Origin of the sequence: Bacteroides cutis, assembly GCF_900241005.1 — a bacterium.
In the GTDB taxonomy this organism is placed as follows: Bacteria; Bacteroidota; Bacteroidia; order Bacteroidales; family Bacteroidaceae; genus Bacteroides; species Bacteroides cutis.
Genome location: NZ_OEST01000007.1, coordinates 115,343 through 173,013 on the forward strand (window position 1 = coordinate 115,343; position 57,671 = coordinate 173,013).

General features: G+C 42.1%; 47 protein-coding genes (2 of these 47 running past the window's edge). 14 read left to right on the plus strand and 33 right to left on the minus strand.

Translation table 11 applies throughout. The annotated features are described in order from the left end of the window. A protein-coding gene (locus tag C1A09_RS14125; RefSeq protein ID WP_101545325.1) for a hypothetical protein crosses the window boundary here: on the minus strand, positions 1-662 show its 5' portion. The gene continues 235 nt to the left of window position 1, outside the view; 662 of the gene's 897 nt are visible here — the first part of the coding sequence; it begins with the start codon at positions 660-662; its stop codon lies beyond the left edge, outside the window. 280 nt (positions 663-942) lie between these two features. Between C1A09_RS14125 and C1A09_RS14130 the strand changes: the two genes are divergently transcribed. From C1A09_RS14130 to phnW, 3 genes are read left to right on the plus strand one after another with little or no spacing between them, the layout of a single operon-like run. Continuing rightward, complete coding sequence (locus tag C1A09_RS14130) at positions 943-2,250, plus strand: DUF5690 family protein (protein ID WP_233519991.1); 1,308 nt, start codon at positions 943-945, stop codon at positions 2,248-2,250. 44 nt (positions 2,251-2,294) lie between these two features. After that, positions 2,295-3,086, plus strand: coding sequence for a phosphonoacetaldehyde hydrolase (gene phnX / locus C1A09_RS14135; RefSeq protein ID WP_101545538.1), 792 nt, complete (start codon positions 2,295-2,297; stop codon positions 3,084-3,086). Positions 3,087-3,123: 37 nt separating this feature from the next. Then, entirely contained in the window at positions 3,124-4,215 is a 1,092-nt protein-coding gene (phnW, locus tag C1A09_RS14140) for a 2-aminoethylphosphonate--pyruvate transaminase (RefSeq protein ID WP_101545329.1), read from the plus strand. A 112-nt stretch (positions 4,216-4,327) separates the two neighbouring features. Here phnW and C1A09_RS14145 read toward each other — a convergent pair whose 3' ends face one another. The 12 genes from C1A09_RS14145 to C1A09_RS14200 form a co-directional block, all read right to left on the minus strand. Beyond that, positions 4,328-4,978 (minus strand): hypothetical protein, encoded by a 651-nt coding sequence (locus C1A09_RS14145; RefSeq protein ID WP_101545541.1) that lies wholly within the window; start codon positions 4,976-4,978, stop codon positions 4,328-4,330. Position 4,979: 1 nt separating this feature from the next. Beyond that, the gene (locus C1A09_RS14150) at positions 4,980-6,818 is read right to left on the minus strand and encodes a YgiQ family radical SAM protein (protein ID WP_101545331.1); all 1,839 of its coding nucleotides are present in this window, start codon (positions 6,816-6,818) and stop codon (positions 4,980-4,982) included. Positions 6,819-6,865: 47 nt separating this feature from the next. Beyond that, on the minus strand, positions 6,866-7,081 hold the full coding sequence (locus tag C1A09_RS14155) for a sulfurtransferase TusA family protein (protein ID WP_101545333.1): 216 nt from the start codon (positions 7,079-7,081) through the stop codon (positions 6,866-6,868). Then, entirely contained in the window at positions 7,078-7,398 is a 321-nt protein-coding gene (locus C1A09_RS14160; protein ID WP_101545336.1) for a DUF8442 family protein, read from the minus strand. Before C1A09_RS14160 ends, C1A09_RS14155 begins: the two co-directional genes overlap by 4 nt. A gap of 136 nt (positions 7,399-7,534) precedes the next feature. Next, on the minus strand, positions 7,535-10,462 hold the full coding sequence (locus tag C1A09_RS14165) for a golvesin C-terminal-like domain-containing protein (protein ID WP_101545338.1): 2,928 nt from the start codon (positions 10,460-10,462) through the stop codon (positions 7,535-7,537). Positions 10,463-10,556: 94 nt separating this feature from the next. Beyond that, positions 10,557-12,548, minus strand: coding sequence for a glucosamine-6-phosphate deaminase (locus C1A09_RS14170; protein WP_101545544.1), 1,992 nt, complete (start codon positions 12,546-12,548; stop codon positions 10,557-10,559). A gap of 99 nt (positions 12,549-12,647) precedes the next feature. After that, positions 12,648-13,814, minus strand: coding sequence for an N-acetylglucosamine-6-phosphate deacetylase (nagA, locus tag C1A09_RS14175; protein ID WP_101545341.1), 1,167 nt, complete (start codon positions 13,812-13,814; stop codon positions 12,648-12,650). A 168-nt stretch (positions 13,815-13,982) separates the two neighbouring features. Further along, a complete protein-coding gene (gene pbpC / locus C1A09_RS14180; protein ID WP_101545343.1) occupies positions 13,983-16,310 on the minus strand; it encodes a penicillin-binding protein 1C in 2,328 nt (775 codons plus the stop codon). Then, entirely contained in the window at positions 16,310-21,922 is a 5,613-nt protein-coding gene (locus tag C1A09_RS14185; RefSeq protein WP_101545345.1) for an alpha-2-macroglobulin family protein, read from the minus strand. Before C1A09_RS14185 ends, pbpC begins: the two co-directional genes overlap by 1 nt. Before the next feature lie 15 nt (positions 21,923-21,937). Further along, positions 21,938-22,744 carry an amidohydrolase gene (locus C1A09_RS14190; protein ID WP_101545347.1) on the minus strand — a complete coding sequence of 269 codons (807 nt, stop codon included), beginning with the start codon at positions 22,742-22,744 and terminating at the stop codon, positions 21,938-21,940. Positions 22,745-22,774: 30 nt separating this feature from the next. Then, positions 22,775-23,329: a 1-acyl-sn-glycerol-3-phosphate acyltransferase gene (locus C1A09_RS14195; protein WP_101545349.1), complete on the minus strand. Its 555-nt coding sequence runs from the start codon at positions 23,327-23,329 to the stop codon at positions 22,775-22,777. A 2-nt stretch (positions 23,330-23,331) separates the two neighbouring features. Then, entirely contained in the window at positions 23,332-23,601 is a 270-nt protein-coding gene (locus C1A09_RS14200) for a hypothetical protein (RefSeq protein WP_101545351.1), read from the minus strand. A 493-nt stretch (positions 23,602-24,094) separates the two neighbouring features. Here C1A09_RS14200 and C1A09_RS14205 point away from each other — a divergent pair, with 493 nt between their 5' ends. The 3 genes from C1A09_RS14205 to C1A09_RS14215 are packed head-to-tail and all read left to right on the plus strand — an operon-like array spanning position 24,095 to position 29,884. Further along, positions 24,095-25,345 carry an efflux RND transporter periplasmic adaptor subunit gene (locus C1A09_RS14205; RefSeq protein WP_101545353.1) on the plus strand — a complete coding sequence of 417 codons (1,251 nt, stop codon included), beginning with the start codon at positions 24,095-24,097 and terminating at the stop codon, positions 25,343-25,345. Between the two features lie 7 nt (positions 25,346-25,352). Next, positions 25,353-28,481: an efflux RND transporter permease subunit gene (locus tag C1A09_RS14210; RefSeq protein ID WP_101545355.1), complete on the plus strand. Its 3,129-nt coding sequence runs from the start codon at positions 25,353-25,355 to the stop codon at positions 28,479-28,481. Positions 28,482-28,516: 35 nt separating this feature from the next. After that, positions 28,517-29,884 (plus strand): efflux transporter outer membrane subunit, encoded by a 1,368-nt coding sequence (locus C1A09_RS14215; RefSeq protein WP_101545357.1) that lies wholly within the window; start codon positions 28,517-28,519, stop codon positions 29,882-29,884. A gap of 1 nt (position 29,885) precedes the next feature. On the opposite strand, the gene C1A09_RS14220 is transcribed toward C1A09_RS14215, so the two are convergent. Both C1A09_RS14220 and rbp read right to left on the minus strand, forming a co-directional pair. Then, positions 29,886-30,335: a cold-shock protein gene (locus C1A09_RS14220; RefSeq protein ID WP_101545360.1), complete on the minus strand. Its 450-nt coding sequence runs from the start codon at positions 30,333-30,335 to the stop codon at positions 29,886-29,888. Between the two features lie 68 nt (positions 30,336-30,403). Next, positions 30,404-30,709 carry an RNA-binding regulator gene (gene rbp, locus C1A09_RS14225; RefSeq protein WP_101545363.1) on the minus strand — a complete coding sequence of 102 codons (306 nt, stop codon included), beginning with the start codon at positions 30,707-30,709 and terminating at the stop codon, positions 30,404-30,406. 319 nt (positions 30,710-31,028) lie between these two features. Here rbp and C1A09_RS14230 point away from each other — a divergent pair, with 319 nt between their 5' ends. Further along, positions 31,029-32,675, plus strand: coding sequence for a diphosphate--fructose-6-phosphate 1-phosphotransferase (locus C1A09_RS14230; RefSeq protein WP_101545366.1), 1,647 nt, complete (start codon positions 31,029-31,031; stop codon positions 32,673-32,675). 122 nt (positions 32,676-32,797) lie between these two features. Further along, positions 32,798-33,655, plus strand: a complete 858-nt coding sequence (locus tag C1A09_RS14235; RefSeq protein ID WP_101545369.1) for a glycoside hydrolase family 25 protein — start codon at positions 32,798-32,800, stop codon at positions 33,653-33,655. Between the two features lie 49 nt (positions 33,656-33,704). On the opposite strand, the gene prmA is transcribed toward C1A09_RS14235, so the two are convergent. Then, positions 33,705-34,547 carry a 50S ribosomal protein L11 methyltransferase gene (gene prmA / locus C1A09_RS14240; RefSeq protein ID WP_101545547.1) on the minus strand — a complete coding sequence of 281 codons (843 nt, stop codon included), beginning with the start codon at positions 34,545-34,547 and terminating at the stop codon, positions 33,705-33,707. Positions 34,548-34,752: 205 nt separating this feature from the next. Between prmA and C1A09_RS14245 the strand changes: the two genes are divergently transcribed. Continuing rightward, positions 34,753-36,096: a hypothetical protein gene (locus C1A09_RS14245; protein WP_101545550.1), complete on the plus strand. Its 1,344-nt coding sequence runs from the start codon at positions 34,753-34,755 to the stop codon at positions 36,094-36,096. Positions 36,097-36,128: 32 nt separating this feature from the next. Next, positions 36,129-37,793 carry an outer membrane protein transport protein gene (locus tag C1A09_RS14250; RefSeq protein WP_101545372.1) on the plus strand — a complete coding sequence of 555 codons (1,665 nt, stop codon included), beginning with the start codon at positions 36,129-36,131 and terminating at the stop codon, positions 37,791-37,793. A 108-nt stretch (positions 37,794-37,901) separates the two neighbouring features. On the opposite strand, the gene C1A09_RS14255 is transcribed toward C1A09_RS14250, so the two are convergent. The 6 genes from C1A09_RS14255 to C1A09_RS14280 all read right to left on the minus strand — a co-directional run bounded on the left by C1A09_RS14255 (position 37,902) and on the right by C1A09_RS14280 (position 41,375). Next, positions 37,902-38,783 carry a hypothetical protein gene (locus C1A09_RS14255; protein WP_101545375.1) on the minus strand — a complete coding sequence of 294 codons (882 nt, stop codon included), beginning with the start codon at positions 38,781-38,783 and terminating at the stop codon, positions 37,902-37,904. A gap of 49 nt (positions 38,784-38,832) precedes the next feature. Then, complete coding sequence (locus C1A09_RS14260) at positions 38,833-39,276, minus strand: DUF6108 family protein (protein ID WP_101545552.1); 444 nt, start codon at positions 39,274-39,276, stop codon at positions 38,833-38,835. A 24-nt stretch (positions 39,277-39,300) separates the two neighbouring features. Further along, the gene (locus C1A09_RS14265) at positions 39,301-39,729 is read right to left on the minus strand and encodes a PG0215 family putative anti-sigma factor (protein WP_101545378.1); all 429 of its coding nucleotides are present in this window, start codon (positions 39,727-39,729) and stop codon (positions 39,301-39,303) included. Continuing rightward, positions 39,726-40,247 (minus strand): GFO_1088 family ECF-type sigma factor, encoded by a 522-nt coding sequence (locus tag C1A09_RS14270; RefSeq protein WP_101545381.1) that lies wholly within the window; start codon positions 40,245-40,247, stop codon positions 39,726-39,728. Before C1A09_RS14270 ends, C1A09_RS14265 begins: the two co-directional genes overlap by 4 nt. Before the next feature lie 113 nt (positions 40,248-40,360). Further along, on the minus strand, positions 40,361-40,915 hold the full coding sequence (locus C1A09_RS14275) for an NADH peroxidase (protein ID WP_101545383.1): 555 nt from the start codon (positions 40,913-40,915) through the stop codon (positions 40,361-40,363). Positions 40,916-40,940: 25 nt separating this feature from the next. Next, positions 40,941-41,375 carry a Fur family transcriptional regulator gene (locus C1A09_RS14280; protein WP_101545385.1) on the minus strand — a complete coding sequence of 145 codons (435 nt, stop codon included), beginning with the start codon at positions 41,373-41,375 and terminating at the stop codon, positions 40,941-40,943. A gap of 183 nt (positions 41,376-41,558) precedes the next feature. Between C1A09_RS14280 and C1A09_RS14285 the strand changes: the two genes are divergently transcribed. Continuing rightward, entirely contained in the window at positions 41,559-43,484 is a 1,926-nt protein-coding gene (locus C1A09_RS14285; protein ID WP_101545387.1) for an NAD(+) synthase, read from the plus strand. Between the two features lie 38 nt (positions 43,485-43,522). Here C1A09_RS14285 and C1A09_RS14290 read toward each other — a convergent pair whose 3' ends face one another. Continuing rightward, complete coding sequence (locus C1A09_RS14290) at positions 43,523-44,341, minus strand: transporter substrate-binding domain-containing protein (RefSeq protein ID WP_101545389.1); 819 nt, start codon at positions 44,339-44,341, stop codon at positions 43,523-43,525. A gap of 27 nt (positions 44,342-44,368) precedes the next feature. After that, positions 44,369-46,450 carry a putative porin gene (locus tag C1A09_RS14295; protein ID WP_101545391.1) on the minus strand — a complete coding sequence of 694 codons (2,082 nt, stop codon included), beginning with the start codon at positions 46,448-46,450 and terminating at the stop codon, positions 44,369-44,371. A gap of 205 nt (positions 46,451-46,655) precedes the next feature. Between C1A09_RS14295 and C1A09_RS14300 the strand changes: the two genes are divergently transcribed. The 3 genes from C1A09_RS14300 to C1A09_RS14310 all read left to right on the plus strand — a co-directional run bounded on the left by C1A09_RS14300 (position 46,656) and on the right by C1A09_RS14310 (position 49,925). After that, positions 46,656-48,560, plus strand: a complete 1,905-nt coding sequence (locus C1A09_RS14300) for an ATP-binding protein (protein WP_101545555.1) — start codon at positions 46,656-46,658, stop codon at positions 48,558-48,560. A gap of 104 nt (positions 48,561-48,664) precedes the next feature. Continuing rightward, the gene (locus tag C1A09_RS14305) at positions 48,665-49,318 is read left to right on the plus strand and encodes a response regulator transcription factor (protein ID WP_101545393.1); all 654 of its coding nucleotides are present in this window, start codon (positions 48,665-48,667) and stop codon (positions 49,316-49,318) included. A 31-nt stretch (positions 49,319-49,349) separates the two neighbouring features. Next, a complete protein-coding gene (locus C1A09_RS14310; protein WP_101545395.1) occupies positions 49,350-49,925 on the plus strand; it encodes a hypothetical protein in 576 nt (191 codons plus the stop codon). A 123-nt stretch (positions 49,926-50,048) separates the two neighbouring features. On the opposite strand, the gene C1A09_RS14315 is transcribed toward C1A09_RS14310, so the two are convergent. The 9 genes from C1A09_RS14315 to C1A09_RS14360 all read right to left on the minus strand — a co-directional run. Further along, a complete protein-coding gene (locus C1A09_RS14315) occupies positions 50,049-50,591 on the minus strand; it encodes a 2-oxoacid:ferredoxin oxidoreductase subunit gamma family protein (protein ID WP_101545397.1) in 543 nt (180 codons plus the stop codon). Positions 50,592-50,614: 23 nt separating this feature from the next. Then, positions 50,615-51,376 carry a thiamine pyrophosphate-dependent enzyme gene (locus C1A09_RS14320; protein WP_101545399.1) on the minus strand — a complete coding sequence of 254 codons (762 nt, stop codon included), beginning with the start codon at positions 51,374-51,376 and terminating at the stop codon, positions 50,615-50,617. A gap of 249 nt (positions 51,377-51,625) precedes the next feature. Then, on the minus strand, positions 51,626-52,711 hold the full coding sequence (locus tag C1A09_RS14330) for a 3-methyl-2-oxobutanoate dehydrogenase subunit VorB (RefSeq protein WP_101545403.1): 1,086 nt from the start codon (positions 52,709-52,711) through the stop codon (positions 51,626-51,628). A gap of 11 nt (positions 52,712-52,722) precedes the next feature. Beyond that, positions 52,723-52,950, minus strand: a complete 228-nt coding sequence (locus C1A09_RS14335; RefSeq protein ID WP_004289820.1) for a 4Fe-4S dicluster domain-containing protein — start codon at positions 52,948-52,950, stop codon at positions 52,723-52,725. 18 nt (positions 52,951-52,968) lie between these two features. Further along, positions 52,969-53,244, minus strand: coding sequence for a tetratricopeptide repeat protein (locus C1A09_RS14340; RefSeq protein ID WP_101545406.1), 276 nt, complete (start codon positions 53,242-53,244; stop codon positions 52,969-52,971). Between the two features lie 161 nt (positions 53,245-53,405). Then, positions 53,406-53,840 (minus strand): ribose 5-phosphate isomerase B, encoded by a 435-nt coding sequence (rpiB, locus tag C1A09_RS14345; protein WP_101545408.1) that lies wholly within the window; start codon positions 53,838-53,840, stop codon positions 53,406-53,408. Next, positions 53,841-55,850, minus strand: a complete 2,010-nt coding sequence (locus C1A09_RS14350; RefSeq protein ID WP_101545410.1) for a transketolase family protein — start codon at positions 55,848-55,850, stop codon at positions 53,841-53,843. Positions 55,851-56,017: 167 nt separating this feature from the next. Next, positions 56,018-57,172 (minus strand): galactokinase, encoded by a 1,155-nt coding sequence (gene galK / locus C1A09_RS14355; protein WP_101545413.1) that lies wholly within the window; start codon positions 57,170-57,172, stop codon positions 56,018-56,020. A gap of 37 nt (positions 57,173-57,209) precedes the next feature. Continuing rightward, positions 57,210-57,671: the 3' portion of an MFS transporter gene (locus C1A09_RS14360; RefSeq protein ID WP_101545416.1), read on the minus strand. Its footprint extends 819 nt past the window's final position; 462 of the gene's 1,281 nt are visible here — the last part of the coding sequence; its start codon lies beyond the right edge, outside the window — the gene reads right to left on this strand; its stop codon occupies positions 57,210-57,212.

The window sequence follows — 57,671 nt, forward strand, 5'->3', positions numbered from 1 at the left end:
ATGGGATTGAAATTGTAGTCGAAACATTGATAGATGCCACGCAAAAAGGGCGGACGGTCGAACAAGGGTAGTTTTAGGCAGATGTTGAACATCGAGAGTTGGGGCGATTGGCTTTCGTTGAAAGCCAGGTAAAGATGGCTCATGCCGTTCATCATTCCGAACCCCCAATGAGTGGTACCATGGGCGTTGGTATGTCCCACCTCAATGTAATTTCCGTTTTCGGCGGGAGCAATGAGATAAGGTTCTATCTTCAGGTCATTGGTACTGGAAGATAGGCTATAGCTGGTATAAATACCGCTGTAATTGGCGATGTGGTTCACACTTCGGCGGGAGTTTTGCTCCAGTTCATCAAGGAAAGGATTTCGTCCGTCCGGCTGTTCTTTTACCGTCAGGTCTATGGAGAAAAGTTTCTGCTTCATTTGTGGAAGAGAACCCAGGAACTTCTTTTTCGACAGGTTATTCACCCATATCAGGGCATTGTCCAAGGCATCATCTTCATCCATCCCTTTTTCCACATTCTTGAAATAGGTGGGGAACACAGTGGAATACATGGCGGAAAGTACACTGGGAGTGAGTTGGGTCTGTTCGGCCATCTCTTTCATCTTTACTCCCTTTTTGCGTAAGAAGGTAATACGGTCGTAGATTTCTTTCAATTCGTTCATGCTTCTATGTCCATTAATGAATGGCAAAATTACTTTTCTTTTCCGATACCCAAATTTCTGTATCTTACTTTTTGTAAAAAATGTGTTTTCTTCTCCTTAGGGGACGTGTTACATTACAATTGCATGAATATTTCTGAATTATTTCGCATTTATTATTCCTGTTTTATTCATTTTTTGCTTCATAAGGCCTCCTTACTTTTGTCCCGTCAAAAAAACGAAGTAGAATATGAATTTATCACCGAATAAACAGATAGGGGGCAAAACAGTGGCGCAATGCAGAATGGCTGGAGAACATACACCGGAATGGGTTTTTATTCTTTGGATGGGGGGAACAGCACTTTTGTCTTATTCGTTGGTTTATGCTTTACGTAAACCATTTACCGCTGCCGAATTTGAAGGATTGCAGATTGCCGGTATGGACTATAAAATTATAGTAAGTATCATCCAACTCATCGGTTACGTATGTGCGAAGTTGTTCGGCATTAAGTTCATCTCAGAGTTGAAACCGCAAAACCGGTTGAAGTTCATCATTGGCTCGGCAGCCTTGTCCGAAGCGTCGTTGCTGGCATTCGGATTACTACCTGTACCTTATAATATAATAGCGCTCTTTTTCAATGGTCTTTCTTTAGGATGTATGTGGGGTGTGATATTCAGTTTCCTTGAAGGGCGGCGCACTACCGATATTTTGGCAAGTATCATGGGGGTGAGCATGGCACTCAGCTCGGGTGTAGCCAAGAGTATGGGACTCTATGCGTTGAACCAACTTCATGTAAGCGAGTTTTGGATGCCTGCTTTGGTCGGTGCTTTGGCTTTCCCTTTGCTTTGCTTCATGGGGTGGATGATGACCAAGTTCCCACGTCCTACGGCTGTTGACATCGCTGCACGTTCCGAGCGGGTTACCCTCAATGGACAGCAACGGTGGAAACTGTTCAGGCAATATATGCCGTTGTTACTTTTACTCTTTATCGCCAATCTGATGCTTACTGTCCAGCGCGACATCAAAGAAGATTTTATTGTCTGTATCATTGATGTGAGTGCTATTTCTTCCTGGCTTTTTGCCAAGCTCGATGCTATCGCTACTCTTGTGTTGCTGGGTACGTTTGCGTTGCTTGCTTTCTGTGGTAATCATCTGAAAGTGCTCTGTCTATTGCTGGGACTTTCTACAGTAGGTACGGGTATATTGGCTTTGTTGGGTACCGGACAAGTACAGATCTCCACCACCTTGTGGCTCTTTCTGCAAACGCTTTGTATAGATATAGCATATCTCAGTTTTCAGACTATCTTCTTTGAACGGTTCATCGCTTGTTTCAAGGTGAAGGGGAATGTGGGGTTCTTCATCATCACCATCGACTTCATCGGTTATGTGGGTACATTGGCATTGCTGCTTTTCAAAGAGTTGAAGGCTCCAGATGTGGATTGGGCGGTATTCTATAACGAAATGAGTGTCTTTGTGGGTGTGATCTGTTGCATTGCTTTCGTGGCATCTGCCATCTATGTGGTGCAGGCTAAACGGATGGGCGATACGCGGAAAAAAATATCCGGCACGGATAACTATAACGAATTATTAACTTTAAATCCTACGATATGATAGATTTCAGTTTTACAAGAATGGGTAACATAAACAATAGCAATATGAAGAAAATAGAATGTGTGATAATGGACTGGGCAGGTACTGCCGTCGATTATGGATGTTTTGCACCGGTAGCGGCTTTCGTGGAAAGTTTCAAGCAGATGGGAGTGAATGTGACTCCTGCCGAAACACGTGCTCATATGGGACTGACTAAGATTGAGGAAATCCGGGCCCTTTTCGCCATTGAGCGTGTAGCAGAGGAGTTCCATCGGAAATACGGGCGTACCCCTGATGAAAACGATGTGCGGGAATGCTATAAACGTTTCCAAGATGTGTTGTTCGCGACTTTGGAAGGCTATAGCAATCCTATTCCGGGTGTGGTGGAAGTGATTGCCGGTCTGCGCACCAAAGGCATCAAGATAGGATCTACCACCGGATATACCAAGAGTATGATGGATGTGGTAATTCCCATAGCGGAGAAAAAAGGATACAAGACTGATACATGTGTCACATCGGATCATTTGCCCGGTGGCCGTCCCAAACCTTATATGATTTATCAGAACATGTGCCTGCTTGATGTGCCTTCCCGGTTTTCCGTATTGAAGTACGGAGACACTATTGCCGATATCCGTGAAGGCGTGAATGCCGGTGTATGGAGTGTGGGGGTGGTGATGGGGAGTAACGAACTGGGACTGAGTGAAGAGGAAACCCGTAACCTGTCTATGGGCGAACTGAAATGCCGTATGGCAAAAGTACGTGATCGTATGTATGCTGCCGGTGCCGACTATGTGGTGGATACCATAGCCGAACTCCCGATGCTGATTGAGGATATCAATGAGCGCATGGCATTGTGAAAATCATCATTAACATTAATCACTAAATATTATCAATATGAGACCTTATTTACTTTTGACTCCCGGCCCTTTGACAACCACCGATACTGTAAAACAAGCCATGATGAGTGACTGGTGTACTTGGGATGAAGACTATAATCTGGATATTGTGGAAGTAATCCGTAAAGAATTGGTGGAGATTGCCACAAGTTGCCCTGAAGAGTATACCGCTGTATTGATGCAGGGTAGCGGAAGTTTTTGTGTGGAAGCTACTCTTGGCTCTGTTGTACGCTCTACGGATAAACTACTTGTAGCTACCAACGGTGCTTACGGTAAGCGTATGGGGGTGATTTCCGAATACTATCACATCGATTGCCACATGATGAAGTTTGAGGAAACCGAACCGGTGGATGCTATGAAGATTGACACTTATCTGAAAAAACATCCCGAGGTTACTCACGTTTCTGTGGTACATTGTGAAACAACCACTGGTGTACTTAATCCTCTTGAGGAGATTGCCGCTGTGGTAAAATCTCACGGTAAGGTACTGATTGTAGATGCCATGAGTAGTTTCGGTGGTGTACCTATAGACATGGCCCGATCGGGTATCGATTTTATGATTAGTAGCGCCAACAAGTGTATTCAGGGAGTACCAGGATTTGGCTTTATCATTGCGCGCCGTTCGTTGTTGGAACAATGTAAAGGTGTAGCCCGCTCACTTTCACTTGACCTCTACGATCAATGGGAAGTTATGGAAAAGGGATGTGGTAAATGGCGTTTTACTTCGCCTACCCATGTAGTACGGGCTTTTATGCAGGCGTTGAGTGAACTGAAGGCCGAAGGTGGTGTGAAAGCACGTTACGCCCGCTACTGCGAAAATCATCGCATACTGGTGAAAGGTATGCGCGCTTTGGGTTACAAGACCCTACTCTCTGATGATCAGCAATCTCCTGTTATCACCTCTTTCTATTATCCTTCTTCCGGCTTCAACTTCAAGGAGTTTTATCTGAAATTGAAAGCCAGGGGATTTGTTATCTATCCGGGTAAAATTTCACAAGCCGATACTTTCCGTATCGGAAATATAGGTGACGTTTATCCTGCCGATTTTGTGAAGTTGACGGAGGTTATTAAGGAAATCATGACAATATGATCGCCATACTCCATAAATGGATAAAATGAACTTCCCACATATCGGTTTGTCCGCTCTACAACCGATATGCGGGATTTATATAAACTTCTGGCAAAAGGGGAATATTATTCCATTATCGTCCGAATTGTAGAGCAAATCCCAGATTAAAGAATGTGATGTTGTTTTTAAACCAACTATGATCGATCCCATCGTCATATCCGTTTGGGTCGGGATTGAACAGGCGTGCATCCGGATTGGCAAACCAATCGGCTGTCAACATATCGAAACGTAACATGCCTGATAGGTTATATTTGATATGAAACTCATATCCCATGCCGAATGATATTCCGCAATATCCCTTTTGGAAAAGATGTCCACGCCGTTGATCTCGTGTATAGGTTCTTTCCTGATAGTCCATGTATCCAATACCTAGCGAGAAGAAAGCCCCTTGATTACCATTGCTCCACAGATGGCGAAAGATGATATTGGGACGTATGTAATGTAGATGTGCCTTGTCCGGCAGGCATGCCATACGTAGATAATCATATTGAACTCCCACGGCAAAGTTCGGGAGGAAGTAATATCGTCCTTCCGTCATCAGGTCATAACCTACCCGGTTACCGTTTTTATTGAAAAAGTCATTCCGGTTTCCCTCTACGTATGGTAGAGACAATCCACCACCGAAGATGATGCTGTACTTTTGAGGTAAACATTCGCTTTGCGCTTGTATGTTCATTCCACAGAAAGTGAGGATGAAGACAGAAAAAGTGATGAGACGTTTCATGTTATCGTTTTCCATATAGTTTGTCGATCAGGTCCTGTCTGCCAATTCGTCTCAGTTCATTGATAATGTTCTTTCGTTCCTCCGGCTTGTACCAGAAAAAGAATTGGCGCTGCGCCAGCTTTTCCCGTTGCGTCTTGGCGCTGAAAACAGGTTCCAGCGTGTAGGGGTGATAACCGGTATACCAGGCTTCGGTGGCAACTGTCATTGGAGTAGGGGTGAAGTCTTGTACTTGTTCCAAGTGGAAATCCAAACGTTTGGTGATGACGGCAAGCTCTGCCATGTCTTCTTCCTTGCAGCCGGGATGACTGCTGATGAAGTAGGGAATGAGTTGCTGTCGCAAGCCTTCTTCGCGATTGATACGGTCGAATATTTTCTTGAACTCTCCGAATTGGCTGAAGGGAGGTTTACGCATGAGGTTGAGTACTCGATCTGATGTATGTTCGGGAGCTACTTTCAGGCGGCCACTGACGTGGCGGGTTATGAGTTCACGGGTATATTCGGCGGTACTTTGATTTACTTTGGGGTCTTTACATTGGTGTAAAAGTAAGTCATAGCGTACGCCACTGCCGATAAATGATTTCTTGATACCGGGCAATGCATCTACGGCATGATAGATATCGAGCAGAGGACGATGGTCTGTATTCAAGTTGGGACATACTTTGGGATGGATGCACGACGGACGTTTGCATCTTTTGCAGAGTGCTTCATCTTTTCCTTTCATCTGGTACATGTTGGCTGAGGGACCTCCCAAGTCACTCAGATAACCTTTGAAGTCGGGTAGTTCCATGACAGCTTTCACCTCTTTCAGCACACTCTCCTTGCTACGGCTTACAATAAACTTGCCCTGATGCGCGGATATGGTACAGAAAGCACATCCTCCGAAACATCCTCGATGAAGATTGACGGAGAATTTTATCATGTCGTAAGCCGGAATACGCTTTCCTTTGTATTTAGGATGGGGAAGGCGGGTATAGGGCAAGTCGAATGAGCGATCGAGTTCCGCTTCCGTCAGTGGAGGATACGGTGGATTTACCACAACGGTCTGTGTACCTACTTTCTGTAAAATACGTGATGCCGCATATTTATTGCTTTCTTCCTCGATATGACGAAAGTTTGCAGCTTCTTTTTTTTTGTCTTTCAAACATTCTTCATGAGAGAAAAGTGTAATATCTCCTTCTTGGGGAACAACTTCCTTTTCAAGATAAACCATTTGTGGAATATTGGTAACAAGCTCTTTAAAGCTTTTTGGGGGAATATGAACTTCCGCAGACTTCAATCCTTCTGCAAGCGCTACAACCGGTTTTTCTCCCATACCGTAAATCAACAAATCGGCTCTGCTGTCAACCAGAATACTTGGACGTACTCGGTCTTGCCAATAATCATAATGCGTCAATCGTCGCATACTCGCCTCTATACCCCCTAAAATGACGGGTACATCCGGGTAAAGCTTCTTTAGGATTTGAGTATAAACAATGGAAGGATATTCAGGTCTCATATCGGGGCGGGCATCCGGAGTATAGGCATCATCACTGCGCAGACGTTTGTTGGCAGTATATTTATTAACCATACTGTCCATGCAACCGGCACTGACACCAAAAAAAAGGCGGGGACGTCCCAACTTCTTGAAGTCGCGTAAATCATCGCGCCAGTTGGGTTGGGGGACAATAGCAACGCGTAATCCTTCTGCTTCAAGGATACGTCCGATAACAGCAGCGCCGAAAGATGGATGGTCTACATATGCGTCACCACTAAACAGGATAACGTCCAATTCATTCCAACCACGCAATTCTACTTCTTTTTTGGTTGTAGGCAACCAATCTGTCAGTCGATATTCTTTCATGGCTGCAAAGATAGGCAATTAATGAGTAAATCACTAATCGCCAATCATTAAATCATGGTGAACTGTACCGTCATCTGTTCGCCGTCATAAATCTCACGGAAACCGATATGCTGTTCGGCAAGATATTCTTTCAGGTCATTGAAAGCGGTTGCATTGTCCATAATGATTTCCAGCTTCTCACCCTTTCCGGCTTGACATATAGCTTTGACGGCAGGGATGAGAGGGCTGTAATGCTTTTGTCCACACGTATTGATGGTTTTCATTTATTTTCTTCTTCTATGGTTTCTTGTTGGGAAAGCCATTGCAGATAGAGCTTGATGAGTTGTTGCAATCCGAACGCTTTCATGTTGTTATGATAGACCACGTCAATACAGAGGTCGAGCAGATCCTTGCTGTCTTCCTCTTGGGTGGCAATGAGAGAGCGGATATTCAGTTTCAGTTTGTCGAGCACAGTTTCATCTACGATACCGTTACTGTCGATGAGGTGGCGAAAAAGTCCATACTTCTCGATAGTAGCAAGGTTTTCTTCTGATATTTCTAAACTACGGGTTCCGCTGGGGTTGGTTTGTATAGTGTACATGATATTGATGTTTTAATGATTAATGTTTAACGATTAATGGTCTCTGTTGGAACAAAGATAAGTTTTTTCATTACAGGTTACACTGATTTACATAGATTATTTATTGGGATTGTTATTTTTATTTGTACGTATCTGGTTAATTTGTGGTGAGGAACTGTAAAACAGATGCCATGATGGTGTTTCTGGCAGTTTCTTCTTTGATACTTTCAAAGGGAAATCCCATGATGAAAGTACGGTAGTCGCTACCGCGATAGGCTATGGCGGCAGATAGATTTCCATCGGTATAGGTCATCACGGAAAATGCCGTTTCCGTAGGCAGAATACAGTCCGGAGCAGTGACGGGATAAGCTTGTTCGTTAGGTAAGCGGAGAATGCTGAATGTATGTCCCAGACCTTGGATGGCAATGTCTTTTCCGTTTTTTTGCAAAGTATTGCCATAACGGTACTTCAAGATATTCCGGATAAATTCACGGTCGCCTTGCGAACTGTTCATGTCACTGCCCGTATAAGCGCCACTGACCAGGAGGCTGCCTCCTGATCGGCAATAAGAGGTTAATATCCGTTGCATCGGAGAGGAGAATGTTTTATAAAAGTTCCGGCGGGAAGGGATATTGATGATATCTTCTTTCTCCAGGCCGAGTATGTAGTCCACTATCGGATATCCTTCTAAAGAGATTATTCCGGTTTCTACGGCTTCGTCACTGCACGATACGAAACTATAGCCACCCGTTGCTTGTATGGCTTTACCATGAATAAAAGGGTAATCAAATGTATTTCCAATGATTTTCATTCCTTCATATTCATTGTTGCTATCGCCTAAACCCTTTCCTGCTTCTTTACGGTTGAAGTTTTGCTGAGTACCACAGAGGGAGAGGTCGTAGAGATAAGGTACACCGGGATCTTGTGTCAGGTCAAATCCTGCCAAATCAGGAGTGTTTACAATTGCCGGACCGCTGATACGGTCGAAACCGTTGACGATGAGTACACGTTCTTTTTCATGTTTCGCCTTATAGGCTGCGAGAATTTCAGAGGGAAAACTTTCTCCTCCACGGTTCACGGCGGTTACTTTAAAGGAGTAAACGATACCCGGTTCTATTTTTACACTGTGGAACGGATTACTGACACGTACTCCATTATCAAACCCTCCACGGCCAATGCGTGTATAGACAATGTATTCACGAGGTTGTGCGGTGGGCTCCAATGGATCGTTTTCGCCTTTCCAAGAGAGTTCAAGTGTATTTTTCTTTTTACCGAAATGGATGGCAAAATGGCTGACGGGGAGAGGTTGGACTATATAATCTTTACCGTGTTGGGTAGATATATATTGCAAGATGGCTTTATAGAGTGCACGTCCTACAGTGAATTTGAAGTTAGGGTCGTGTCCCAGTTGCATGTCTGCAAAATTTTGATGAGACAGTAACTCTACAATGGTAGAAGCCACGGAAGGCAGGCGTGTTTCGCTGTAGTTACGGTTCCACATACTACGACGTGTCCAGTCGATATTATAGGTAGAACGGATATCGTGTTCCAATTGGGTCATTAAGATATCGGAAAGGTCACGTGAAGCATAGCGGTCTTTTCCTGTGGTCAATTGCCCGTTGTTAAAGTCGGTGGTATAAATGCCGAGTGTACCTACTATCCGGTCGTCGGTTTTGACACCGGCATCGCTGTGTAACGCCATGCTCATTTCAAATGGAACTCCCAACCCTTGTTCAGTAGGATTGAATATAGATCCACCTGCCAGATAGTTTACCATACGCGAACGTGTGTTGATATCATCTGAAATATCATCTTTTCCTTTATATCCGGCATATACGGAATAAGGCATGCCTGCCCATTGGGCGGAATAACGTGCTCCTTCCAGATAACGGGGAAGTCCGCTGGTTTGTCCACCACGAGCGATATTCCCCATTCCCCCACCGAAGCGGACAGCATCTGCACAGACCACACCTTTTTCTTTACTTTCATTGCTCAGTACTACCATGCCGTAGTCATTTCTTCCTTTGTCGAAAGTAAACGTTCCGAGGTATACCCACGTACCACCTCCGATACGCTGGTTTACCTTAAATTCCGTCACACCACCATTGTGAAAGACGAGGTATTTGGCATCACTTACACTGTTCGGCATACTCTGATAGGATACATATACAGCATATTCTCCTGTTTTGGGTATATCGGGTACCCATTCGGCAAATGCCTTGTCTTTCTTTTTTTCGGTATTGGTAAAGCGTGCTGTACCGTCAAGAAAGGGGGTATCTCCGTCTTCGTAGATATGTTTACGCTGTGCAAAACCGGGTTTGCCTGTGGATGCCCATTGTGATTTCCGACTTTTTACTTCAAGGTAGAAAGAACCTTGTCCGCTGTCCCGGTCCAGATTTCCGTCATTGTCAACAATCACTTCCTGTTTCTGAGTGTCTCGCTCACGAGGAGTAAAGACGTTGGCACCGGCATTTTCAAGCATCGGAATCAGATAGGGGATAATGAACGACTGGGTAAACAGGTCTTCGGTTGTACAAAACAGTCGGGGACGCTGCCAGCCCCATTTATTTTTATTATTAATATAATATTTTCCATGACTTTGCCACACGGCTATGTGGCGTCCTTCCAGTCCACGAGATATTTCGTATGGACGGGAAATACGAGTTACCCACGGAGTACCTTTATAATTTAAGTCTGTGAAAAGACGCTCTTTGTCTTTCTTGCCTTTTCTGTATATATTGGGTATAAGCTCCTCAATGGTTTTTCCTCCGGTGAACACTGCGATATTAAAGTAGTTCACAGGGCCGGGAAGCAATAATCTGATATTATGATAGAGGTTATCGACGCTTTCCGGGCGATGAGGCTGATAGCTTAATTGTTCACTTGCATAAATATATATCTTTTTTTTCTGAAAGTCTATACGGAAACTATCCAAACGGCAAGTTCCTGTATTGACTGTGGAAACGGTATGTTTTTTGAAGAAAGTTTGTAACCGTTCTTCCACATTCTGCTCTATTTCCTGGGATATCGCTTTTTCTGAAAAAAAGGAGAATAATATTACAATAAGATATATACATTTTTTCATAATTCAAAGTTCTCATGATGACCGGACAAAAATAGCTAAAAAAAGAGTGGGAAGTTATGCGCTTCCCACTCTTCTTATTTCTATTTAGTAAACTTTACAACGGAATATATTCTACGAAAGCTTCCATTGCCTCGTAAGATGCCAGACCAAGGCTGTCATATAATGCAGCTGTACCGCGGTTACGGTCTTCACTACGTTGCCAGAACAAACGTTCGTCATTGCCCAGGAACGGAGCACTTTCCATCTGTGACTGATGTTTCAGGATGGAGTTACGTTTAGCACGCAATTCTTCAGGACTGATAGGCACAGCCATTTCGATGTTCTCGATTTCCCATTCTGCCCATGCGCCACGATACATCCAAATACGGCAATCTTTCAGCCATTTTGCACCTTCTTCTTTTTCAAGGTCGACAGCTGCAAATACGGCATCTGTACAAACACGGTGTGTGCCGTGCGGGTCGGCAAGGTCACCGGCTACAAAGATTTGGTGGGGTTTCACTTCGCGCAACAGGTTGCGTACAATTTCTACATCGGCTTCGCTAATAGGATTTTTCTGAATTTTGCCTGTTTCGTAAAACGGCAGGTCAAGGAAATGTACATGATCCAACGGAATATTGTTGTACGTACAAGCAGTTCGTGCTTCACCACGGCGGATCAATCCTTTAATAGTAAGGATATCGCGGCTATCCATATCTCCGTCTTTCTTTTCCTTGAGATACTTGCGGATTTCTGTGTATTTATCGTTGATAACCTGGTCTTCGCTGTTATTGAAGATTTGGTTAAAACCATTAATGAAGTGTAGGAAACGGATTACTTCTTCATCACCTACAGCAATGTTACCGGAAGTCTCATAGGCTACATGTACATCATGTTTCTGTTCTACCAGACGACGGATAGTACCACCCATGGAAATTACATCGTCATCAGGATGTGGGGAGAATACAATGACACGTTTCGGATACGGTTTCGCACGTTCGGGACGATAAGTATCGTCAGCGTTCGGTTTACCACCCGGCCAACCTGTGATGGTATGTTGCAAATCATTGAAAATCTTGATATTCACATTATAAGCAGAACCGAAAAGTGCCAACAGTTCACTCAAACCATTTTCGTTATAGTCTTTGTTGGTCAACTTCAAGATCGGTTTACCCGTCAATTGGCACAGCCAAACAATAGCACTACGTATCAATTTGTCGTTCCACTCACAAGAAGTTACCAGCCAGGGACGTTGAATTCGCGTCAGGTTGGCAGATGCCGATAAGTCGATGGCGATATGTGCATTGTTGTGAGTTTGCAGATAAGATGCAGGAATAGTATCTGTTACAGGACCCTCCACGCACTCTTTTACCATTTTGGCTTTTTCTTCGCCCCATGCCAACAAGTATACTTTTTTTGCAGAAAGGATAGTAGCCACACCCATTGTGATGGAACTGATAGGGGTATTGTCAATGTTACCGAAAATTTTGGATGCTTCGTTACGCGAATCGTTATCTAGCAAGATCAGGCGAGTAGTAGAATTCAGACGGGAACCCGGTTCGTTGAAGCCGATATTACCTACACGTCCAATACCCAACAAGGCAATGTCCAGGCCACCGAAGCTTTCGATACGTTGCTCGTACAGACGGCAATATTCGAAAATAGCATCTTTGGCAATGGTACCGTTCGGACTGAATACATTCTGCATGTCGATATCCACATGATCGAGCAGCATTTCTTTCAATGCATTCAGATTACTGTTGACAGCGTTGGGAGCCAAAGGATAATATTCATAAAGGTTGAATACAACCACATTACGGAAACTTAAACCTTCTTCCTGATGCATGCGTACCAATGCTGCATATACATTGCGTGGAGAATTACCGCCTGCTAATGCCAGTACGCAGAAACGTCCGGCTTTTTGTTTGTCTCGAATTAGTTGTGCAATGTCGAGAGCAATTTGGTTGGCACCTTCTTCAGGGGTTTCATAGATATCTGTCGGAATTTTTTCGAGCCGTGTCAGTACAGACCGCTCAAAAGCGTTCTCAGGTCTATAATACCTGGGGGATACTCTGTTGAGAGTAATTTGAGAACTAAGATTGGTTTTCATACGTTTTATTGGTATTAATAAATGATTAAAGCGTTCGCTCATTAAAACTTAACAAAAATACGTAAAACAAAGTTCACTTGTATAATGTTGAAGTATATTTTATGATAAAGTATTGGTTTCCGGTACTAAATTTCCCATTGCCCATACTGCTCTTACGTTCAGATCTTCGTCCATTACGATGATATCGGCATCTTTACCTTTTTGCAAAGAACCTTTACGGTCGAATACTCCCATGATACGTGCCGGAGTTTCTGAAACCATACGTGCTGCATCTGCCAATGGAATGTCAGCTTTTTGTACCATAGTGCGTATCAGACGATCCATGGTTGCAACACTACCTGCCAGTGCGGAGTGGTCGGCAAGTTTACATACTCCATCTTCAATGATGACACGTGGGTCAAAAGCTTCTTTACTGTCGCTTGCGGCGCAAGCTAAAGCATCAGTGATAGCACACATACGTTCTACACCTTTTATTTTATATACCAGTCTCAGGATGGTGGGTGGTACATGGATACCATCGGCAACGACTTCTACCGTCATATCGTCCATCAAATAGATACTTTCTACTGTTCCTTCATATTTATACTCACGGCGTTTGTGGAAACCGGGCATAGCGTTGTAGAAGTGAGTGGCGTGAGTATATCCGGCTTCGTATGCCGTACGGATATCCTCAAATTCTGCTTGTGTATGTGCGACAGATGCCAGAATACCTTTGGCTGTGATGTATTTACCGAATTGCATAGCTCCCGGTAGTTCGGGGGCTGCATCCCATCGCTTGATACAATGCAGGTTCTCTACAATAGGGATGTATTCGTTCGGGTCAGGATTCTTGATATTTTCGGGAAGTTGTCCGCCTGCCATAGCCATGTTCAGATAGTGGCCTTCCAAGTGGAGACCGAGTATCGGACTGTCTTTTTCTGCCATCAGTCGAGTACAAGTTTCTGCAGCTTGTTCAATCATGGGTACGGTAGATGAAGACAGTGTGGGGAAGATACTGGTTGTTCCATATTTCATGTGGGTCTTGACGGCTCCACGGAAAGCATCTTCGGTACATTCCATAAAATCGCGTCCTCCACCGCCGTGTACATGTATTTCTACACCACCGGGGAGTACATACATACCTTTTACATCAATCAGTTGTGCACCGATAACGGCGAGATCACAATTGGTTACTTCCAAAATTTTTCCGTCTCTTATAAGTACAGAACCATCTTTGAGCCAACCTTGAGGGGTCAGAATACGAGCGTTGATAAGTTGAGTCAACATAGGATTTAGGGGTTAGAGTTATAAAATTAATCATACTGTCATTTCGACATCGTTTCGAAGGACAAAAATAGTCACTTTTTAGGTAATATGCACTCCTCTCTTTTAGGTATTTTTATTAAATACTCTAAAAATGAACGTTCGATGTTTAAAGAGTCTTGGTTTGGGGATTTATTCTACGTAGAAAGTGGTGGAAATGGAATTCCCTTCACTATCCACCGCAGTGAGGGAATGTTGTCCGGGAACAGGTTGTAGGGATATTTTGTGAAAATCTTGTGTCAGAGTGAGATAGGTTTCGTCGAGATGCCAAAAGATGGTGGTGTTGGGGTTACTATGAGCTAGTTCTGCAGTGAAAATTCCCTTACTGCCATCCAATAACTTGGGTAAAATGATACGGGCATTCATGGGTGGATAGATAAATTGCATGATTTGTAGAGCATCTTCTCCACAATCGGATTTGAAAGGAGGTAGGGGAGTATATTCAGGGTGATGTTGTTTGTAGTACCATTCCCATACAGGAGGTAGGATGAACCATGATTTCTGAATGATAGGTTCGGTATTGGCACAATTTTCATAGACACGATGAGTACCGTTTGCCGACAGAGTGATGAGATGGTGATAGGGGCATACTTCTGTTTTTAATCCTGAGGGGAGTATCAATATAGTATCGGTTTTTTCACAGAATCGACTCTTCAGATGTCCGGATTGACGGCATATTTCCGATTCAACGAAGATACCCGAAGGACGTTCAAACCATTTAGGCGAGGAAGGTAACAGATTGAATGTATCAAACAGTACCGGTCCTGCCGTGCGTGCACCGACTAGTCCAGGTTTTCCTTCTCCGGTAGCATTGCCTACCCATACCCCTATGGCATAACGGGGAGTTACACCTACTGCCCAAGCGTCACGGAAACCGTAACTCGTACCGGTTTTCCAGGCAACGGGATGCATGGAAGGAATGGATTTCCAGTCTATTTCTTCAGGCCGGTTGACTTCTATCAAAGCATCAAAGGTTTGCCATACAGCACCTGGTTGAAACAAGTCTGTTGTTTGTGTCGTCTCATCGGAGAGTAGTATGTCACAGGTACTTTGTGGAAGTTTCAGTAGGCTACGTCCCATATTGGCGTATGCGTTTGTAATATCCCACAGAGTGGCTTCCGCACCTCCTAAGATGAGAGATAGGCCGTAGTGAGAAGCTGGTCGGTTCAATGTCTTCAAACCAATTTGTTTGAGGAAACTGTAGAATTTGGGGACACCATATTTTTGTAACATGGTTACGGCAGGGATATTTAGGGAACGTGCCAATGCTTTTGATGCGGGGACAGCTCCTTCAAATTGCAGGCTGAAATTCTGGGGAGTGAAACCATTGATGTTAATGGGAATATCCGGCAATAACATTTGCGGCAATAGACTGCCTTCCTGCAACATGGCATAATAGAGGAATGGCTTCAAGATACTTCCTGTACTTCTAGGAGCTTGAATAACGTCTACTTGATTGCCTGTTTGTTTCTGTTCAAAATGGACATTTCCACAATAAGCTATTACCTGATTAGTTTCAATATCGATTACCAGAATTGCCAGATTTCGTATATCGCTCTTGCTGAATTCATTACTCCAACGTTCGGCCAGGCTTTCTATTTGGATTTGGAGACTCTTGTTAATGGCCGATAATGAATATTGCCCGTTTCGTTCCTGATAAAAACGGCTGACCAGATGTGGCGCAATATGAGGTAGTGGATGAGGTTGGACGGGAAGTGGCTCACTTATAGCCAATTCATAAGTGGAGGTATTGATTGTTCCTTTTTCATGCAACTGTTTTAAAAGCCGGTTTCGTTTATCAAGTAGCGCTTTACGTCCTTTTGAAAGATGTATCATGGAAGGAGCATTCGGTAGAACAGCCAGCATTGCGGATTCTGCCCACGATAGTTCTTCTGCCGGATGTCCGAAATAACGCCATGCTGCTGCGTCTAGTCCTACGACATTTCCGCCGAATGGGGCATGTGATATATACATGGATAAAATTTCTTCTTTAGACGCACGAAATTCAAGCCGGGTAGCTAAAATCATTTCAATGAACTTTTCTCCGAAAGTTCTGGGCTTATTTCTTGCCAGGCGAATGGTTTGCATGGTAAGGGTACTACCTCCACTTATGATATGTTTGTTTTTCAGATTTTGGTAAATAGCTCTACCGGTGGATAACGGATTAATTCCCCAATGGTGGTAGAAATGTTTGTCTTCAAAAGTGACCAGGCATTGCCTGATTTTCTCTGGAGTAGTGGTACGGGGAGGAAAACGCCATTGTCCGTCGGATGCAATACGTGCTCCCAGAAGTTCGCCATTCCGGTCGGCAACGACGGTAGAGTAAGATACGTGGAATAACTGTTTAGGGAGACAAAAAATGTAAGCCATTACCAGAAAAGTAAGGAGGATGAGTACTGCTTTTCCGGTAATAGGCAGCTGATTGATATATTTCTTTATTTTATATAGAAATCTTTGCATTATTGACTCACAGTTGTTCTTCCTGCCTTTGTTCGCGCTTGTGCGGATGAATCATACATGGCTTCGCACTGGATAGCCGGCAGTACAAAATTTCCTGCATACGTAGCTTGTATTCTGATGATGAATTTCTTTGACTCACCACGTTGCAGGTCGAAATAAGTCAGTACACGGTCGTCCCGAATATCCTGAAATGTATAGTTCTGGGTGGAAATAACTTCTGGAACCATAATTCTGTCATTGTAAATCTCCCATCCGGATGGTATGATATGTGTCAATGCCAGATTACTGTAATCGGTAGTACCACTGGTATTACTTACTACAATCATTGCCATAAAATCTGTTCCTTGCTTAATGTTTTCAACAGAAATCGGGGAACCGTTCAAATCTGTATATTTTACTTCAATCCGAAGATTGTTACTCATCGTGGGCAGTGTATCATTCAGTAACTGCATACGTGTAATAATATTCAATTCTAATATACCTTTACCCTCATTTTTTAGAATAACATTACCTTTTAGGGGCGTAGTGGATAGGGTTTCTTCAAATACAGCTTTAGCTGATTTTACAGCCGGTTGTTGTTTCCCATTCCAGTTCCATGTAAAATTCAGAGTACCGGAAAGCTTCTCTGCCAGACGTCCCATAGCCATTAAAGCAAAAGCTGTGGACTGGGTACTGAACCAGTCTTCCCGAGATAAATTCTGTGAAATCTTTTTCGCTTGCTGCAAAGCTGCTTGCTCGCGATTCATCAGTATCAAGGTTTCCAAAATCATTGCTTCATCACGGTTGGATGAACCATAAATGAAATTATTTGAAGAATACGGTTTTACGGTAGTTTCAATGTTATAAATCAGTTCCCCGGCAGGTCTCATTTTACCTGTCAATGCATAGGTTGCGGCAAGTCTCCATTTGGCTTGCATGGATAAGCCCGGTTGCTCCTTCATCCGATTCATTGTTCCATATTCAGGCGTACCCGCCAATGCCAAGGTATAGAGCCTGAATGTTTGTTGTAAATCAGATTGCCACTGTATCCATTCACTTTCTTGCTGAGGCATTCGCCAGTTCTGTGCAGCGGCACGCTGGAAACGTTTCCATTTATTCAATACATTCTGGTTGACGGCATATCCTTTTTCTTGAGCAAGGACAAGGAACATTCCGGCATAGGATGTGATCCATTCATTGGCAACAGCATCACCGGGCCAGTATACAAATCCGCCATTAGGAAGTTGACGGCCATAAAGCCGGCGTATTCCTTCCTGTACGTTTACTTTTATCTTTTCAGCTTCTTTGTTGTCTACAATTTTGAGCTGATTGATAAACAATAGTGGTAGTGCTTTGGAAGTCAACTGTTCTGAACAATTATGCTGATAATTATAGAGAAAATCGAAACGTCGGGTGATATCTACTGAAGGTATGCGGGATACTTCAAGTTGCACACTGCTATTCCCAGGAGTGGTACCTTGCAGGTTATAAGATAGAGTTGCGCTTTGTCCTGCTTCCACCCACTGGTTGTTACGAAGTGTTACAGTAGGGTTAGGGTTACGGACTTCTATTTCAATGATCTCTCTAACTTGTTGTCCTCCACCGGAGGCAGTTAAATGAACTGTTGCTTTTCCGGTTTTATTACTGGTTTTTATCTTGAAGGATATCAGTTTATCGCCCGGTTGGTTGAAAGTGACGGACTGTCTGGCGTTACCAACTACTTGTATGCCACCTCCGGAAACTTGGATGGAAACGGTTGCATTCTTCACTTCTTTTTCCATAGCGAAGATATTTACCGGTACGGTAATTTCTTCTTGGGTACTTAGAACGCGAGGTAAGGTAGATAATAACATCAGAGGAGTACGTACAAATGAATTCTTTTCTGTTTTGCCGTATGCTCCGTCTTGACCGGCGACAACCATGGTACGTACGGAACCTACATACATGGGTAACTTCAGCGTGTGTGTCTGCTGCTTTCCTTTACCTATATAGAAAGGACCTATAAATTTAACTACTGGTTTAAAACGGTTCGCTTTAGCGTCGGCAGGTTTCAGCATCTCGTCGCCTCCTGTACTGAATAAGGAAGTATAACGACCGGCAGAAGCTCCCAAAACATCATCATACATGTCCCAGGTACGGATACCCAATGCTTCGCGGGCATAGAATTCATTCCATGGGTCAGGGGTTTTGTAGTTGGTGAGGTCCAATAGACCATCGTCCACAATAGCCAATGTATAAGTCATGGGCTTACCGTTTTTTTCACTGATGGTGACATTGAAGTTTGTTTCCGGCCGTAATACTTCTGGTAGTTGGATTTGCGGTTGCAATACTGTTTGTTTATTGGTAACCATTACCGGCATGACACCGTACATGCGAATAGGTAAGTCATTTATAGTCTGTACGTGTGGTTGTAGTAAGCTGATATGCAGATATACGTTCGGAGTCATATCAGGGGTAACTTTAAACGAATATTTGGTATCGCCCTGAGTTCCGACTTCAATCCATTCACGTTTTAGTATGGTAGAACCATTTTCAAGAGAAACAAGTGCCCGTCCTCCCGCGGCAGCGGGGATAATGGCTGTGGCTGTTTCTCCAATCTCATAAGAGTCTTTGTCCAGTGAGAAAGTAAGCATTTTGATTCCGCTTGGATCCGTCTTGTTGGAACGTCCTCTCCATTCGGGCCAATCGATATATACAGTACCCCCCGTGGCATGACCACTCTCTTTATCTTTTACATATACCAGATAACGTCCCCAATCCGGATAGTTGATACGTAATCTGAAATTAGCTTTTCCACCGACAGTTCGTAAATTACCACTGGCAATTGGAGTGATTGAACTGCTGTTTATATAAGTACCGAATGATTCTTCACGGTTTTCCCACCACCAACTCCAATCTATACGATAGACCTTGTATTCCAGATTGGAACGATTGATTGGTTGACCTTTATCATTAACGGTAACGATGTCAAACCGGTGATCTTTATCTGTTTCGATGTATCGTCCTTCCGGTTCATTCAAATTGATTCCGACATACGATGATAGTGGAGAGTAGGGTACAGTTTGTATATAGATACTGGCATCCCCTCCCGGTTCGAACACACGAGTGGTAAGTGTAGCGTTAAGCATACCTGGCGCATTGGCGGCATTTGGAAGCTTCCACATAAAAGTCGTTTTTCCTTCATCGTCCAGGATGCCGTTGAATACATCTGTTTTTACGGTGGTAAATTCTGTATTCGGATCATTAAAGGTATATTTACTATACTTCTTAAATTGTGTGTTAACTTTCGATAGGGACATTTCTACCTTTGCCTTGAGATGCGAAGCGTTAGCTCCTGTCAGCCAGGCAGAAGAAAGTGTCACAGGTATTTCCTTTGCTGAGGCCTGAATAATATTTTGTGGTAATTTCAGGTTAATTTTCAATCGGTTAGGTTTTACAGTCTCTATACGCAGACTTTTGTGGAAAGTGGTTCCGCCAACTTTTACATATGCATTCCAAAGACCTGTCGGATCTTCCGGTTGTGTTGGCACATCGAACGTATAAAATCCATTCGTACTTTGTGTGGAAATCATTTTGGTATAGAACTGCCCTTTGGGATTGTAGATTTCCAAAGCTACAGGATGTTTGTCCGGTATTCTCTTTTCTCTATCTTCCAGGATAAAGGAGACATGTAATGTATCCCCTGGTCTCCAAACGCCTCTCTCACCATAAATAAACCCTTTTAAGCCTTTTTGAATTTCCTTGCCGCCTACATCGAAACGACTGACGGACTGTTCTTCACCATCGGCAACTCTGACATATGCTTTCTGCTTTTCCGATTCGGCAACTACGATAAACGGAATACCTTTAGAAGTTATTTCCGCAAATCCTTCATAATTTGTTTTTCCCGTTCCAATGGGTTGCAACTGAAAGTTGTAAACGGTTATTTTAGCTTCTTCTATGGGATTGGTATCCAAAATATTGTTTACTGTAATCCATAGTTTGTTTAACGAGTTTCGTTTGACGATCATTCCTATATTGGAGGCAAATACGTTACAGGAAACTGCTCGGTCGGAATTCATATAATAGGATGGATGGCATGGATTATTGCGTTTTCTCCAGTCATACTGGCTCCAGTCCATTTGTACTCCACCATTATAATAGAAATAACTTTGTGGAATATCCCAGGAAGCTTCTTCTTCTTCCGAAATGATGTTCCCACTGACTTTGGTCAAACCATTTGAAGTTGCATTATCCGCAAATTTCATATTCTGATCGTTCGTGTTTCCGCAAGGATAAGCGGAATATTCTTGCCGAAAGGTAAGGATAATACGATAAATAGCACCTGGTTCCTGATTAATCAGTCCCGCAAGGTCTATGGAATAATTTTCCCAATGATGAATGTCTTTGGTTTTGTCTTTGGCCAACCATAGTGTTTTTTTATAGACTAATCTACCGGCTCGTCTCAGTTCATTGGCAGATGCCAGCGTATTAGTCTGCATAAACATCAGTATATTATTTTCAAAGATACGGATGACACTTAAATCTACTGCATACAGGTTGACTGCCTGAAATGGGATGATAAGATTTTGAGAATTAGGTAAGATAGCAGAAGAAGTCAACATTTTAACTTCCGGTTTCAGATTGATTTCACTGAATGAAATGGTATGCGGAACACCTAATGTTTGGTCTTTGCTGTCTTTTATACCTTCATGTATATTCAGAGTGATTTTATTCAGTTGATTGGCTTCAAAATAAACATATACCTTATTGTCTTTTACCTGAATGGCGGAATTTGTGACTTCTGGTATTTCAATTAATCCCTTCAGATCTTGTGTAGTGGAGATGGGCGAAGAAAATACCACTTCAATTCCATTCTCCGGCTGTTCAATGCGTTTGGCAGATAGAAAGCGGAAACTATTCCGAGCCGGGATCAGTATATTTACATTCTGTTTCCAATTGATACCGATGGAACTTCCATCTGCTGCTATTGCCAACTGATAATCTTCATTTATTCGGGGAATATCATTAATTTCGAACAGGTATTGTGTCGAGTTGTCAGTTGCGGTAACAGTAAAAGGGAATTTATCTCCTTTACTGTTAGTAACAGATAAGATTTTCTCTACGTTTTCTTTCTTTACAATGTCGCTGAAACGTATTTCTCCTTTTATGTCTACTTTATTGGGCTTGGCATCTGTTTGTGAAAGTGCTTCTGTTTGTAAGGTAAAGTTACTTGCTTGTACCCGAAACGAGAACTTGAACTCCTTTAGTCGACTGTCCACTTCCACGAAATCTCCTAATTGGAAAGTCCCTTCATAAAGTTCTCCCGGTTCCAGAGATCCTTCTTCGGGAAGAAACTCAATGGTGTTGTTACTGACCCAGTAAGCTTTACCTTTCAAAGAAGGAGAAAAACTAAATGGATTCTTCTTCAATTCATTGTTTAAATCTACCATGGGCTGGTCGTGACTCAGCTCTATACGTATATTCGAGTTTTGTGAGATAACACCTCCGGTATATGCACTTACATAAGGAGCATATTCGACCGAAGGAATAATATCTTTTCTACTGCTTGAACAGGAAGACAAAACATAGAGTGTCAGTAAAAAAAAGAATAGCTTGACAGCTATACGGTGTTTAGTTTCAGCTTGTCCCATAGTAAAATAGATTTTTTATGATTTGAAAAGGGTAAAGACATCCGCATCTTTCCATATAGGAAATTTCTTCCTGAATTCTGTCAATACAGAAAGTTCGAGGATAGTAGTAGAAATTCCTTCTTCATTGTCCGGTACGTGGGCAAGGAGTTCACCTTTAGGAGAATAGATTACACTGCCTCCACTATGTTGAAAATGGTTATTGTCCATACCGATACGGTTAACGCCACAAACATAGCTCATATTTTCTATTGCACGCGCCTGTAACAGGATGTCCCAGGCTTTTCGTCGGGAAACAGGCCAGTTGGCGACATAAATCAGAAGATCATATTCATTATTTACATTACGGCTCCAAACAGGAAAACGTAAATCGTAACATACGAGCAAAAGTATATTCCACCCTCGGTAAGGAATAATAAGACGTCGGTTACCGGCTGTGAAATGTTCAGTTTCACTGCCCATGCGAAACAGATGCCGTTTATCGTAAAAATGAGCGTCACCTTCGGGAGTAAGGAAAAAGGCACGGTTATAATAGGAAGAAGATATATCGGGTACAGAACTCTCTTCGCAAGCAATATAACTTCCGGTTATTGCAAGTTGGTAATCTGTTGCCCATTGACGCAAAGTAGTGATTGTTTCACCTGTAATAGGTTCTGCCAAATGACAGGTATTCATACTGAAACCTGTAGAAAAGGTTTCCGGTAAAACAACAATCTCCGTCTTTCCGCGAAGTCTTTTTAGTTTTTCGTGGAGATGACGGAGGTTGTCCTGTTTATTTTCCCAAACAATATCCGTTTGCAGAATACTGATGCGTAGTTGGTTCATTGTAATAAGCAGTTGCTGCCGACTACTTTTTTAAAAAGTTCCGATAGAAAAATTTTCAGGGTTTTTTCCATGAAAGTTTTTAAAATAAAGTTTTATTTCATGTATATCCTTTTCAAAATCTCCTGTGGGGATCATCGCTTTGGTAGAAGTAATGGTTTTAGTTGGATAATCGATACCGATTAACATGATGGGTACTTTTGCTTTCAAGGCGATGAAATAAAAACCTTTCTTCCAGTTCGGATTAGCTTTACGAGTTCCTTCCGGAGTGATGGCAAGATGAAATTGTTTACTTTGGGTAAATCTTGCAGCCATCTGATCTACTAAAGAAGTCTTACGAGCCCTGTCTACCGGTATTCCTCCCACTGCTTTGAAAATTAATCCCAAAGGAAAGAAAAACCATTCCTTTTTCATCATAAAACTGGTTTTTCGTCCAATGGCTCCATAAAAGAGTTTACCGATAAATAAATCCCAATTAGAAGTGTGGGGTGCCGCACAGATAACACACTTATCATAATTTGGCACCGTTATATTGGTTTTCCATCCTAACAGGCGATAATAAATAAAGCTATATAGTTTTTTTTTCATTCTTATTTCAATTTGCTCAAAGCATCAATAATTTCTTCCACTTTTGCATTGAAATCAGAACGGAATTTTTTGTAGTAACCTTTTACATTTCCTGGTTCAGTATGGCTGATACGACTCACAAATTCATCCTGTGTTTTTAAAATTTCGCCCATCAGCTCGTCAGCTTTATTTTTGTCGATCCCAGGTACATACTTACTATATACAAGACACTCTGTGAATAATTCGCCTGCAATATAATTGACATTCTTCTTCAATACTTTTCTACTTGCCATAATCTTTACTTTTTAAGTGAATAAATTGAATTATTTTTCGGTAAAGATAGTGTTTTTCTATTTGAATATAGAGTAAAAATAAGATTTTATGTGTTTTTAATGAGGATAGGGCTCATCTTACCTAAAAGGTTGACTCGTAAAGTAAAAGGCGGATTTTACAAATAGATTACTCTTTTTATAGGTAAGATCCTGTAAGAAGTATTTGAGAAGGATGATTTTGAAATGTCTAAAAAACTCTACCTTTGTTGCACATTTGAAATTCACTTCGAGTCAATTTAAATCAGGAAAGGATCGTTTGTGGAATTATTCTACAGTTTGTGGAGGAATTCTACATGAAGAGTGTGGAATTAAATGTAGAATTATTTATTTACATATAACAATTTGACGCTGACAGCTAATGAGTTGAAAGAAAAAAAAGATATTTTGGACGACATTTTGGCACCTGATTTGTTTTATAGAAAAAAACAGGGTTAAATTTAATAAACAAACAAGCATGAGACTATTTTTTACTAAGAAAGAATTAGAATTAAAAAGAAAAAGGGTGATTATCATGATTGCCTGTATGGCTGTATTACTTGCGGGATATATTATTCTGACATGGCCTAAGAAAGTTCAGCCCGAAGTTCCCACTGTAATAGTGGAGTCTACCGAAACGGGAGATGTTGAAATATATGGTGAATACGTGGGGCGTATTCGTGCGCAACAATTTGTAGAAGTACGTGCACGGGTAGAAGGTTATTTGGAAAGTATGCTTTTTGCAGAGGGTAAGTATGTGACGAAAAATCAGGTATTGTTTGTTATCAATCAGGATCAATATCGCGCGAAAGCCGACAAAGCCCGTGCACAGTTGAAAAAAGATGAAGCGCAAGCCTTGAAAGCTAAGCGTGACTTGGAACGTATTCGTCCTTTGTATGCACAGAATGCCGCTAGTCAACTTGATTTGGATAATGCGCAGGCAGCATATGAAACAGCTGAGGCTTCTGTCGCTATGAGTCAAGCTGACTTGGATCAGGCTGAATTAGAGTTGGGTTATACTCTGGTACGTTCTCCTTTATCGGGGAATATCAGTGAGAGAAATGTTGACTTGGGAACACTGGTAGGTCCCGGAGCCAAATCTTTATTGGCTACTGTAGTGAAAAGTGATACTGTCTTGGTAGATTTCAGTATGACAGCACTAGACTATTTGAAAAGTAAGGAACGTAATATCGAGATTGGGCGTCAAGACACTACGCGTTCCTGGCAACCGAATATTACAATTACTTTAGCAGACAATACTGTCTATCCGTATAAAGGTTATGTAGATTTTGCAGAACCGCAGGTTGACCCGCAAACAGGTACTTTCTCCGTACGAGCCGAGATGCCTAATCCGAACAGTGTACTGTTGCCGGGACAGTTTACCAAAGTCAAGTTACTACTTGATGTACGTGAAGATGCAATTTCCGTACCTCAGAAAGCGGTTACCATAGAAAAGGGAGGTGCTTATATCTTTGTAATGCGCCGTGACTCTATTGTGGAGAAACGTTTTATTGAATTGGGACCTGAATTTGGTAATAACTGGGTAGTGGAACGTGGTCTGGCAGCCGGAGAACAAGTGGTAACGGAGGGTTTCCATAAACTCACTCCAGGTATGAAAGTACGTGCTCAAGCGGCTATTCCTGATGAAGAGGAAAAACAGCAAGAGGACTCTCTGAATAAGAAAGTTGCTCCTGAGAATAAGGCAAAAGATAACCAAATCTCAAAGTAATGACTGTATGAAAGTAAGTTTTTTTATAGATCGTCCGGTATTTTCAGCGGTGATATCGATTGTGATTGTTATCATTGGTATCATTGGGCTGACAATGTTGCCGGTAGACCAATATCCACAAATAACGCCACCTGTCGTAAAGATTAGCGCCTCCTATCCGGGAGCTAGCGCATTAACGGTTTCACAAGCAGTGGCAACTCCTATCGAACAAGAAATAAATGGTACTCCGGGTATGCTTTACATGGAGTCTAATAGTTCCAATTCCGGTGGTTTCTCGGCAACGGTAACCTTTGATGTTTCTGCTGATCCCGATTTGGCCGCCGTGGAAATTCAGAATCGCGTGAAGTTGGCGGAAAACCGTTTACCTGCTGAAGTCATTCAGAATGGCATTTCTGTAGAGAAACAGGCACCCAGCCAGTTGATGACTATCTGTTTGACTTCAAATGATCCGAAGTTTGATGAAATTTATTTGAGTAACTTTGCAACCATTAATGTGCTTGATTTGCTCCGTCGTATTCCTGGTGTGGGACGTGTTTCTAATATAGGTAGCCGTTACTATGCTATGCAGATTTGGGCGATGCCTGATAAACTCGCTAATTTCGGATTGACTGTACAGGACTTACAGAATGCTCTGAAAGATCAAAATCGTGAGTCAGCTGCAGGCGTATTGGGGCAACAACCGGTGAAAGGATTGGATATCACTATTCCAATTACGACACAAGGTCGTTTAAGTTCGGCAAAGCAATTTGAAGATATTGTCGTGCGTGCCAACTCCAATGGCTCTATCATCCGTTTGCGTGATGTAGCTCGCGTATCACTCGAGGCTTCTTCGTATAGTACAGAAAGTGGTATTAATGGAGAAAATGCAGCTGTTCTTGGTATCTATATGCTTCCTGGTGCCAACGCTATGGAAGTAGCGAAAAATGTGAAGGAGGCTATGGAAGAAATCAGTGCCAACTTCCCAGAGGGAATGAGTTATGAGATCCCGTTTGATATGACTACTTATATTTCAGAGTCCATTCATGAAGTATATAAAACATTATTCGAAGCATTAATTCTTGTTGTATTAGTAGTATTTCTTTCCCTGCAAAGTTGGCGTGCTACGCTAATTCCGATTGTAGCGGTACCTATATCCCTGATTGGTACCTTTGGTTTCATGCTCATTTTCGGTTTTTCATTGAACATACTGACTTTGCTGGGATTAATTCTTGCCATCGGTATTGTGGTGGATGATGCCATTGTCGTAGTAGAGAACGTGGAACACCTGATGGAAACGGAAAAACTTTCTCCTTATGAGGCAACCAAGAAAGCGATGAACGGATTGGCAAGTGCATTGATTGCTACGTCATTGGTACTTTGTGCCGTATTCGTTCCTGTAAGCTTCCTGAGCGGTATAACCGGACAATTATATCGTCAATTTACTATTACTATTGCGGTTTCCGTATTGTTATCTACTGTAGTAGCTCTAACTCTCAGTCCTGTAATGTGTTCACTTATTCTGAAGCCGGATAGTGGCAAAAAGAAAAACATTGTTTTTCGTAAAATAAACCAATGGTTGAATATTGGTAATCATAAATATATCGGTGTTATCAGCCGTGTCATCAAACATCCCAAGCGTTTGACTACCGCTTTCGGTATGGTATTGATCACTATATTTATCATTCATCGGTTGGTACCTACCAGTTTCCTTCCGATAGAAGATCAGGGGTATTTCAAGGTAGAATTGGAACTGCCTGAAGGTGCTACTTTGGAACGTACTCGTGTTGTTACTGATCGTGCAGTGAAGTATTTAGAACAAAATCCATACGTAGCTTATGTACAGAACGTAACGGGAAGTAGCCCACGTGTAGGTAGCAATCAGGCTCGTAGTGAGTTGACGGTGATTTTGAAACCATGGGAGGATCGTAAAGATACCAGCATTGATAAAATTATGTCAAATGTAGAAAAGGATTTGAAGGAATATCCTGAATGTAGGGTCTATCTGTCCACTCCACCCGTAATTCCGGGTTTGGGAACCTCCGGTGGGTTTGAAATGCAGCTTGAAGCTCGTGGAGACGCTACTTTTGATAACCTGGTACAGGCTGCCGATACGTTACTGTACTATGCTCAGAAACATAAACAGCTGACCGGACTTTCATCTTCTTTACAGTCAGAAATACCACAACTTTATTTTGATGTGGATCGTGATAAGGTTAAAATGTTGGGAGTACCTTTGGCGGATGTATTCTCTACTATGAAGGCTTATACCGGTTCTGTATATGTAAATGATTTCAATATGTTCAACCGTATATATAAAGTATATATTCAGGCTGAGGCACCTTATCGCGAGCATAAAGAAAACATCAATTTGTTTTTTGTAAAAGCGGCCAATGGCGCAATGGTTCCTTTAACTTCGTTGGGAAATGCTTCTTATACCACAGGTCCGGGTAGTATCAAACGTTTCAATATGTTTACTACTGCTGTAATTCGTGGTTCTGCGGCACAAGGTTATAGTTCAGGTCAGGCAATGGAAATTATGGAACAGATTGCCCGCGAACATTTACCGGATAATATCGGAGTAGAATGGAGTGGACTTTCTTATCAGGAAAAACAGGCAGGTGGTCAGACCGGATTGGTCTTGACATTGGTGTTCCTCTTTGTCTTTCTCTTTCTGGCTGCACAGTATGAAAGTTGGACCGTACCAATTGCTGTATTGTTGTCTTTACCGATAGCTGCTTTGGGAGCTTATTTAGGCGTTGCTGTTTGTGGATTGGAAAATGATATTTATTTCCAGATAGGTTTGGTAATGTTGGTGGGACTTGCTGCCAAGAATGCTATCCTTATTGTGGAATTTGCTAAGGTGCAGGTTGATAAAGGGGGAGATTTGGTACAGTCGGCCATTCATGCGGCGCAACTTCGTTTTCGTCCGATCTTGATGACATCTCTTGCATTTGTATTAGGTATGCTCCCTATGGTATTGGCAAGTGGACCGGGTTCTGCAAGTCGTCAGGCTATTGGTACGGGTGTCTTCTTCGGAATGATATTTGCTATTGTATTTGGTATAGTGCTTGTACCTTTCTTCTTTGTGATGGTTTATAAGGCAAAGGCGAAAGTGAAAGATAAGGCTATCCGTTCCTCTAGAGGGGAGGGGAAATAGTTTATGAACCGAATTCCTGTTTAAAGAATTAAATTATGAAAAGAAATAATATATATATACTCTTCTTATTAAGTACTTTGATATTCACTTCCTGCAAAATGGGCAAAAGCTTTACTCGTCCGGAGATGGCATTACCGGATAGTTTGGTGCAAAAGCAGGATAGCATCAGCATTGCCGATGAACAATGGCAGGCTGTATATACGGATAATACATTGCGTACATTGATTGGCCGTGCACTGGAATATAATAAGGACATACTTATCGCAGCAGCTCGGGTTAAAGAAATGGCGGCGGAAAAACGGATCAGTGTTGCCAGTTTGTTACCACAGCTTAATGCTGAAGTTTCCGCTGAACGTGAAGTCGAAAATTATGGTGGACATAGTCGTGATGTAGGTAATACTTACGAAGCGAAGGCGCTTCTCTCTTGGGAACTTGATCTTTGGGGAAATTTACGCTGGAAAAAAGTAGCTGCTGTGGCTGATTACCTTCAATCTATAGAGGCTCAGCGTGCACTGCGTATGACAATTATAGCTGAAGTGGCACAAGCCTATTATGAACTGGTGGCTCTTGATACGGAATTGGAGATTGTTCGTCAAACTCAGAAAGCCCGTGAAGAAGGTGTCCGGCTTGCCCGTATTCGTTTTGAAGGTGGTTTGACTTCGGAAACATCCTATCAGCAGGCTCAAGTAGAGTTGGCGCGTACTGCTACTTTAATCCCTGACTTGGAACGTCGTATTTCTCTGAAAGAGAATGATATTGCTTTTCTTGCTGGTGAATTTCCTACAAGTATTGAACGTAGTCGTTTTTTGCAGGAGCTGGATGTTCCGCATACATTACCCGTTGGTTTACCATCCGATTTATTGGAACGACGTCCCGATATCCGTGCGGCGGAACAACAGCTCCGTGCCGAACATGCTAGGGTGAAAGTGGCTTATACCAATATGTTTCCCCGTATTGCTCTTACCGGACAGTTTGGTTTGGAAAGTGATGTCCTTTCCAATTTCCTGCAATCTCCCTATTCTATGTTGAATGGTGCATTATTGAGCCCGCTGTTCAATTGGGGAAAGAACCGTGCGGCCTTGAAAGCACAAAAAGCTTCTTATGAAGCCGAGATACATAAATATGAAAAATCTGTACTCAATGCCTTCAAAGAAGCTAAAAATGCGATTGTAGATTTCAATAAGATAAAAGAAGTTTATCAATTACGCCTAAAATTGGAACGTTCAGCCAAGACGTATGTAGACTTAGCTCAACTTCAATATATCAATGGTGTTATTAATTACATGGATGTGCTTGATGCACAACGCGGTTATTTCGATGCTCAGATAGGTGTAAGCAATGCCATCCGTGATGAACTTATTGCTGTAGTCAATGTTTATAAAGCCCTTGGAGGGGGATGGTAAGTTATTCCATCTCCTTCTTGACATTTACAGCATTCATCCCTTTGGGACTACGTTCGAGGTCGAATGTCACAATATCGTTCTCTGATATTGTAGTAAGTACGTTGTTTACATGAAAAAAATACTTTTCGGTATTGGCAAGGTTTTTGATAAAACCGAAACCTTTTGAGGTATTGAAGAATTCTACTCTACCTTTTAAAATGACAGGTATTTCATCTTCCTTTTTAGGAGTTGATATGATGATTTCTTCCAATTTTATTTCCTCTTTCTTACTGTTTAGTTCGGGAGGAGTAGAGGTAATCATACCATTTTCGTCAACGTAAGCTATCATATCATCAAAACTGTTAGTTTTTCCTGACAGTCTCTTTTCTTCTTTCTTTTTTTGTTTTTCAGCTCGTTTGGCAAGCCTTTTTTTCTCGTTTTCACGCTTATCTGCGGATAAGGATTTAGCCATATTCTTATTGGGGTTTATATGAAAAGAGGAGGTCTTTGGTAGTACCTCCTCTTTTGTTATTAAAAATCTTAATATCTTCTAGAATTATAACCACCTCTTCTATCGTGATTACCACGGTTTGAAGGTCTTTCTTCTCTAGGACGGGCAATGTTTACTGAAATTGTTTTTTTATCAAATTCCGCTCCATTCAACTCATCGATAGCTTTTTGAGCAGCTGAATCATCGGACATTTCTACGAAAGCAAATCCTCTGGACTTTCCGGTCTCTCTGTCTAAAATAATTTTTGTAGAAGATACTTCTCCATACTCTGAAAATAAATCGTTCAAATCAGCTTCTGTAGTGCTGAAATTCAAACCTGCAATGTAAATGTTCATCTAATTGGTTTTTAAAAATAAATATTAAATTTGGAGTGAGGAAGATGATTAAAGAGAAGTCTACTTAAATAATTGGTATATTACAAAGAAGTACCGTGCAATAATGATTCATAACTCAAACTCTGCCTGCAAAGATAATACTTTATATTGGAAGAATACTCTGTTTTTTTTATTTTTAAGTAATAATTGAAGAGTTGGGACTATAAATTATCATTTACAACATTATTTCCCCCTCCTATTTGCATATCTTCTGAAAAAAGACGAAATTTGCGACGCTTTTAAACGGAACTTTATTAACACCTTTAAATAATTAAGAGAAATGACTAAAAGTGCATTGCAAATTGCAAGGGCTGCCTATCAGCCCAAACTTCCGAAAGCGCTGAGAGGTACTGTTAAAGCGGTAGCAGGTGTTGCTACTCAGTCGGTAGCCGATCAGGAAGCTATTCAGAAATTGTTTCCCAATACGTACGGAATGCCTTTGATTAAGTTTGAAACTGCAGATGGAGCCGCTAATTTCCCTGCTATGAATGTAGGCGTTATCCTTTCTGGAGGTCAGGCTCCCGGTGGTCACAACGTAATTTCCGGTATTTTCGATGGTATCAAGAAGTTGAATAAGGACAGTAAACTGTACGGTTTCATCCTTGGCCCCGGTGGTTTGGTAGATCATAACTATATGGAATTGACTGCCGATATCATTGATGAATACCGTAATACCGGTGGTTTCGACATCATCGGTTCAGGACGTACCAAATTGGAAAAAGAAGACCAATTTGAGAAAGGCCTTGAAATTTTGAAAAAATTGGATATCAAAGCATTGGTAATCATCGGTGGTGACGATTCTAATACAAACGCTTGCGTACTGGCTGAATATTATGCTGCCAAAAATTGCGGTGTGCAGGTTATCGGTTGTCCCAAAACTATCGATGGAGACTTGAAGAACGAAATGATTGAAACCTCTTTTGGTTTCGATACGGCTTGTAAGACTTACTCTGAAGTTATCGGTAACATCCAACGCGACTGTAACTCTGCACGTAAGTATTGGCACTTCATTAAATTGATGGGACGTTCCGCATCTCATATTGCTTTGGAATGTGCATTGCAAGTGCAACCCAATATCTGTATCATATCTGAAGAAGTTGAAGCCAATGATCTTTCTTTGGATGATATCGTAACCAATATAGCCAAGGTGGTGGCCGATCGTGCTGCTCAAGGTAATAACTTCGGTACGGTTCTTATTCCTGAAGGTCTGGTTGAATTCATCCCGGCTATGAAGCGTCTGATTGCTGAATTGAACGACTTCCTCGCTGCCAATGCAGAAGAATTCTCTCAGATTAAGAAATCACACCAACGTGACTATATTATCCGTAAACTCTCTCCGGAAAATGCGGCTATTTATGCAAGTCTTCCTGAAGGTGTTGCACGCCAGTTGTCATTGGATCGTGATCCTCACGGAAACGTACAGGTATCCCTCATTGAAACAGAGAAGCTGCTGTCTGAGATGGTAAGTACTAAGTTGGCTCAGTGGAAAGAAGAAGGTAAATATGTAGGTAAGTTTGCCGCACAGCATCACTTCTTCGGTTATGAAGGCCGTTGTGCTGCTCCGTCCAATTTTGATGCTGACTATTGTTACTCTTTGGGTTATGCAGCATCTGCATTGATTGCTAATGGTAAGACTGGTTATATGTCATCTGTACGTAATACTACTGCTCCTGCTGAAGAATGGATTGCTGGTGGTGTACCTATCACGATGATGATGAATATGGAACGTCGTCATGGTGAAATGAAACCTGTTATCCAAAAAGCTCTGGTGAAACTGGACGGTGCTCCTTTCAAGGCATTTGCTGCTCAACGTGACCGTTGGGCTATGGAGACAGATTACGTATATCCGGGTCCTATCCAATATTTCGGTCCTACTGAAGTTTGCGACCAGCCTACTAAGACTTTGCAATTAGAACAAGGTAAATAATGAATTAATATGAGTGAGGGGTGGAGTCTTTCCACCTCTTTCTTTTAAACGCAGATCGATATAGATTAATGTAAAGAAGAATAATCTGTGAGAATTTGCGTTAATCTGCGTTTGAAATTAATATGTCTGCTAAAACCAATCCGACTTCTCGCCGTAAATCCACTTCCCGTCGTTTTTCTTCACAGAAAAAAAAGAAGTCGCAGCCACGTATGCGTACTATGCCGATATGGTTACGTAATCTTTTGGCGCTTTGTATTGTTGTTGTTTTCTCGGCAGGTTTCTATTGGTTCTTCATTCGTCCTTATGCTTATCGTTGGAAACCTTGTTACGGGCAGAAAGGTTATGGAGTATGTATGCCTTGTAATTACGAGGTACATGGTATTGATATATCTCATTATCAGGGTGATATTGATTGGGAAAGGCTTCTTCACAGCAAGGACGTCAAATTTCCCATCCATTTTATTTTCATGAAAGCTACCGAAGGTGGTGATCATGGAGATGACACATTTACGCGGAATTTCGATCAAGCACGTAAATATGGCTTTATCCGTGGTGCTTATCACTACTTTTTGCCTAAAACAGATGCCAATAAACAGGCGGATTTTTTTATCCGTACCGTACAACTTTCCAAAGGTGACTTGCCTCCGGTACTTGATGTGGAAACTACCGGTAAGAAGTCTCCAGAAGAATTGAAAGTCTCCGTTAAAACCTGGCTCGATAGGATTGAGGCTCACTATGGAATGAAACCGATCCTTTATACTTCCTATAAATTCAAGAAACGTTATCTCAACGATTCTATTTTTAATACTTATCCCTATTGGATAGCCCACTACTACGTGGACTCCGTACGTTACGAAGGTAAGTGGCATTTTTGGCAACATACCGATGTAGGTATTGTACCTGGCATAGAAGAGGAGGTAGATTTGAATGTGTTTAATGGTACATTGGAAGAATTGCAATCACTTACCTTACAAAAATAAGCTTATTTGTATTAAATGGATAGTTCCTTTATGGCACTACCCTGACAATTTATAGCATGAACTTTACTACCACCCAACGGTTTTTCTCCCGTTGGTGTACGAAACGAAGTCCATTGCGTTCTGCTTCTGCCTGTATTACGGGAATATCATCTACATAAAAACCACTCATGTATAGTTCGGAACCGGGATGCATACAATGTACGTATTGTTTCATATCATTCAACAGGATATTACGGTTAATGTTGGCGATGATTACATCAAACGGACCTTTACCCGTCAATGAAGAAGCATCACCTTGTGATACATCGATTTTATCTACATCATTCAATTCGATGTTTTCGATGGAGTTGCGTACACACCACTCATCTATGTCGATAGCAGTACAAGGTACGGCGCCACGCATACGGGCCAGTATGGCAAGGATAGAAGTTCCGCAACCCATGTCCAGCAGAGATTTTCCTTGGAGGTCATTGTCTAACAGTTCGCCGATGATGAGACTGGTGGTTTCGTGGTGTCCGGTACCGAATGCCATTTGAGGATTGATAACGATATCGTATTCAACTTTGGGCACATCGTGGTGGAAAGTGCTGTGAATGACACAACGGTCCCCGATAACGATGGGCTGGAAAAAATTCTTTTCCCATTCCTCGTTCCAATCCTTGTCTTCCGCTTCCTGGTAAGTATAATTTATCTGTGTATCAGGTAAGGGGAAGTTTATAATAGCCTCTTTTAAAGCTGCTTCGTTATATAAATCTTTCTGGATATAGGCGGCAATACCGTCAGCTTGTTCTATAAAACTTTCAAAGCCTACTTCTCCCAAAACAGCAGATAATATGTCGTTCACAGTTTCTGTACAGGGAACGGTGCGGAATGCAAATTCTAAATATTTCATCGTAATCTGATTATTTGTTAAATGCAGAAGGTGCTTTCCGGTGATCAACTTATTTCTGCATATATTTGTTTATTCGCTACAAAGATAGGTCATTTAGGGAAATCCCTATAAATCTTTGGGGAAAATCTTCTATATAGGATAAATTCCGGCACTATCTTTGTGATGTGGAAAAGTATATAATAGTAACCCCATAAACCAAATGAATATGAAGAAGATTGTTTTTTTATCGCTTTTAGTCTTGTGTCTTCCGTGGACACTGTCGGCGCAAAGTGTGGATGACGACCTTTACTACGTGCCTTCCAAGAAAAAAGAAGAGAAGGTAGAGAAAAAGCAAACTCCTGCTGGTGATGCTGTTGTAGTAAAGACAAATGCACCGACTACGGTTTACTCGTCTCCGGGTAATACAACAATTGTTGTAAGAGACCGTAAAGGAAATACCCGTGATGTAGATGAATATAACCGTCGTTATGATTCTCGGGACAATGAATTTGTCTTAGAGAACGATACTCTGTATATAGATGAGAAAGACCAACCTGACCTGGACGGTGAATGGGTAAATGGTTTCAGTGGTTCGGAAGATGATTATGAATATGCTACGCGTATTATTCGTTTCCGTAATCCCCGTTATGCTATCAGTATAAGCAGCCCATTCTACTGGGACGTTGTCTATGGCTTGAATTCTTGGGATTGGAACGTATACACCGATGGTTTCTATGCATATGCTTTTCCCACTTTCTCCAATCGTTTGTGGTGGGACTGGCGCTATGGTTCCTATGGATGGGGTTGGGGATATCCTTACTATGGTTTCGGTTGGAACAGCTGGTACGGTCCGAGTTGGAGCTTTGGCTGGGGCGGCTGGTATGGTGGCTGGAGTGGATGGTGGGGACATCACCATTATTATCCCGGATACTATCCTGGTGGCGGCCATTGGTGGGGAGGTAGCGGCCATTGGGGACGTAATACTTATACTACACGTAGCTCTTCGGGAACAAGCAGTTATAGAAACTCTTCCACTGTGCGCAGAAGTGGATCTGCGGTGACACGTGGTTCTTCAGGTGCTGTCCGTTCTTCAAGTTCTGTCCGTTCCTCCGCTACTTCATCGTATAGAAGAGGAAATCAAAGCGGTACCACCAGACGGGTGGTAGGTACACGTTCGTCAGGAGAACGTACAGGGGTAACAACCCGTCCGGATGGTACATCTACACGTCGTAGCGTATATACTCGTCCAAGTAGCACACGTGTCGGAACATCAACTTCTACTCGTGGTGGTAGCGCAAGTTCTGTAGGTGAAAGAAATTCCAGTACAAGAAGTAGTTCTTCGTATAGCAGAAGTAATTCTACTTATAATAGGGGTAGCTCTACTGCACCGTCACGTAGTTATAATACAGAAAGTACCCGTCGCTCTTATAGTAGTCCTGTACAAAGTAATTCGTCTACTCGTAGTTATTCTTCCGGTGGTAGTTCGAGTTCCCGCAGCTATTCTTCCGGTGGTGGAGGTGGCTCTACACGTTCTTCTGGTGGCGGTGGGGGGTCTTCGAGAAGAAGATAGGTTTTAGTATTAATAGAAAAGATCAGTAGGATATGAAAAAGATAATAACTTTGGCTACACTGGGGCTGATGATAACAGCAGCCCCGATCGTTGCACAGACAGTGTATGATGCTGCTAAGATTACAAATAAAGATTTAAACGGTACTGCGCGTTTTGTGGGTATGGGTGGTGCAATGGGTGCCTTGGGGGGTGATATTTCCACCATTGGAACAAATCCTGCCGGTATCGGTATTTATCGGAGTAATGATGCGATGGTGTCATTTGGACTTTCTGCCTATGGAACTGAAAGTAACTATATGGGTAATAAGATAAACTCTGATAAAGTAAGAGCTTCTTTTGATAATGCGGGTTTCGTACTTGCTACGAAAATAGGGAATGCAACCACTTTGCGTTATGTAAATTTTGGTTTCAATTATCATAGGGCAAAATCGTTCTATAAAAATATGTCTATGAAAGGGAATTTGGGAGATCATTCTCAGACATTTCAAATGGCGGAACAAGCTACGGGGATAACCGATTGGGGAAATTATCCTTATGATGATAACAATATAGGGTGGCTTTCCGTACTGGGTTATGATAGTTGGTTGATTTCCAATCTTACGACAAAAGTCACAGATGTCCCCTATAAAGACAAGAATGGTAACCAGATATATAATATAAATGGTGAGCCTCTTTATGAGATGCCCGGTTCTTTCTACGGTATGACTGAGAATGGCCTTGCCAATTTCCGTTCTGAAGAACGTGGTGGGGTTGACCAGTACGATTTCAACATTTCCTTTAATATCAGCGATCGTGTTTATCTGGGTATGACTATCGGGGCTTATGCCGTCAATTATGATAAGTATAGTATCTATAGTGAAAATTATTCAGGAGATTATACTGGTGAAGGTTATGATTTGGTGAGCATGAATAAAATCAACGGTTCGGGCTTTGATCTGAAATTCGGAGCTATCGTCCGTCCTTTCGAATATTCCCCGTTCCGTATCGGTTTAGCTGTACATACACCTACTTACTATAAACTGGACTATAAGACAAGTGCTTATGTCCTGTCGGATGTTTATAGCGAAGTGACCGGCAAGATTGAGCCGCACGATATTTATACTTCCGATATGATCGAAGGTGATATGATCCGCCAATTCCGTCTTCAAACTCCGTGGACATATAATGTCAGCTTAGGATATACTATAGGCCGGAACTGGGCGTTGGGTGCCGAGTACGAGTATCAGGACTACTCTTCGATGAAGTTTAAGAATCCTGATGACGGATATTCGGATATGTTTGAATATGAAAATAGTACGACTCCTATGATGAAAGGAGTAAGTACTATACGTTTAGGTGCTGAGTATAAGGTAATTCCTCAATTCGCTTTACGTGCGGGATATAATTATAGTACGGCGATTTTCAATAGCGATGCCTATAAAGATTTGCCGATAAATTCTATTCAGACGGATACTGATTTTGCCAATACAAAGGCCTTGAGTAATTATACATTGGGTATTGGTTATCGGGGTTCCATGTTCTATGCAGATCTGGCATATAAGTTTTCGTCCTATAAAGAAGACTTTTATCCGTTTGTTGAAATGGACCATGTAATAGAAAATGGAATTACATATAGAACTTTAGGTGCTCTACCTGATGTCACTAAAGTAAAAAATACCCGTAGTCAAGTGTTGTTGACATTGGGGGTACGTTTCTAAGAAATCTGTTTTAGCAAATAACTTTTCATTGCAAATCCTTAGGTATAAACAGAAATCCCCGAAATACTTACCGTATTTCGGGGATTTCTGTTTATTATTGTAATGCTATTACCAATACCATGCAAAGCCGAGGGAAGCCGGATAAAGTTCGGGCCCTTTATTCTTTTCGAAGAATGAAGTCAGTGCAAAGCGTGCGTTAAAACCGAGACAACCATAACCGGCTTGTAGCAGGAGGTTTAAACCTAAGGGATTTGTATTCATATTACTACTTAGGGTATGCTTACTACCTTCATACTTGGCTCTTGATTTGATTCCGACACGCCACTCCACTTCAGGACCGGCAGTAATGAATGCACGGCTACTGCCGAACTTAGTTTGCCATTCCATACTGATAGGAAGACGGAAAGCCCAGTAACGTAACCAGCTTTTTTGGTAGTCCACACCTTCGGGAGCAGGTTGGCACACAGTGATACCGTCAATCTTCTCGAAACCATGGTTATCGTCAATTTTATGGACGATACGTGCAATACCCAATGCCGCTGTTATTCCCCAATGGTTATTGGGAGTCAAAGCAATACCCCCGCAGAACGGGTTGATACCCCATTCCCAGGATTTACTGCCGATCTGCGGTACGCCGGCCGAATATTGCAAAGCTCCCTTCGACAGTTTATCAAATCCTACGTAGACAGCCGGATAGTGAGGGTCGAAGCGATAATTTTTATTTTTCTTTTTGACAAAAGGTACTGATACGATAGTAGTTTGTTCAATGCTGCGCCCATTCAGATAGACGCCTTCAAAAACTTGAGCATTTTCAATGGTATCGTTATTCGATTTAGCTTCGTACATTTTTACCTTGATCTTGCCGTTATTTTCTTTGATCACCATTTTACGGCCATTCAGATAGATAGTGGTGTCTTGAGGAATACTTTCTTGTGCCATGGCGGTGATGGAAGACATAAGAAGAAATAATAATGAGCAAATGTGTTTCATAACGTTTGATATTTGTTAGTTTGATAAAATTACAATGGATAAAGGACGATTAGTCTTTACTGAACATCAGCGTCACAAGGTCGTCACTATCTATCTCACCTTCAATGTAGATAAGTGTAGCATCACCCTTCTTTCCTATACGGAAGAGGATGAAACGGTTGATATTGCCTTTTAGTGGCGGCAGTTGGTAATAACCCGATTGTATCTGTCCGTTACTCACTACCTCTTTTATTTTCTTGGCATGTTGTTTGTCTGTTTCCAAACAACGATAAATGTCCGGTAGCGCCTTTTCCACTTTTGCCAGTTTCAGACTTTGATAGTGGTTGATATCCCATTCCTTGGACAACATTTTGGAGAGTTCTACGTAAGTTGCCCCCTTTTGGTTACCGTATTTTTTGAATACGGAAGCTATCTGTAGACCTTGCTGGGCGTACAGGTCGGTACTGCACAGTAACAGTAAACAGCAAAACACGATACGAATGAGCTTTTTCATAAACATATATCTATTAATCTTATTCTATTCAAACATTAAATCAAGTACTTCATCCTGGTTCATCTGTACATCCTGGAAAGCCGAGAGTGCCTGTTCTCTTATGGTTTTTGCATCAGTATAACGCTTACCATTGATGATGACGTAATCGGAGGGAACGGTCCATGTATTTTGGCAAAGATCGGTAATGCCAATCAGTAATAGTATGCCGGCAGCTACACTTCCTATAATATAATACAGGCGATGTTTAGGTGAAAAATACTTATTGGTTTCTTTCACCTCATTTCGGAGTGATTGATGTATCTTGGCTTCTTGATCCAGGCAGACGAACAAAGGGCGATATGTTTCCAAATCTTCCGGTACTTGATCTTCCGTAAAGAAACGACGTAGTTCACGTTCTTCTTCGCAGGATGTTTCGCCTTCAAAGTATCTGTTTAATAATTCATCTATCTTCATCGTTCGTTCCTCCTTTTCTTTTCTTGAATGGTTTGCAGGTAAATGTCTCTCACTTTTTTCCGGGCTCTCGACAGATTACTGCGAATAGCTTCTGCTCCACATCCGGTGATTTCAGCTATCTCATCCGTTTCATATTCTTCGATATCTTTCATTCGCATGATGGTACGTTGCAAATTAGGAAGTGAATCGATAATTTCATGCATTAACCGTATTTCGTCCTTAATTTCCAATAATCGTTCCGGCGTTCCGCTGGAGGCAGTTACTTGTATGCTTTCCAATGGCTGGTCACTATTACGTTTACTTCGCCACATGTCCATGCAGAGGTTGTGTGTCAACGTCATGGCAAATGCTTCGATACTCCGGTATTGTTCCAATTCAAGTCTTTTATTCCACAACTTGAGTAATACCTCCTGGACAGCATCTTCTGCATCTTCCGGTTCGTCGGTCAACTTCCGTGCATAGTTCAATAGTTTGTTACGGAGTGGGAGAACGGTTATTTTAAATTGTTTAAGTTCCATTTCTGTATATGAGACGAACGAGATCTATAAACGTGACATCAAAAGTAGGAAAAAATAAAAAAAGGTGTTCTTCTTTTTGGGAAGAACACCTTTTACCTTAAACTTCAGAAGGATTATTTCTTGAAATAGCGATTATACAGGCCTTCAAAACCTTTGCCGTGACGAGCTTCGTCCTTAGCCATTTCATGAACAGTGTCATGGATAGCATCCAAGTTCAATGCTTTTGCACGGGTAGCAATGCGTTTTTTATCTTCGCAGGCACCTGATTCAGCATTCATTCTTTTTTCGAGGTTAGTCTTGGTGTCCCATACACAGTCACCCAGTAGTTCGGCGAACTTAGCAGCGTGTTCTGCTTCTTCCCAAGCATAACGCTTGAAAGCTTCTGCAACTTCAGGGTAGCCTTCACGATCTGCCTGACGACTCATTGCCAAATACATACCGACTTCTGTACATTCACCCATGAAGTGGTTATTCAGGTCTTTGATCATTTCGTCATCACATCCTTTAGCTACACCAATTACGTGTTCGTCAGCGAAAGTCAGGGCACCACCCGGTTCTTCTACAACTTCAACGAATTTGCTGGCAGGAGCTTTACACAAAGGACATTTTTCAGGAGCTGCGTCACCCTCGTATACATAACCGCATACAGTACATCTAAATTTTTTCATTTTTTTCAGATTTTAAATAGTTGAATTAGTTATTGTTCGTTTTTATAAACTGTTCGTTTTCTATGCAATCTTTACAGATACCTTTATAATAGTAATGTATTTCCTGCACTTCATGTCCATCCATATCCGTATCTTCTACTTTTTTAATGTTAGCGTCGCAATGTAAATCATAAATTTTTCCGCAACGTTTACATAGGAAATGCGCATGTGGATTAGTATCCGCATCATAACAAGTATTTCTCTCATCGATGGTCAACGTTTGTGCCGCACCTTGTTCGCTAAGAAGTTTCAAGGTATTATAAACAGTTGTTTTCGATAAAGTAGGAATAGAAGGCGAAAGCGCCGTATATATCTCATCCACTGTAGGATGCGTATGATGCTCCATCAAGTAATTCATTATAGCTATTCGCTGTACCGAAGGCTTAATGTTGTGCATTTGCAGTCTTTTTACTACATCCATACTATTTAATAGTTCAAACTTGTAATAATTACACTTTTATTTCTTTTGCAAAGATAGGTACTTCTTTGAATACTCCAAAAAAAATAGAGAATTTTTTATATACTATCAGGTGAAAGAATTGATAATTTTGTGTTTATAGATAAATTGCCGTATTTTTGTACTCAAATATATAATAGAATTCTTATGAATTACGGATATGTCAAGGTAGCGGCGGCTGTGCCCCGTGTCAAGGTGGCGGACTGCAAGTTCAATGCCGGACAAATTGAAAAAGAGATTATCATTGCCGATGGAAAAGGAGTACAAATCATTGCTTTTCCTGAATTGTGCATCACCGGATATACTTGTGCAGACCTTTTTTCACAACAGCTTTTACTTGAAGAAGCAGAGATGGGCTTGATACAAATCCTGAATAATACACGTCAATTGGATATCATATCCATATTGGGGATGCCTATAACATTGAATGGATCATTATTGAATGCAGCAGTTGTCATTCAGAAAGGTAAAGTGCTGGGTGTGGTACCTAAAACTTATCTGCCCAATTATAAAGAATTTTATGAGAAACGTTGGTTTACTTCTGCTTGTGAGATTTCTGACAGTAATGTGCGTCTTTGCGGGCAGATTGTGCCTATGGGACGGAATTTACTTTTTGAAACGGCTGATACCACTTTCGGAATTGAAATCTGCGAGGATTTGTGGGCACCTGTGCCTCCCAGTTCGATGTTAGCGTTGCAAGGAGCAGAGATTTTGTTCAATTTGTCGGCTGATAATGAAGGTATAGGTAAACATAACTATCTCCGTTCGCTCATCAGCCAGCAGTCAGCCCGTTGCATTGCCGGGTATGTATTCAGTTCGTGCGGTTTTGGAGAATCGACTACTGATGTTGTGTTTGCAGGTAATGGATTGATTTATGAGAATGGTACGTTGCTGGCTGCCAATGAACGTTTTTCGTTTGAGGAGCAAGTTGTAATCAGTGAAATAGATGTAGAACATCTGCGTACGGAACGTCGTGTTAATACTACTTTTGCCGCTTGCCATGCTTATTGTGCACCGGAACCTCCGGTACGTATTTCTACAGAATACGTCAATAGTAAAGAACTCAATCTTACCCGTACTTTTGAACCTCATCCGTTTGTTCCGCAAGGAGCTGCACTGAATGAACGTTGTGAAGAAATATTTTCCATTCAGGTATCCGGATTGGCTCAGCGGTTGGTACATACCAATGCTAAGAGTGCGGTAGTCGGTATTTCTGGTGGATTGGATTCTACATTGGCATTACTGGTTTGTGTTAAGACATTCGATAAACTGGGATGGGAACGTAAAGGAATTATCGGCGTTACGATGCCGGGATTCGGAACTACCGACCGTACGCATACCAATGCTATTGACTTGATGAATTCTTTAGGAGTGACTGTACGTGAGGTGAGTATCAAAGGGGCCTGTATCCAGCATTTCAAGGATATAGACCATGACATCAATGTACATGATGTGGTTTATGAGAATGCTCAGGCACGTGAACGTACACAGATATTGATGGATATTGCCAACCAGACTTGGGGGATGGTTATCGGGACGGGGGACCTTTCGGAACTTGCTTTGGGTTGGGCTACTTATAATGGCGACCATATGTCGATGTATGGTGTCAATGGAAGTGTTCCTAAGACACTTGTCAAACATTTGGTGAAGTGGGTAGCCGAAAATGATATGGATGAGGCATCACGTGCAACATTATTGGATATTGTGGATACTCCCATTAGCCCCGAACTAATTCCTGCTGATGAAAATGGAAATATCCGGCAGATTACCGAAGATTTGGTCGGTCCTTATGAGTTGCATGATTTTTTCCTTTATTATTTTTTACGTTGTGGCTTCCGGCCTTCCAAGATCTTCTTTCTGGCGTCACGTACTTTCAAAGGAACTTATGATGAAGAGATCATAAAAAAGTGGTTGAAAACTTTCTTCCGTCGCTTTTTCAATCAACAATTCAAGCGTTCCTGTTTACCGGATGGACCGAAGGTAGGAAGTATCTCGATCAGTCCACGGGGAGATTGGCGTATGCCGAGTGATGCTTCGTCGGAGATGTGGCTGAGGGAAGTGGAGACATTATAAGATAAATGACCATTTAAGGGCACAGTGTCCCTAAATGGTCATTTATAATATTTCGTATAAATCTCTTTATATTCTTTTTTTTCTTTAAACTTCTCCAACCAGGTATTAAGGCTATCCAGAAGTACCGGAGACTGCTTGCTCACACCCCATGAATAGAATTGCGTAAAACTAATGGCGGTATTGATATCGATTTGCGGTAAACTGTCAGCTGCTGCACGTGCGATACTTTCATCACATACGGCATAGTCGATGTCTCCGTGGGCAACAAGAGATATTAATTGTTCGGAACCATATTTATCTATTTCTTTTACATAGATTGTATCTCCGATTTCATTCCCTAAATTATGTATACGTAGTATGGAAGGAGAGCCTTTTACCACATTCAAGGTCTTTCCCGCTAAATCCAATTGGCTTTTAATAAAAAGAGAATCGTCGGAAGACTCTGTTTTCCGTTGTACCAACACTTGCCTGTTCAGTGCAATCGGAGTGGTAAGAAGTAAAGAGTCTTTCAGTTCGCTGGTAGCCAATATCCCGTAAGCAATCACATCATATTTACCATCGGCTAGGCCGGACAATCGTTTATTGAAACTCATTTCAGGTGAGATTGCCACTTTCAGATGATGATCGCGGGCAAAAGCTTCAATCAGTTCATAATGAAAACCAGAAAGCGTATCACCGTCCACATAGAAACTGATGGAATTATATTCCGTCGCTGCATGTAAGATACCTTCGGATGCGATTTCTGCATAATCACGAGGTTTACCTTTAGGTTTCTCCTTTGGGGGCATCAGGAAAGTAGCGATTAGAGCCGTCACCACTCCTAAGATGACATATCTCAATAACTTGGTTTTTTTCATATTTCGGGTAGATTAGTTGTATGGAGGTTAATCGTAGAAATTCCAGGAGATACCAATCTTGAGCAAACGGGGATTGATAGGATAATGCGGTACCATGAAATAGTTTGCTTTACCCATACCGGCATTTACATGATACATCATGGCAAAGATACGTGTCCGTTTCAGATGCAGGTTAGCATATACGTTGACTATCGGATAACCGCCAATCTCTACCTGATCGTCCGCAGCTTGCAGATGAAATTGCTGGATGGCAGGAGTATAAGCAGGTGCATGATACTTGGTAAAGTATCTCACATCAGCACCCAACTGTACGGTCAGTACTTTCTTTGCCAACTTCGTCAATATATATAAGTTGTGATAAAGCGAAAGTTGGGGCAACGGCAATACTGTTTCATTACTTGACTTTTGCCAAGTCACTTCATTATCCAGATGTAAGATACCCAAACGGAAATCTTGTTTCAAAGTAGCTGATAACACTTGGATATTTCCACTTTCCTGTGTCGGCATTCCACTTTGGTTGAAGTATGTATAATTTTTTATATTTTCAACTCCGGCACGTAGATTGGTTTTCCAACGGTCAATATTCAATTCTCCTTCTACGCGCGTACGGAATTCCTTATCCATATTATAATTATCCCAATAGTAGTGATTGGAGTGATAATGGCGCATATAGAATGAGGGGAGAGTATTGGATACATATCCGCGTGCATAAAAATTCACCGTATCTTTCCATAAACGGAAGTTCAAATCGAAATCGGCATTGATACGGAATTGACCGAGAGCCTTATCCATGATACCGACTTCGCCGTTCACATTATAATGCAAAGTCTTTCCTTGCCGTTTGGCAAGTTCACCGCCTATAAATATTTCCTGTTCATCAAAACGGGTATTCAAAAGTGTATCCATCAGTTCATAACGGCTGAACTTATGTGAAATATAAGCCGTTAATCCCGCTTTGGCATATTTGTTGAAACCTTCAAGCAAAGCGATACCGAAGATATTCTTTACACTGAATGCCGTTGTGGAGTCACGGCTGAAGGTTTCATTGAAAAATGCGTCAGGATATTGTTCCGCTGTTTCTGTGGCAGAAGTAAACTGGTGCCTCGTCCGTTCTACCTTGATAGTATGGATAAAGCTTGTTACAGGTACGAATTCTTCCGTAACAATCGTATCTTTAGCTACCGGAATACTATCATTCACCGGCATGGCTACGGCACCTTGTTTATCTTCAATGGTAGTCGTTTCCCGATTGAACCCCAACCGGTAACGTTGCGTCATATAGACGTAAAAATCTTTATTCCGATTGGCAGTCTGTTCCAATTTGACAGGAATAGTAGTGGACTCATATTCTTTTTTACCTTCCGACATATCTTCTGGTCGTGTGATATACCGGTCGTCTTGTATACCGCCATTCTCATTCATTTTTAACATGAAATTGTTGTATACCGCCTGCATCTGATAACGTTCTCCGATATAACTGGCAAATATTCCTGCATTGAAGTGGGAAGTAGACTGGTTCTGGTAATATCCGCGTCCATACAAATAATCAATGTTGAAACCAAATGCCAGGCGTTTGTTGGCATTTACCGAAAAATAAGATTTGAAACGTTCTTCCCCATTCATCTTGTTTCCCGCTTTATAATAGGTCAGGTTGGTATAAGGTACATTACTATTTGTAAAGTTCACTTGGTCAGGGCGCACAAAAAAGCTGGAAAACGGTTCCATAAAGATAGTCGGTTCATTGCCTTTGCGGTCAAAAAATATGCGCGAGAGTCGTGGCGATCCCAAATTTCCCAGATAATTATAGTGTCCGTACATACCTTCTACCAAGTTGGTGTTTTGGAAATTGAGGTTGGTCGTATCAGCAGGAATTATACTACGGTTACCCAGCGTTTCACTCAAATGCCACATATATAGTTTAGGAGGTATACTTTGGATTTCCGTATTGGTGCTGTCTTCCAGATTATCCGGCAATGTGTTGGGGTCTACCTGATTTCCATATTGGTCACGTCCGGTGGCAGGATCTATCCGGTTGGGCGTATATTGCGCTTGCATACCCAATATACTTATAATAGACAGAAATATATATGTCAGTACAATTCGTCTCATAATTAGGCGCAAAGATACAATAAAATCTTATTCGCTTATGTAATTCAGCCTTTTTTGCTTCTTTTAAAACTCTTGTTTTCTCGGTGTGAATATATAATTATCATTGGCTATATGCCTGTATATTCTATGCCTTTGTTATCTTTGCTACTGTTTCTTTACGTAGTAAGTCGATTTTTAATTTAAAATCTAATAATATAATATGTATATGAGAACACTATCTTTCTTGTTATGCCTATACTTTCTTTGCCCGTTGCTATATGCTCAGGATGCTGAGTTAAAAACTTATCAGGAAGAGTTGACACGCGCTATGAAGTTAAAGAATCGGGATAGTATTGCTGCCGCCTATTGTCATTTAGGAGAATATTATGCTTATCGTCAGTCGGACAGTACCCGGTATTATTGTGATAAAGGTTTGGAATATGCCCGGAGAGATGTAGCTGAACCTTATATCACCTTATTAAATAACCGGGCGGAAACTTACAACGCTTTGGGAGATATGGAGACGGCAATTAATAGTTATCTTCAAGCTCTTAAAGAAGCCGAACGTTTTACCGGAGTTGAGGAAAATGTGATTTCCATACTTACTTCCCTTGGCGTAAGTTATCGTAGAAAGGACATGCCAGACTCTGCATTGATATATTACAACCGGGCATTGGAAAAGCTCGAAGGACGTAAATCCTATGACGAACGTGTACATCTGTTGACGAACATGGCTGTACTTTATGCAAATACCTCGCGCTTGAAAGAGGCTGAAAATTATGTTCGTACTGCGGTGGAAGTTTCAAAGAAGTGCGATGACATGGATATGGTTTTGTATGCTGCATCTACGGCGGGTGGTGTTATGACATTACAAAAAAAATACGAAGAAGCTGCACAAATGCTCTATCCGGCGCTTGCCATGGCACGTAAACAGCGGAAACCTAAATTCGTGCTGAAGAGTATGACTTATTTGTTGAATGTCTATTCCAGAATGAATAATAATGATTCGATTAGCCACTATATGCGAGAGGCGGAAAAAGTGATGGCTGAATTACCCAAGTCTTCGGGCGAGGTATTGGGATATCAGGAAACTCTTTTCAAGATTCTCAATAATATGGGACGTTATCGGGAAAGCCTTGCCATTCAGTACCAGATGCTTGAAGCTATGGATGTCAATGCCCAGACACCGGTTGACAAGCTCTATTTAGAAATGGCACGCAATTATAAAGGGCTGAAAGATTACCTGCATGCCGCCGATTACTATGAAAAAGCATACTGGACGTCTGATAGTCTGCATCAGACAGAAGTAGATGCGGAACTTTCCGAGCTTTCCATGAAGTATGAAAATCAGGTAAAGGCGCTCGAAATAGCACGGCTCACTCAAGAGCAACTGGAACAAAAGGCCAAAACGATGCAATGGGGTATAGTGGCTGCTGTGGCAGTATTTGCATTTTTACTTTTGGCAACTTATTTTGTTTTCCGTCAGAAACGTATCAAAAAAGAAGAAGAGTTGAAACTAGCCAAGAGTTACATTGATGGGTTGGAACGTGAACGTACCCGTTTGGCAAAAGAACTGCATGACGGTGTTTGCAATGATCTGTTGGGCATAGGTATGCAGGTACAATGTATGCAACCTTCGGCGGAGTCAAAACACGAACTTCTGGATTTGTTGGAGCAGGTACGTGGTGATGTACGCTGTATTTCCCATGAACTGATGCCGCCAAAGTTCCAGTATGTTACATTGGCGGAAACCGTAGAATCGTATGTGGAACGTCTGGCAATTCCAGCATCCATGCAACTAACTTTTAGTAAAGAAAGTGATAATGCTGAATGGGAACAGATACCGGAACAGATAGCTTATGAGGTCTATCGTATTTTGCAAGAATTACTGTCCAATATTGTGAAGCACTCCGGTGCGACGGATGTGAATGTAAATCTTTCTTTGAGTAAAAAACAGCTAACTTTACTTATCACCAACAATGGCAAACCATTTCCTGATACCGGAACTACATTTAACGGCATCGGACTTAGTACTATCCAAGAACGCGTCAAGGCTATAGGTGGTGTTCTTTCTGTAAATTATAGGGAGAGCATGCAGCTGTTTGAACTTGAAATACCTTTATTTATTTAGTCGAAAACCATGACACCGGATACTAAAATCACTATTTTTGATGATGCGGGATATTAATAAATGCTTTTTCTTTGCAGCATAATTCAGAACACAAAAATAGATTGATGAAAGAAAAAGATATACGCATTTTGTTGGTAGATGACCACGATTTGGTGCTTCAAGGATTGAAGCGGATAGTGGAATGTTCGTTACCCGAAATCAAGACCGTATGTACAGCTTCATCGGGACGGGAGGCATTGCATTTAATCGCCTCCCAATGCTTTAATCTTTTCTTGTTGGATATGGAATTACCCGATTTATCCGGTTTGGAAATAATCTCACGTATTCGGGAAAAAGACCCTCAGGCACGTATTATCGTGAATACAATGCACGAAGAAATTTGGTTTATAAAGAATCTGATACAGTGTGATGTAGATAGTATTCTATTCAAATCTGTTGATTCGAATAAGATAGCCGAGGCTATTCGCTGTGTACTCGATGGAGGGACTTACTACTGTACTTATGCCGAACAAGTACGCAACCAGATGCGACGTTCGGACGAAGGGCGGCGTGAAGAACTGACGCAACGTGAACTCGATGTATTGAAATGTATCTCCGAAGGCAAAAATACGCAGGAGATAGCTCAGGATTTGTGTGTATCTACCAATACCGTAGATACGCACCGCCGTCATCTGTTGGACAAACTTGATGCAAAGAATGTGGCGGACTTGATAATGACAGCAGTCTCCAGAGGAATTATACCTATCCGTAAATGTTGATGACATTACTCATTTAAAACATATCATTGTTATGAAAAAGTTTACTATTACAATTATCTCCGCAATACTTTGCGGTCTGGTCGTGTTGTCAGCATGTGGCGGTACAAAGAAGAATGTTCAAGATGCTGAAGGTCAAGCGGCAGCCGGGGGGGATACTCCGAGCGGTTACCTGATGCCTGCTATCGCGGCGAACAACTTTTGTGGTGATTTTACTACCATGGCTCCCGAATACGGTTATCTGATGCCCGAAAAGGGCTTGTTCCTTAAGATGCATGACATTAGGGGCGCTTATGGTATTAATATTTACACTTATGTGATGGACGGTGACAACATACAATGTACACCGGGACATTTTGTGAGGATAGTTCCGAGAGGCGGTGATAAGTTGGAAGTCACTATAAAGAAGAGTTCCAAGAATAATACTCCTTCCTTTACTTTTATACCTACTCCCGATTGTGAAAACTCCGCTTATGTGGCTACGGAGAAAGTTGCCGGGAAGTATTACTATCTCTGTGGTGATGCAGAAGCCCGTTATAAGTTCGAAGATTTGTTTGAGGACGAACGTTGTGCGGAGTTCAAGAGTTTGGTGGATAATTACGGTAAATAATTAATAGAATATTAGGCTTTCTCTATACAGCACTAAAAAAAACGGATGATGTATTCACTCAAAATACATCATCCGTTTATAGTAAACGCATCATCTGTTTGGCCCAAACGGATGATGTGTTTTTTATACCTCTTTAATCAGCTCCATACCACGTTTGATAGCCTCTTCGTTCATTGGTATCAAGTGGTGGTGACGTTCAGGGAGTGTCTTCTTCAAGCCTTTGATAACATTCTCCAGTGTCACGATGGGTGCTATTTTCAATAGACCACCCAGCACAATCATGTTGAACGCTTTGGCATTGTTCATTTCATTGGCAGTATCCATGGCGTCGATACGGTATACATGGATATCTTTACGTGTCGGCGGATTGATAATACCGTAGCCGTCATAAATAAGTACACCGCCCGGTTTCACTTTATTTTCGAATTTTTCGAGTGAAGGTTGGTTCAGGATGATGGCTGCATCGTATTTACTGAGAATAGGAGAAGAGATTTTCTCATCGCTCACAATCACTGTTACGTTTGCCGTACCACCGCGTTGTTCAGGTCCGTAAGCGGGCATCCAGCTCACTTCTTTACCTTCCATCAATCCGGAATATGCCAAAATCTTTCCCATGGACAATACACCTTGTCCACCGAAACCTGCTATAATGATTTCTTCTTTCATTGTTCTTCTGTTTTTAGCACCAATTATTTATCTTTCAAGTCACCCAGCGGATAGAATGGGAACATATTCTCTTCCATCCATTTATTGGATTTCTCTGGAGACATTTTCCAGCCGGAGTTACAAGTAGAAACTATTTCCACAAGGTTGGAACCCTTGCCTGCCATTGAATTCTCAAAAGCTTTGCGTATCGCTTTCTTTGCTTTACGGATAGCAGGAACGGTTTCCACGCTTTGGCGGGTGACGTATGCCGTACCCTCCAACTGGGCAGCAATATCGGCAATCTTCAGGGGATAACCATGCAGATGTACATCACGGCCATAAGGACTGGTCGAAGTCTTCATGCCTACGAGTGTAGTCGGAGCCATTTGACCACCTGTCATACCATAGATGGCATTGTTGATGAAGATAATGGTTATATTCTCACCTCTATTCAGTGCATGAATTGTTTCGGCGGTACCGATGCAAGCCAAGTCACCATCTCCTTGGTAACTGAATACCAGACGATCCGGCCAAAGACGTTTGATGGCGGTGGCAAGAGCAGGCGCACGTCCGTGAGCAGCTTCCTGCCAGTCAATATCTATATAGTTATAGATAAACACGGCACATCCTACGGGCGAGATACCTATTGCTTTATCTTCCAGTCCCATTTCTTCGATTACTTCGGCAATCAGTTTATGAACCACACCGTGGCTACATCCCGGACAGTAATGCATGGGATTATCGTTCATTAGAGTCGGTTTTTTAGCAACCAGATTCTCAGGTTTGATAATATCTTCTTTTGTCATAATCACTTCTCCTTATCTGTTGGTGAACCGTATGAAAAATTCCATCAACTTAACGAATATTGCTGCGCCGCAAACGTAGATAAATAGTTTGAAGTCATCTTTTGCAACAAAATAAACAATGATAGCTGCCAAAGCAAGTATCATGAAAAGAATATTTAGTACGGTTCTTATTTTATCAGGATTCATTTCTTTAATTGAGAATTAAAAATTAAAAATTAGAAAATGGAGATAGCTGAGATTTTTTAATTCTCAACTCTCAATTTTTAATTTAGCAAGTGCCACAACAATTTCATCCGGATCGGGCACGATACCACCGAGACGTCCGAAGTGTTCCACCTTCACTTTACCATTTACTGCAAGACGGACGTCTTCAATCATCTGTCCGGCATTCAGTTCGGTAACCAATATACCTTTTACCTTGTCGGCGTATGCGGCGATGGCTTTTGTAGGGAATGGCCACAAGGTGATGGGGCGGAGCATACCTACTTTGATACCTTCTTCGCGAGCCAGTTCCATTGCTTTCTGTCCGATACGTGCCATAGAACCAAAGGCTACAATCAGGTATTCGGCATCTTCACAATGAATTTCTTCAAAACGTACTTCGTTCTCTTCGATTTCTTTGTACTTGGCTTGGAAACGGATATTGTTCTTTTCCATTTCCTCCGGTTTCAGTTCCAGAGAAGTGATGATATTGGGTTTGCGCCCATTAGTTCTACCGGTAGTAGCCCATGGACATTGTTCAATAACCTCAGCATCCGTGCGGCGTGGCTTTTGTGCAGGAAGAACTACTTTTTCCATCATTTGTCCAATCACACCGTCGGCAAGGATGATGGCCGGATTACGATACTTGAAAGCCAGTTCAAAACCAAGACCTACGAAATCTGCCATTTCCTGTACAGAAGCTGGAGCAAGGGCGATAAGGCGATAATCACCGTGACCGCCACCTTTTACGGTCTGAAAATAATCAGCCTGACTAGGCTGAATAGTTCCGAGTCCGGGACCGCCACGCATCACATTTACAATCAAACAAGGCAGTTCGGCACCGGCAATATAAGAGATACCTTCCTGTTTTAAACTTACACCGGGGCTTGATGAGGAGGTCATCACCATCTTTCCGCTTCCGGCACCACCGTATACCATATTAATAGCCGCCACTTCACTTTCTGCCTGGAGCACTACCATACCGGTTGTTTCCCATGGTTTCAGTTCGGCAAGAGTTTCCAATACTTCTGATTGGGGGGTAATAGGATAACCAAAATATCCATCGGCACCGCAACGAATGGCTGCGTGGGCGATGGCTTCGTTTCCTTTCATTAATACAACTTCTTCTGCCATATTCTTCTTATTTATTCTACTTTTACTTTATAAACCGAGATACATCCGTCCGGACATACTGTGGCACACGAGCTACATCCGTTGCAAGTATCTTCCAATATCTGATGGGCATAATTATATCCCTTCACGTTCACCTCTTTGGTGAGGGCTATTACATTGAGCGGACAAGCCACGACACACAGGTTGCAGCCTTTGCAACGCTCGGTGTCCACTACGATTGCTCCTTTGATTTTTGCCATAATTTACGTTTTTTTATTTTATTGATTGTACATATCCTTATTGAAGAAATTCAGAATATCCATTACCATGTTGTAGGCTTGTCGGGCAGGACTGTCAGGATTAAGGTCGATAGCATATTGGTAGTTGTTCAGCGCCTGCTGCCAATTACCCTGTTTGCGGTAAGCATTTCCACGGAGATAATAGGCTTCGTCCTTTCCGGGAAAATCGGATTGTAATATTTTGTCAAGCTGAGGGATAGCTTGCTCTACATTTCCTTGATTGATAAGCTCTTTTATGGTATTCAGTTGCTCCATATCATTCTGAGTTCCGGATTATTGAACTACAAAGATAGTTTTTATTTAAAGACATTAGTCATCTTATCTGCTAAAAATAAGAAAATAGGGGGAATAAAGAAGGGCTTGCAAATGCTGAAAGCACATGTCAAGCCCTTTTTTATATCATACGATACCTCTTTTTACTTTACCGGTATTTTGTCAATTCTCCGTTGATGGCGTCCACCCTCAAACGGGGTGGAGAAGAATTTAGTCATAATTCCATCAGCTTCCTGGTTGGTGATGAAACGTCCTGGCATCACAAGTATGTTAGCGTCATTGTGTTGACGGGCCAGACCGGCTATTTCGGTATTCCAGCATAATGCGGCACGAATGCCCTGATGCTTGTTCAGTGTCATACTGATACCGTTTCCACTTCCACAGATAGCAATACCCGGATAACATTCACCAGATTCTACTGCTTGTGCAAGGGGGTGTGCAAAATCCGGATAATCCACACTTTCGGGAGAATAAGTACCAAAGTCCTTATATTCCAAACCTTTAGCTTCAAGCCATTCTTTTACATATTGTTTCAGAGCATATCCTGCATGGTCACAACAGATTCCGATTGTTTTCATTTATAACATTGCTTTTACTTGTTTATATACATTTTCTGCTGTAAAACCTAATTTCTCGTCCAGTACCTTGTAAGGGGCTGAGAAACCGAATGATTCCAATCCCCAAACTTTACCGTTTACGCCTACAAGACCTTCTAATGTTACAGGCAGACCGGCAGTCAAACCGAATACCTTGGCACCGACAGGAATAATGGTTTCCTGATAACCCGGAGCCTGGCTGCGGAATAAACCTTCGGACGGAGCAGATACGATACGTACTTTTATGCCGTCTTTACGTAACAATTCAGTACCTGCAACTAATGTCGCTACCTCAGAACCTGATGCAACCAGAACAACATCCGGATTTTCATCCGAACCGGCTACGATATAAGCGCCTTTTACTGCTTGTCCATAATCGTTACCGGTCGGCAGGTTGGCAATGTTCTGACGGGAGAAAATCAATGCGGTAGGAGTGGCCATATTTTCCATGGCGAGTTTCCAGGCTATAGTAGTCTCTTCTGCATCTGCCGGGCGAAGTACCAGCATGGAATTACGCCCTTTGTGATTCTTCATCTTTTCCATCAGGCGGATTTGAGCTTCCTGTTCTACCGGTTCATGGGTAGGACCGTCTTCGCCTACACGGAATGCATCGTGTGTCCAGATGAATTTAATGGGTACTTCCATCAAAGCTGCCATGCGTATGGCGGGTTTCATATAGTCGGAGAATACGAAGAATGTTCCGCAAGCGGGGATGATCCCCCCGTGGAGTGACATACCGATACAGCAACAAGCCATCGTCAGCTCGGAAACACCGGCTTGGAAGAAAGCACCGCTGAAATCACCTTTTTTGAAAGCGTGAGTCTTTTTCAGGAAACCGTCTGTCTTGTCCGAATTGGAAAGGTCGGCAGAAGCCACTACCATGTTTCCTACTTGCTCGGCAAGAGCACCGAGTACGGTAGCAGATGCGGCACGTGTAGCTACATTGGCTTTTTGTTCAATGGAAGCCCAGTCCACTTCAGGAACTTTACCCGAGAAGAACAGCTCCAGTTTAGCAGCTAATTCGGGATTGGCTTTCGTCCATGCCGCTTTTACAGCATATTTTTCTGTCATGATCTTTTTCAGCTCTACGGCACGTTTGGCATATAATTCTGCTACTTCGGGGAAGATAACGAAAGGGTTTGTAGGGTCTCCACCCAAATTCTTGATAGTGTTGACATAAGCATCACCACCCAAAGGAGCACCATGAGTGGCGCAACTGGCTTCGTAACTGCTTCCATCCGCTTTACGGGCACCTTTACCCATTATGGTGTGGCCGATTATCAAAGTCGGACGTTCGTTTTCTGCTTTAGCTGCGTTAAGAGCACCGCGAATGGCATCCGGATCATTACCGTCAATTGTAATGACTTTCCAACCCCAGGCTTCGTATTTTTTTGCAGTATCTTCGATCGTTACATCTCTTGTTTCAGTAGAAAGCTGGATGTCATTGGCATCATAGAACATGATGAGGTTATCCAGTCCCAACGCACCGGCAATACGGCCGGCACCTTGTGAAATTTCTTCCTGAATACCGCCGTCGGATATATATGCATAAATTGTCTGGTTCATTACCTCATTGAAACGTGCTTTCATGAACTTGGCGGCAATGGCAGCTCCTACGGCATAAGTATGTCCCTGTCCCAGCGGACCGGAGGTGTTTTCGATGCCACGCATAATATCACGTTCGGGATGTCCCGGCGTAGGACTTCCCCATTGACGGAATTCCTTCAATTCATCCAGCGTGAACTTGCCGGCCAGTGCCAATGTAGAATAAAGCATCGGTGACATGTGTCCCGGATCAAGGAAGAAGCGGTCACGGCCTTCCCATGCCGGATTTTCGGGATCGTATACTAGAAACTCCGAATAGAGTACATTTACAAAGTCAGCACCACCCATGGCACCGCCGGGGTGTCCGGAATTGGCCTTCTCAACCATTGAAGCAGCAAGAATACGGATATTGTCCGCTGCACGGTTCATAAGTTTGTTGTCGTTCATATCTTTAATCGTTTAATATATTCTCATTGGAACTTTCACATGGCAAAGATAATTCTTTATACGTAAATTTCCTCATGAATAAAGTGTCTTTTTAGTAACATACAGAAAAAGCACTTTTCTACAAACGAGAAAAGTGCTTCCATTGTTTATGAAAAAAGAATGAAGTTTTATTCTAATCTGCGTGCACCGTCACCAATGATTACATCATAAACTTTCGGGCTTCTACCGAATTTCTTCTTGAATTCATCTTTTGCTCTTTCAATAAATGTACTGTAAAGCTCATCTTTTACCAGATTGATGGTACAACCGCCAAAACCGCCACCCATTACGCGTGAACCGGTCACGCCACAGTCAAAGGCAAGGTCGTTGAGGAAGTCGAGTTCTTCGCAGCTTACTTCATACAACTTACTCATACCGTGGTGGGTTTCGTACATCTTTTGGCCTACAGTTTCGTAATCATCTTTCTCCAAAGCATCACAAACATCGAGCACACGCTGGATTTCTTCGATTACATATTCTGCACGCATATAATCTTCTGCGCTGATATCGGCTTTAGCTTCCTCCAGCATTTCCATGGTACAGTCACGTAAGAATTCTACATGGGGATGTTTTCTCTGTATGGCAGCAACCGCAGCTTCGCAACTTTGGCGACGTTTGTTATAGGCAGAAGAAGCCAATTCATGTTTTACAACGGAGTCTACCAATACCAGACGGTATCCCTTCGGGTTGAACGGGAAGTATTGATATTCCAGTGAACGGCAATCCAGACGGATCAGGCTGCCTTGCTTTCCGAATACGGATGCAAATTGATCCATGATACCGCAGTTCACGCCACAGTAATTATGCTCGGTAGCTTGTCCTACTTTCGCCAATTCGAATTTGTCAATTTTGTTCTCACCGAACAGGTCATTTATAGCGTATGCGTATGTACTTTCCAATGCGGCGGAAGAAGACATACCGGCTCCCAGAGGTACATCACCTGCAAAAGCGGTATTGAAACCTTTCACTTCTACACCACGCTTAATCATTTCACGGCATACACCGAAAATATATCTTGCCCAGCTGGCACGCGGGGCGTCTTCTTCATTCAAACCAAACTCCACATAATCTTTCAAATCGATGGAATAAGCTTTTACTGTGTTTGTGCCATTAGGTTTAATTTCTGCAATCATGCCCTTGTCGATTGCTCCGGGAAATACAAAACCACCGTTATAGTCAGTGTGTTCACCGATAAGGTTGATGCGACCCGGAGAAGCATATACAGCTCCCGTTGTTCCGTCAAAATGTTTGATGAAACGGCTTCTTACGTATTCTATATCCATGATACTAATATATTAAGGTGAATAATTATATTCTTGATTATTTCTTTGAACTGTCAATTCTTGAACCTACCAAAGCGTAGAACAGGATATAACCGGCACAGAAGAGAACTACCCAATAGCTGGTCATATAATCGGTAAGGTCAGCCAACCAACCTTGGATAGCTACCATGACAGCGCAACCGAATACCATTGTCATGAAAATACCACTGGCAATAGCCGTGTATTTACCAAGGCCTTCAACTGCCATATTGAAAATACCACCCCACATCACACTGGTGCAGAGCCCAACCAGCAAGAAAGCGAATATTCCTACAGGAACTTCCGCCCAAATAAGTTCTAATTGAGCCCAGTCGATACCCGGAACATTTACTGTGATATCTGTAGGCGCAAACATACCGAATGCCACAAGTATAAGGCTGGCACTGGCAACTACCGTAATCATTTTTCTACTTGAAATCTTACCGGCAATGGTACCACCAACCAAACGGCCTACGAGCAT

Coding starts and splice junctions, on each gene's coding strand:
- C1A09_RS14130 (WP_233519991.1), top strand. CDS start 943: ATGGCTGGAGAACATACACCGGAATGGGTTTTTATTCTTTGGATGGGG.
- phnX (WP_101545538.1), top strand. CDS start 2,295: ATGAAGAAAATAGAATGTGTGATAATGGACTGGGCAGGTACTGCCGTC.
- phnW (WP_101545329.1), top strand. CDS start 3,124: ATGAGACCTTATTTACTTTTGACTCCCGGCCCTTTGACAACCACCGAT.
- C1A09_RS14145 (WP_101545541.1), bottom strand. CDS start 4,978: ATGAAACGTCTCATCACTTTTTCTGTCTTCATCCTCACTTTCTGTGGA.
- C1A09_RS14150 (WP_101545331.1), bottom strand. CDS start 6,818: ATGAAAGAATATCGACTGACAGATTGGTTGCCTACAACCAAAAAAGAA.
- C1A09_RS14155 (WP_101545333.1), bottom strand. CDS start 7,081: ATGAAAACCATCAATACGTGTGGACAAAAGCATTACAGCCCTCTCATC.
- C1A09_RS14160 (WP_101545336.1), bottom strand. CDS start 7,398: ATGTACACTATACAAACCAACCCCAGCGGAACCCGTAGTTTAGAAATA.
- C1A09_RS14165 (WP_101545338.1), bottom strand. CDS start 10,462: ATGAAAAAATGTATATATCTTATTGTAATATTATTCTCCTTTTTTTCA.
- C1A09_RS14170 (WP_101545544.1), bottom strand. CDS start 12,548: ATGAAAACCAATCTTAGTTCTCAAATTACTCTCAACAGAGTATCCCCC.
- nagA (WP_101545341.1), bottom strand. CDS start 13,814: ATGTTGACTCAACTTATCAACGCTCGTATTCTGACCCCTCAAGGTTGG.
- pbpC (WP_101545343.1), bottom strand. CDS start 16,310: ATGCAAAGATTTCTATATAAAATAAAGAAATATATCAATCAGCTGCCT.
- C1A09_RS14185 (WP_101545345.1), bottom strand. CDS start 21,922: ATGGGACAAGCTGAAACTAAACACCGTATAGCTGTCAAGCTATTCTTT.
- C1A09_RS14190 (WP_101545347.1), bottom strand. CDS start 22,744: ATGAACCAACTACGCATCAGTATTCTGCAAACGGATATTGTTTGGGAA.
- C1A09_RS14195 (WP_101545349.1), bottom strand. CDS start 23,329: ATGAAAAAAAAACTATATAGCTTTATTTATTATCGCCTGTTAGGATGG.
- C1A09_RS14200 (WP_101545351.1), bottom strand. CDS start 23,601: ATGGCAAGTAGAAAAGTATTGAAGAAGAATGTCAATTATATTGCAGGC.
- C1A09_RS14205 (WP_101545353.1), top strand. CDS start 24,095: ATGAGACTATTTTTTACTAAGAAAGAATTAGAATTAAAAAGAAAAAGG.
- C1A09_RS14210 (WP_101545355.1), top strand. CDS start 25,353: ATGAAAGTAAGTTTTTTTATAGATCGTCCGGTATTTTCAGCGGTGATA.
- C1A09_RS14215 (WP_101545357.1), top strand. CDS start 28,517: ATGAAAAGAAATAATATATATATACTCTTCTTATTAAGTACTTTGATA.
- C1A09_RS14220 (WP_101545360.1), bottom strand. CDS start 30,335: ATGGCTAAATCCTTATCCGCAGATAAGCGTGAAAACGAGAAAAAAAGG.
- rbp (WP_101545363.1), bottom strand. CDS start 30,709: ATGAACATTTACATTGCAGGTTTGAATTTCAGCACTACAGAAGCTGAT.
- C1A09_RS14230 (WP_101545366.1), top strand. CDS start 31,029: ATGACTAAAAGTGCATTGCAAATTGCAAGGGCTGCCTATCAGCCCAAA.
- C1A09_RS14235 (WP_101545369.1), top strand. CDS start 32,798: ATGTCTGCTAAAACCAATCCGACTTCTCGCCGTAAATCCACTTCCCGT.
- prmA (WP_101545547.1), bottom strand. CDS start 34,547: ATGAAATATTTAGAATTTGCATTCCGCACCGTTCCCTGTACAGAAACT.
- C1A09_RS14245 (WP_101545550.1), top strand. CDS start 34,753: ATGAAGAAGATTGTTTTTTTATCGCTTTTAGTCTTGTGTCTTCCGTGG.
- C1A09_RS14250 (WP_101545372.1), top strand. CDS start 36,129: ATGAAAAAGATAATAACTTTGGCTACACTGGGGCTGATGATAACAGCA.
- C1A09_RS14255 (WP_101545375.1), bottom strand. CDS start 38,783: ATGAAACACATTTGCTCATTATTATTTCTTCTTATGTCTTCCATCACC.
- C1A09_RS14260 (WP_101545552.1), bottom strand. CDS start 39,276: ATGAAAAAGCTCATTCGTATCGTGTTTTGCTGTTTACTGTTACTGTGC.
- C1A09_RS14265 (WP_101545378.1), bottom strand. CDS start 39,729: ATGAAGATAGATGAATTATTAAACAGATACTTTGAAGGCGAAACATCC.
- C1A09_RS14270 (WP_101545381.1), bottom strand. CDS start 40,247: ATGGAACTTAAACAATTTAAAATAACCGTTCTCCCACTCCGTAACAAA.
- C1A09_RS14275 (WP_101545383.1), bottom strand. CDS start 40,915: ATGAAAAAATTTAGATGTACTGTATGCGGTTATGTATACGAGGGTGAC.
- C1A09_RS14280 (WP_101545385.1), bottom strand. CDS start 41,375: ATGGATGTAGTAAAAAGACTGCAAATGCACAACATTAAGCCTTCGGTA.
- C1A09_RS14285 (WP_101545387.1), top strand. CDS start 41,559: ATGAATTACGGATATGTCAAGGTAGCGGCGGCTGTGCCCCGTGTCAAG.
- C1A09_RS14290 (WP_101545389.1), bottom strand. CDS start 44,341: ATGAAAAAAACCAAGTTATTGAGATATGTCATCTTAGGAGTGGTGACG.
- C1A09_RS14295 (WP_101545391.1), bottom strand. CDS start 46,450: ATGAGACGAATTGTACTGACATATATATTTCTGTCTATTATAAGTATA.
- C1A09_RS14300 (WP_101545555.1), top strand. CDS start 46,656: ATGAGAACACTATCTTTCTTGTTATGCCTATACTTTCTTTGCCCGTTG.
- C1A09_RS14305 (WP_101545393.1), top strand. CDS start 48,665: ATGAAAGAAAAAGATATACGCATTTTGTTGGTAGATGACCACGATTTG.
- C1A09_RS14310 (WP_101545395.1), top strand. CDS start 49,350: ATGAAAAAGTTTACTATTACAATTATCTCCGCAATACTTTGCGGTCTG.
- C1A09_RS14315 (WP_101545397.1), bottom strand. CDS start 50,591: ATGAAAGAAGAAATCATTATAGCAGGTTTCGGTGGACAAGGTGTATTG.
- C1A09_RS14320 (WP_101545399.1), bottom strand. CDS start 51,376: ATGACAAAAGAAGATATTATCAAACCTGAGAATCTGGTTGCTAAAAAA.
- C1A09_RS14330 (WP_101545403.1), bottom strand. CDS start 52,711: ATGGCAGAAGAAGTTGTATTAATGAAAGGAAACGAAGCCATCGCCCAC.
- C1A09_RS14335 (WP_004289820.1), bottom strand. CDS start 52,950: ATGGCAAAAATCAAAGGAGCAATCGTAGTGGACACCGAGCGTTGCAAA.
- C1A09_RS14340 (WP_101545406.1), bottom strand. CDS start 53,244: ATGGAGCAACTGAATACCATAAAAGAGCTTATCAATCAAGGAAATGTA.
- rpiB (WP_101545408.1), bottom strand. CDS start 53,840: ATGAAAACAATCGGAATCTGTTGTGACCATGCAGGATATGCTCTGAAA.
- C1A09_RS14350 (WP_101545410.1), bottom strand. CDS start 55,850: ATGAACGACAACAAACTTATGAACCGTGCAGCGGACAATATCCGTATT.
- galK (WP_101545413.1), bottom strand. CDS start 57,172: ATGGATATAGAATACGTAAGAAGCCGTTTCATCAAACATTTTGACGGA.